This is a genomic window from Bradyrhizobium sp. F1.4.3 (assembly GCF_040548375.1).
Classification (GTDB): Bacteria; Pseudomonadota; Alphaproteobacteria; order Rhizobiales; family Xanthobacteraceae; genus Bradyrhizobium.
Genome location: NZ_JBEPRN010000001.1, coordinates 221413 through 277958 on the forward strand (window position 1 = coordinate 221413; position 56546 = coordinate 277958).

The following is a 56546-nucleotide window of genomic DNA, read 5'->3' on the forward strand; positions in this document are numbered from 1 at the left end:
CCTCCCCCAAGCCTTTCCTTCGAAAACCGACGCGGATCAGTTGCGCTGCCTTTGCAGATCTACTTCGACTGCTTGTTCAGCCCCAGGTGTAGGGCCCCGCGGATGCCAGAGTGCAGCGTCGTCCAATTCAAAATACCGGTCCAAACGCTTGCGATATCTCTCAGCCCGGGCATCCTCCTCGGCCTTCACCACCGCACGTTTCGCCCCCCACCTTCGCAGCGAGATCGTTCAGCGTCGCCGCGGTTTGCTCCCAAGCGTCGCCACACGGCTCGTAACCGCGCTCTCTCTCGCTCGCGAGCGACATCGATGACCAGTTGATCAGTCCAGTGTTTTTCGCGCGCGAACGACTCCTCCCATTGCTCGACCAAGTAAGCCTCGAACTGCACGGGCGTCACGGCCTGGCGCGGATCACTCGGACCGAGCAGGTTCTGAGCGAGCAAGGCGGGCTCGCGCCAAAGCGCGAAGCCGTGCTCGTTTGGCCACTGCCGATGCATGTCCCAGCCAAGGCGGAGGTGACATTTGCGGTTCGTGGCTGCCGCACCACCATTCGCAAAGATCGTTCAACGTCTCGGTTGCGATCGGCGTCGCGAGGCGTTCGGTTTCGTCAAGTTCAAGCAAACTCATCAGGTACTCCGTGTGTGATGGAGCCCCGAAACCAAAATCTGATTGCAAAAATCGCGATATTATGGCGCAAACGCCACAAGCCTGAGACGGCTGCGCTCCCCACATCGTGGCGCGTTATGATCTGGCGTGCGGCGCGGGCCGCTTCACTTGCTGTAGGTATGACGTTGGCTTCAGGTGACCTGTCCGCTCATCAACGTTTGGACGAGAGTGAGCGTAGCGAGGTCGGTTTACCTTCGGCGACATGCGCGGCGCCGGCGTGCGCGGCGTACTGATCTACTGCGCCGACTATCGGTGCAGCCACTCCGTTGCCCTCAGTGCCGACTGCTGGACTGATGAGCTACGGCTGTCGGATATTGAGCCTAGGTTCGTCTGCTCGGCCTGCGGCAGGCGCGGCGCGGATATCCGTCCGGACTTCAACTGGAACGCCAAAGGACCTATCGGTGGCATGGGATATCGATAGCCGAGGCGAAGACGGCCCGGCCATGGGAGGCTTTTTGAGGGTGCTTGGACTTTGGGGAAGGTCAGGCGTCGTGAGCCTAGGAAAATTCGGCGAGTAGCCGCAATGAAAGACATGCAGGCTCAGTTGGAAAAGCTCCGCTCGGATGCGGCCGAGTGCGCCCTCATCCGCGACTTGGCGACTGACCCGAAGAAACGAGAGCTTTTCACGAAGGCTGGCCGATCACTTGGCGGTTCTCGCCTCAGAAGTTGAACGCGCAATCGCGGACAGTGTGAAGCGCACCTGATGAACGCGGGCTCGGGGCGGCCGTTCGAAGGTCCGATTGAGGTGGCCGGCACAAAGCTGGTGACGCTGCGCGATGCTGGCGAGTACATCGCTGCGCTGCCGAAGAAGGAGCACGATGCGCCAGAGTGGCGAGCTGCGATGGAAGCTTAGAGCCAAAAGGCAGCGCGGTGATGCGTGAACTAGGCGCTTGTTGCGTTCTGAAGCCCATCCAATTCGTTTCGCGCTGCGAAATGTTCCGCAAATCAGGCAAATCCCAAATTCAAACTAGGCCACCCTCTCGTGGCGGGCCGCTCGCGATTTCCAGGGGGCCAAAAGAAAGCCCGTCAGCTTTGCGAGCCAACGGGCAGTTGAGCATCGAATGCGATCGGGCTTGCGATCGCAGCTCACCTATAGCACCGGGGGCCCGCCAGCGTGAACCGACAAGGGCCGCCGGCTGAGCGCTTACCCTCTTGTCCATCGGGTTGGGAAATTTACGGGCGGCTATTCCGGTCGCTGTAGCCCGGGCGATCTCAACCATTCGCTCAAGTGAGAGCCCGTCTCGGCCTGACGGGCTTTGCGAAGGAGGATTTCGCGCTCGGAGCCGGGAGGCAGCCTTTTGGCTTGCTCTCTTAATCGTTGGGCTTCTTGGGCAAGGCGCTCTTCAAGAGACAAGGTTTGTTTGACTCGACGACGATGCTGCACGACGCTACCTCGGGTCCTAACCGTGGGGTTCGAATTTCCGATTCCTAATATACCGAAGGGCGTCAGTCGGTTCCGAAGTGAACATAAGAAGTCAGGCCACTACCGGCGAGGCCGCAGGGTCGAAAGGTGCTGCGGCCCTTTTTCATGGTGGCCGGGAGAGAAACAGGGCATGACGCAACGAGGCTGGGGGTTTCGTGGATCCGATTGAGGTCGACGGCCAAGCTGGTGACGCTGTTGGACGCCAGCGAATACATCGCGCTCTGCCAAAAAAGGAGGAGCCCCAGCGCGCCGGAGTGGCTGAGGTGGCTCAATGCCTCCGCCTATCGATCTCGAATGTGAACTTGACTTGCAGCACCGGGCCGCTGTCGTCACGGACCTCTATGGCCATCTCATGGGGCACTCCATCCCCCCGCTTTCGGACGGCATCCCGAGCCATATCCGCCAGCGAGCGAGCGGCCTCTTCTTGCACCTTTTCTATGGTGGAGAGTTCCAGACCCTCCTCATCGGGAATGATCTCGTCACCCTCTCGTATGTCAAAATAGTACCGCTTCATACGGCCAGAACGAAGCCGACCCGGAATTGTTCTGTTAGTGAATTAAGACGTTTTTCCAAAACGCTAGAGGTCGGAACAGGCCATCGCCGACAGTCGCAGGAGCGAGGAACCGGGAGCCCAGGGGCGGCTTTGTATCTGGCTGGCTCGCCGCCGAGCTGGCGGAGCGGTCCCGGCCTACCCCCAAGGCCCCCCTGAAGCCGGGGCCGTCTCTCCCTACCGTCGCTTGTAGACGGGAGCCAAGTCAGGGACGACACAAGATTTTCCTCTGAGGTGTTTCCATGGTCAAAACCAATTGTTTGATTGTACGGGCCTACGGCAGACAACTGGATCTGCTACGTGCTGAGGCGTCCCATATAGCTCGGAGAAGCAAGATCGACTGGTGGATCGAGCAAGCTGACAAGGGGACGCGCTTTTGTTTCGAGGATGCTGAAGCGAAAAAAAGCTTTGCCTCGATCTGCGAAAATTTCGCCATCCCGTGCCTTGAGGCGTAGCGAAACAAGGCCCGCCAGAGTGAACCGGCGGGGCCCGGCTTCATCCTTCCAGCATGCCAACCGCCAGACGTTTCCGGTTGCAGTGGGCGCCGGCGCACGGCTAAGGACCTTTGGAGCACCCTCCGCGTTAAGGTCACGAACCCCGGAGGGCGAGGAGGTTTTCCGATGTCCGCCGTCCCTCTGGACGTCCAACGAAGGTTCGAACAGCGGTGGTCCGCGAGGTTTCTCTGCCCGAAGCAACCAACCAGAGCACAAGAACAGCGGCCTGAAAGCAGGCCCCAGGCGCTCGCAAAAGCCAAAAGAAAAGCCCGCCGGGCTGATGCAATAGGCCCGGGGGCCAGCGTGAACCGGCGGCCTTATTGACAATCAAACGGCTAGGCACGAAGCTTGCCCTCATAAGACGCATTGAATGCTATCATTATTACCTTTTCCGTTTTCTATAGATTTCTTTTGTCCATGCGGAGGCACCATGACCGACGAGGAAGTCGCCCGTCTGCGCGCCCATGACAGCAACATCAGCCGATATCGACAACTGCTCAAAACCAATCTCTCAGACCTTGAACGTCGATTTTTGGAGCAGCGCCTCAGCGAGGAAAGGTCGACTGTCGATAACCTCGCTCAACCTGCATCCATCCCAGAAACTGGGCACAGCCGACCAGTTTGATGCGGGCGCGTTTTGATTTTTGCTCGAGCCGCGTACTCACAAATGGCATCGTTGGAACTACCGCACTGGCTGATGATTGCAGGGGCCCTGCTGGTGGGCGCTGGCTCTATTGGTGTCCTAGTCAGCGGAAGGAAGGCGGACCAGCTTGATCGATCGCCAGACGAGCCGATCGATCTGCCGGCTTTGCCGCTCCTCAACTCCAAATCAAAGAACAAGGCATAATCACCCCCAACAGGTAGCGGCGCGCGGCCGCTACTGGCCCAGCTCAGCATATCGTAGCTTATCACCGTAGGTCCTTGCCCCGTCTTTCATCGCCACGTCAAAAAAATGACGCCCCTACGGGATCTTGTCGCTTCTGGTATGGAGGAGTGGATATCCTCTGACTTTCGATAATTGGGGATTATCGAAATGATATCACCTGCGCTACCCGCCCAGCCAGATGCGTTCCATGCCCGCGAGCTCGTCGAGGTCGTGCTGATAGCCCCATGCGGCGGAGCAGACTCTGGCGCCGGCGGCATCGTCAAGCCCACCGACGCTTCGCTCGGGACGTGGCCCAATCTCAGTGTCGGGTAAAACTGAACTGCTGACTACCATGCTCCCGGGGATCCGGGCCGTGCTCGGTCAAGCGATACCCTTCATGGGCCGAGACAAACGACTTCTCCGGGATCCAATGACGAACGTACCTTACCAGTTTGTCACTTCCCGATGCCAACTGCCCCGGACCGTTGTTGCTGAGAAACGAGGTTTGGATCTCCTCTCTGGCTGATCCCTCGCTAATCGGCACGCGACACCAAACCATCTTAGCTGGCCCAACGGCACACAAAGCTTTCACAGTGCCAATCGGATCATCGACGTACTGGATCGCGCCATTCGAATGCATCAGGTCGATGCTCCCAAGCCAGTCCGCAGCCTTTTCGATGTCGTCGAAGAACATTAATTGGTCTGTCGCTAATTCACTGGCCCGATGAACCATCGCTGGCGTCTCTACAACGGCCCAACGAATGCCAGACGACTTCTGCCGCGCGAGCTTGTAGTGGATGCCTGCCCCACCCCCAAAATCGAGCACTGCCGTCAAATTCGCGACGAGCGGCCAATCGCCCTCCGGCCGAAAAGCAACGGTTTTACGATAGATGGTCTCTACTAACTCCTCGCTTTGGTAGCCTTCGATTACCTCGCGAGGCCGGAACAGCCTGCGCCGCAACTTCTGTATCAAACTCATAGGCGGGTTGATCCCGGTGTCTCTGGTTGCACTACCAGACAGACACAATCATCAACATTGAGAAATGTACAGCCCGAAAGGAGAACAATTGCGATTGACCTCACTTTGCATGCGGCAGTTTGGCGCATTTTCGCTTGTTTGAACGTGAAAATGCTTGTTACGTGCTGCCCGAGCACGTGGGGCGCCATCACTATGGGTGACAGGAAAAAGCCAAAAAATGGCTTGAAAGGCATCGATCCGAAAGCAGATGCTGAGAGGCTAATGGCCCACCTGAAGCTGATCGACGATCTTGCATCCGACGCGAAAAAAACGGAAGGGTGCGAGCCCAATTTGCCTCCCCGATCGGACGATGCGGCCTCAGACTGACAGGATCACCCACGACGCGCAGTAGCTGCGCGCGCGTTCCGGCCTTAGGAAGTCGACTTCTCGTCAAGAGCATGTCGCGCGCACCGCATCAGATAGGTGAGATTGTGCAAGCGTCGTTTGATCGCTTCGCTCAGTCCGACAACCGTCCCATATTGCCGCAGGCCGAAGCGCTCCCGGCTTCTCTCGCTAAACCTCAGGTCTCTCCCGACTAACGCGGAGGCAGGCATCACGAGATAGTCTTTGACCTCTCGATTGCCCGCGCTCAATCTGATCACGACAACAAGGCCAGGTGGAAGCTGCCGACCTCGGATAATCACCCAGCTGGGATGTGTTGCCCCGCGAGTATACCGACTGCGTGCCACACGGAAAGATATTGCGATCGCGTGAACTCTGAGGATCTGATGAAATTGATCGACCCTGACATCATCGCCGGACTTTGCAAGCGCTTCTGCCACCTTCAAGACTAGAGCCTTGATCATATCGCGGCGAACAATAGCCGACTCGATGTGCTCGTACTTTCGCTTTGGAGTGTAGCCGATCAGCCGATAGGCGTTTCTTAGGCTGCCAAAGCGCGTCAGGTATGCGGTTGAGCCCGGAATACCCTCTGTCTCGTTGATGACGTCCCTACTCAGCCTCCCTCGCCGGTGAAGCAAGACCCGCAGTCGCTTCAGCATTTCCTCGTCTGACACTCCCCAGCAGTGTCGTCGGTCTTCGAGCATCTGCTGCGCCTTCGCGAAAATTGCCTTATCCACGACTGGCCCGAAAGCGTCCTCCTTTATTATCCAATCCGACGGAGGATTTTCTTTTTGAGCTGTTCGCAGCCTGCAACTGTGGCGGTTGTAACGATTGGTGCCGATGTAGTTGTCGTTTTGCAGTAGGTAATGGATTTTGCAGAAGGTCCATGGCCGCCCCTTGTTGAGAACACCTGCAAGGTTGAGTTCCCTTGCAATCTTCGTCTCAGTAAGATGACCGTTTACAAAACGGTCAAATACAGACCTGACTGTCTCAGTTTCATGCTTCGGTCCTGGGCGTAGGACAACGCGATCGGTTTGAAGTGACTTCCATTGTCCGTTCTCCATTATCCCTCGGGATCGTCCCCTTTCATCGATCAGTTCTCTGCGAAGTCCGAAGCAAGGGTGGCCGCCTTGTCGAAAGCCGAGCCTCGACAAGTGGCACGCGCCGGCGTGCACCTTGACCCCCAATTCCCGACTGTATTCGGCTGCCATCACCCGCTTGATATTCTTTACGATGCCTGAGATCACACTGCCGTCGTTCTCGAATTGCTCTGCGCAATAGCAAACCGTCATGCCTGCTTCCCTACAGACAAATTCGTAATGAGCACTTTCATCAATGTCTTGAAAACGTCCCCAGCGGCTGACGTCGTAAATGAGGATGTGATCGAAATTGGCCCGGCCTTGGCGAACGTCGGCGATCAACCCGGTCAGACCAGGTCTGTTTTTTATCCCGAGACCGCTCTCACCTTCGTCCCGATAAGTTCGAACGATCTCTAGCCCACGTGCTTGCGCGTAGGCGGCAATGACAGCCGCTTGATTCTCGATGGAGTACCGCTGGTGGTCCGTCGACATGCGAACGTATTGAGCCGCACAGAGATTTTCGTCCCGACGTCGCGGCAACTTGGCATTCTGAACAGTGAGCGCAGTTCCCACAGGCAACTCCACTCCGTCTGGCGTGTCACGTCGCCTTCCTGACTGCCTAGGGCTGGGATTGGCGTCGAGACGCTTCAGGCGTCATTGAAAAGTGTCTATCCTCGTATTCTTTTATCGCCGCACATAACGCTACGAAACGACCGCTGTCTTCTGAGCCAGGCACGGGCTCGGACTCAAAATGGAGTTCCACCTCATTTAGGGCGCGTTGATAGTCGCTCTCGTTCTGAAGAGGAGCCAACTCGATCATTCGCAACCTCCCGCGGTCTCGCTTGGCCACGCATTCTCAATTCGGGAACTTCTCCCACAGTTGGTGACGTACAGCCTATCCTAACCAGCCTGAAAACCAAGAAGGACCATACTTCGCGATCCATCCGATCAGAAGTGAACCAACGAGCGAGGCCAAGCCCGACCAAAGCCAAGACCGACCGCGCGCGGCACTGATCGAGCGCAGGTATAGGAACGCTCCGAGCAGAGGTCCGTAGTTCTTTCGGAAGCCGCCATTGAGCTTGGCGATCTTCGAAATCTCAGACGACGCTTGGAATTCTTTCACCATTGGGCGCGCTCCTCATTCGATCAGGAGCACCCTATGAACCACTGTTTTGCCCGACGGCACAACACAAATTTCGTATAATACGAATTCTTTAACCCGCGGTGGGCTACAACCGGTCGTTGACGGAATGTCTCGGTTCTTCTAATCGAACTGAAAATAAATAGAAACATACCGTGACAGTAGCAATGTTGCGGCTATCGGCGTTGGGGGCCGCATAATGGGACGTAGGCGGTTGGTTGCAGGCGGCTGCCTTCGCCGGCATTCTCGTCTTTCCCATCTTCAAAAATGAGCAGTATTGCCGCGCTGCCTCAATTCCGAGGCCAATGAGTTGCGCGCATTGGGGCGGTTGATCGGTTGGGTCCGCCGCCAACGTGACATCGGCTCTTCCGCTTATTCACATCCCCGACCGGCGGTAGCTCACGCGCGATCTGAGCCACCAGTAATCGATAATTTGACTCTCGCCCACGCCGCGTTTCGATGGCGGCATGACCAAGGCAGAGAACAGGGCAGCCGCGAGAGCCTATCACCAGGAGCAACAACGCAAGCGGAATGAGGCCGCACGGGCTGGAGCCGTCAAGGCGGATCTGGCCGAGCTCGAACGGCTCCGACACTACCTCATCTTCGGCAAGAAAGCAGGCGAACCGGCACACGAGCTTATCGACGCGATCGATGACTATGTGGAGAAGCTGACCGGCGATCGTACGACGCTCCACTCGCACAACCACCGCTGCGGATGAGCTTGTCCCGCGCTTCTACCGGACGATCCGATCAAGGCGGCAGCCCGTTATACAACCAAATATCTGATCTTTCATTTGGGTGCCTACCCGGCACCCCCTAATGCAAGCGCGCACATCGTCGCCCCACACACGGCCCTTGGTTTGAGAATTCGAGATACACCGATTGTTGCATGCCTTGTCGTTATCGGGGCATTTAGACAAACACGCTGCAAGGCCAAGTCGCTCGCTTTCTGAAAATGTCGCTTCTTGGGCGGTTGCGAGCGTCGTCGTTGTCGCCGTAATATAAAGGGCGAGCGTGAATGCGCTCTTTAGGATTTCTGTAGCCGACATTATTTCCTGCCTTTGTTTGAGAAAGAACAGCGTACGCTGGACACACCACCAAGGCGCAAGGCGGCCAAGAAATATCGGATCGTGAAGTGAAGTAGCCCGCCAGCGTGAACCGGCGGGCACTCCGCTGCGGCGATCAAAAGACCGGCCCCGAAGGAGGATGAATCCCTGAGGCCGGAAGTTCTACGCGCGTCCGCTCCGAGACACTGCCCGGAGCTGGAGACGAACTCACCTCGATTGCCAGTTGTTCCTGACGCTTCGTCGACCGCAACGCAACAAAAGGAAAGGCCCACCGGGCTAAAGCGGTGGCCTTGATGGTCATCGCCTCAGCCGTCGGCGGTGGGTCTGCAACCGCTGCCGGTCGCGCTTCCTTTGGGCTCGGCACCGGCGCTTCATTGTGCCCCCCGCTTCCCGTACTTGGCGATCTCACGGAGCGACAAGCGCACGGTTTGGAGAAGGCTGAACGCCAGCGATTGGCCATTGCTGGCGCCGCGCCAGCGCCCAGGCGGATGAGCCGACACGCTCGGAGGCTATCCGCCGGCTAGTCGAGATCGGTCTCTCTGCATCGCCAAGAGCTCATAAGGTGGACCAGCGCGTGCTCGATAAAGCAGTCGGCAGCATCGATCGGAGCTCAACCGAACTGGCGAAGGTCAGCAAGAAGGCCCGCCAGTAGCGAGATCACTGCGCCGATCGTGCGGAACGGTAGCAGTGTAGGCCGCGGGCACCACAAATCATGGTGTCCCGCGGCCTTTCGGGGGCGCCTCGGCGCGCGTAGGAACGTTTCGGCCCCTAGTGAGTCCTAGCTGCGACGTCGACCCTGTTTTGCCTGTGGGGCGACCGATGGACAAATCACTCGCCTATGCGATCTCGGCTTTCATCGTGGGCTTCGGCCTCTGGGTGCTCGTTACCGGCCTAAGCTCCAGCGCGCCCGCTTTGTGGGTCTGCGCCGCCCTGATCCCCATCGCGATAGGGCTCGTGAGCACTTTCGGCCCCGCGTAAGGATGGGGAAAACGGCCAGTAGGTCAGCGCGTCTGCATTTTCCGAATCGTGCGGCTATGCGCGCTCTCGCGCGGTGATCCCGTTGCGAGGTGCACGTGAGCCAGTTTTTGTCCGTGCTGCTACTGGTGACAGCCCTGACGCTGACTGTCTGCTTCGGCGTGGCAGCTTGGCGCCTGTCGTCCGGCAGAGACGTCGATATCACCGCAACGATTCCGCATCAGGAATATGGCTGGAGAGCGAGACCTAGCAACTGAATATGCTCGCCCTACCCCCCGTATTTCTACCAGTTCGGCCAACGGCCTATTGATCTCGCGCAGCGGTTGAGCTTGGATGCCCCCATATTTCTGGGGGGAATATTATGCGCAATTTTGGAATCGTGGCGCTCGGCGCTGCGCTGGCAGGCTGTGCCTCATCGGCAGCGGACATCACGCCGGCCTACGTTTCACCGGTTCAGTATCAGACCTATACGTGCCAGCAGCTGGCGCTCGAGGCTCAGTCGATCTCGACGCGGGCGGCGGCTTTGTCGGGAGCTCAGGACAGTCAGCGCACGAAAGATGGCGTCGCGACCGCGGCAGCGATCGTCATCTTCTGGCCGGCAGCCTTCTTCGTCGGCGGCGATAAGCAAACCGCCGCCGAGCTGGCCCAAATGAAGGGGCAGATGGTCGCGGTCGAGCAGGCCTCGATTGCGAAGAAATGCAACATCCAGTTTCAGGGAAAACCACCGCCAGGCTAGCAGCCCGCGGTTGCGCCCTCCCGTTGCGGTAGATTGGGCCGGAACCTCCGGAGGAAGCGCGCTAGCCAACCATCGCCAGCGCCGGCCGATTGTCGTTAGCAGCCTCACGATCTCGGAACAGGCGGTCGACCTTCGTAACCGTCCCGTTGTCGTGCTCGATCGGCAACGGCTCATGGTCGTTCGACGTGAAAATGTTATTGAGGATGGCGCTGATCACATTGAACACCACGCCGGCTTCATCATTGTAGCCAACAGCGGTCGGATGCACGTTGTCCGAAATGACCTGATATCCGTAGACGTTAAAGGATCGGCCTCCATTGCCGTTCCCGCGCTCACTGTTCGTATGGTGCGTCGCAGGGCATGCATCCGGGAGCGTGCTAATTGGAGTCGAACTGGACCACGAGTCAATGTTGGCTACTTCCGTTGGAGCATCAGCAGAGATGAGCCCTACCCTAGCCAGCCTGCACAGTCCGCTTCAACCTGGGCCAGCAGCCGGCTAGTTGGTAAGGTTCGCGTTGAACTCTCCCGCGCCGTCATTACTGTGACTGGATTGCCAATTGCCTTTCCCACCGCGCGGATGGTGTCTGCGCGGCCGAGCTCAAACCAATCGGACACCACCATGTCCTCTAGCTCCAACGCCAGTATCGCCAAGAAAGCGCGCACGCAGGCTGAGGCGGATTTTGCCACCTGGCTCATGATGGCCAAGCTCGGTGGTTTCGAGGACCTGCCGTCCAGCGCCCAAAGCTTTCTGACTAACTATCGAACTCGGCTCGAGACCATAAGCGAGGCCGAGTCCGCGGCCCTAGCCGTTCGCGAGGTCTACAGCGCTTATTACAGCGAGATGGGGGGTGTAGGCGCAGCTCCGGAACCAAAGGCTCGGACGCCAACGACAGTGGGCAAAGTCGTGCGGTCCCAGAGACCGCATAGACCTCAACCCGGTCAATCGCCTGCGCGCCATTCGACGAGGCCAATGACCCAAAAATCCCTCCCGGCACTGCTGATTTTCGCGAGCATGGTGGCACTGGTTGTCGCATTCAGATTCCTAGCGCAGTAAGACCGCCCGCGGATTGTGTGCGACGTCTGCTTTTCCCCCGATAGCGACTAAATTGCAAGATCGTGCACTTCGCATTTGGGCCAACAGCGGATTGCAAACTCTGCTCCCAGCTCCCTTCTGTCACCTAGGCCAATTTTGCAGCGTCATCTCGGCGACCTGAAGCAGTTCCTTATGGTTTGCACCGCCTGCGGACAGGACGGCCATCCCGTAAACGACCGCCGACAGGAAGCGAGCAAGACGGGCCGGATTGCTCTCTACGGGCAAATCGCCCTCAGCTTTCGCGCGGTTGAGGCGTTGCCGGAGAGCACGCTCGCCTGCGACCCGGTTTGCAATCAACTCCTGGCGAATCGGCTCGGCTTCCTCGCCACACGCCAGTGCGCTTTGGACTCCAAGGCAACCGGCCGGCGTCCGTTTATCTCCGAAGAGATCCGCGGCGCCTTCCAGCAATTCACGCGCTACGTCATGCGCTGAGGCAGCGTTGAGCGCCTTCAGTCTGTACGTCACGATGTTCGATTCGTAGCGCTCAAGCACACTTCGGAACAGCGCCTCCTTGTTGCCGAAGGCGGCGTAAAGGCTCGGGCGCGTAATGCCTAACGCTTCAGTCAAATCGGAGAGCGACGTCCCCTCGTAACCTTTTCGCCAAAACAATTCCATTGCGCGATCAAGGGCCAATTCGGTGTCGAATTCGCGCGGCCGACCATTCGCCATTCGGGTCCTTCTTTCCTAAATAGCACCCAGCAAACATTTGAGTTGACATCTGCCGGTCTCCTGTGTCGATCTATACCGATCAGTATACAAGCTCTTTGCTGAACATCAACATTGAAGATGGCCCGGCCGCCGTGTCGTGTATCACCAAGATTGGAGAGCCGCCCGTGTCGCATTCGTTCCGTCAACTATCCAGTGGTTTTCTTCGCGCCATGACTCTCATCCTAACTCTCTTGGCCGGCAACACGGCGATGGCCGAGATCAAGCCATTCCCGTCGAATTTTCGCGCGCAGCAGATGTCGGTGACCGGAGGCACCCAATACGTCCGCGTCGGTGGGCAAGGGCCGGCGGTGCTGTTGCTGCATGGCTTCGGCGACACGGGAGACATGTGGCAACCGCTGGCAGAGCCTCTTGTCAAGGATCACACGGTGATCATTCCCGATCTGCGCGGCATGGGCCTATCGTCGCATCCTGAGGGTGGATATGAGAAGGTCGCCCAGGCGCGTGATCTCGCCGCCATTCTCGACGAGTTGAAAATCAAAGAGGTCGTGCTGGTCACGCACGACATCGGCAACATGGTGGGCTATGCGCTGGCGGCTCAATACCCCGATCGCATCATCAAATGGGTTGCCATGGACGCTCCACTCCCCGGACTCGGCACTTGGTACGCGCAACTGACCAGTCCCCAGTTGTGGCACTTCAATTTCCGGGGCCCCGACGTCGAACGCTTGGTCGCCGGCCGAGAGCGCATCCTGCTCGATCGCTTCTACAACGATCTGTCAGCCAATCCCGCTGCGATCGACGAACAGACCCGGGATCACTATGCGGCGCTCTATGCTCGTACGGGTGCCATCCACAATGCCTTTAGCGGACAGTTTGCTGCCTTCACTAAGGACGGCGAGGACAACAAGGCGCTGTTCGCAAGAACTGGAAAATTGCCGATGCCGGTCTTGGCTATCGGTGGCGATCACTCCTTTGGCGCATTGATGAGCACCGAGTTGGCCGATGTCGCGAGCAACGTCAAAGGTGCTATCATAACCGGTTCCGGGCATTGGATCATGGAGGAGCAACCCAAACAGGCTGTCAGTATCATTGTCCCGTTCATCAACGGCAAGTGAGGCTGCCATTCGTAGGGTTCATCCAATCCGAGCCAAGTCTCGCATTAAGTGCGATATCGAAAGACTTCGGATAGGAAGGCGACTACAATCAGCTCGCTTTCCTTGGATTGAAAGCTCGCGGCTCGCTTGGTGCTGCCGTTCGAAGCAGCACTGGCAGAGGACGACGTGGTTCGACAGTTGCATCGCGAAGCGCGATGCAAAGTGATTGAATGTTGGCGTCGGATATCTCCGGCATCGCGCACTCATATGAGGGCAAGCGAAATGCCTCCTGCTCTTTATGATATCGCCGTTGCAACCTTTGCCATCGCCGCCACCGAATTCGCCGTGTTGAGAGATCCCGGCCTGCTGGCACGCTGTACGCATCCATCGCGATGGCAGCCATCGTCTTGCTGATCGCATTGTGCGTGCTCGATCAGCAACCGACCATCGGCAATGCGAAGGTCAGCTAGTCGCCACCATCCTGAAGCAAGTCCAACAAGGAGGTTCGACATGCAAGATTCTAGCAGCAACTCGGTCGAGTTGACGCACAAGCGGGCCAAGACCAATGGTGTCACGCTCCACTACGTCACGGCGGGTCGTGGTCCCGTCGTCTTATGCATGCACGGCTGGCCGCAGAACCACCGTGAGTTCCTCCCGATCATCGAGCGGCTGGGTGATAGATTTTCGTTCATCGCGCCGGACCTTCGCGGCTATGGCGACAGCGACAAGCCCAATGAAGGTTATGAGCCGAAGACGATCGCGGAAGACATGATCGGTCTCTTGAATGCGGAGAACATCAAGCGATTTCACATTCTCAGTCACGATTTGGGCGGCCCGCCGTCGGTGGCGTTGGCGTATCTGGCCTCAGACCGGGCCTTGTCGCTCGCAACGATAGAAACCCCGTTTTTCGGATTGAACTTTCCAGGCTACGTAGATCCGCGCGTGCCCTACTGGCACCTCGGCATGCACATGAACATGGATATCACGAGGTTCCTAGTCGAAGGGCGCGAAGAGCAGTATCTGCGGCATTTTTTCCGTGACTTTGCCTACAACCCGAATGCGGTGTCCGAGGACGAGGTCCAGTTCTACGTCATGCAGATGCGGCAGCCGGGCAATCTTCGCGCGAGTCTCAATCACTACGGCTACATCCCGCAGATGGCCGAACAGACGAAAGAATTGACCCGCAACAAGCTGGCCGTGCCGATGCTGGCCTGGGGAGGCCGGAGATCGTTTGGCGATCATTGCTTCGATTGCGCCAAGGCGATCGCCAACACCGCCGCAGGCGGCGTTATGGAGCAGTGCGGACACTGGGTGTTCGAAGAGAATCCGGAGTTCATCGCTGGCCAGCTCAAGGAGTTCTGGCCGCAACACGGTCGATCGCCATGACCGGTAGCAAGACGATCGATGTGTCCGCAGCGGACCTCTTGGCACGCGGCCAGGCGTTCAGGATCAAGAGCATTGACCATACGGGATTCACTGTATCGTCGTTGGACGAGTCGCTGAGATTCTGGGTCGACGTTCTGGGCTTCCGTCACCTGTACACCTGGACGTTCGAAGCCGGACAGTTCATCGAGCAGCTGGTCGGTGTACCGGGCGCGGCAATGCGGCTCGCGATGGTCGAAGGGCCTGGCCACAGCATCGAGTTGCTGGAATACACCTCGCCCCCTGACCGGCCCACCTACAGGCCGAGGTCGTCGGACGTCGGGTCCGTCCATCTGGCCTTTTATGTCGAGAACATCGATGCACTGCTTGCACGCATCGCGAGCTCTGGATGGCGGCCGGTGGGCGAGGTCCAGACCGTTGAAGCCGGCGAACGCAGGGGACTTCGCCTGATCTACGTGAGAGGCCCCGACGGGGTCACGCTCGAATTTCTTCAGCTTCCAGAGGACGCGCCAAAATAGGCGGACGAAAGCCCGACATCCCGGATGCGCAGCAGCACAAGTCCACATCTCGCTTCAACCAGAGTAGAAAGGATAAGTAATGAAGATCTCGCAATTCATGGCCAGCGTGGCGATTGCACTGGCTGCGACGGCAGCGTCAGCTGAGAACGCCGGCGTCAAGCTTCCCGATTACGCAAAGACACCAGCGGAGCTATCGGCTACACCGGCGACCGGCGGTGCGGGTGGATCCGGCAATGCCAAGGTCGAGGTGGTTACGATCCTCGGCGATGCCTCCAAGCCGGGGATCTACACCCAGCTACTCAAGGTCGGTCCCGGAGCGCAAATCCCGGCGCACCATCATGCCGGAGATCGTGTCGGAACCGTGCTTCAGGGCACCTGGCACTTCGGCTATGGCTCTGAATTTGACAAGACCAAGCTAAAGACGCTGCCCGTTGGCTCGGTCTATACCGAGCCCGCGAACGAGCCGCATTTCGCGATGACCGGCAATGAGCCCGTGATCGTCATGCTCACCGGCACAGGGCCTACCGATACAGTGTACGAAAAACCGGCCGACGATCCGACGCGAAAACCCTGAGCTCTCTCTGCAAGAGCTGGAGATGGCAAGCCAAGTGCACGGGGCTCGGCATGATCAGAGTGGCGGCGACGTCGAGCGCCGCCCCAGGCTGGACGTGACCACAGAGCGCCTGCGCGTAATCGCCGAGCTCATTGAACGTGGCGAACTGAACAGATGCCTAGGTGCAGTCCCCGCCTCTCAGCGATGCGCGAGACGCGCGCATGATGTTGGAAGGCCGACGAGCGCAGCCACGAGGGAAGGTGGTCCTCAACGTAGAGGCCGCGCACGAAGTCAAGGCGACCGGTCATTGATGGGCCGCCCTTTGTCCGGCCTACGCCACGGTGGTGCCTTTGGTCGGTATCAACCGTCGGTGTGAACGTCCGCCGGTACATGTCGGGAACTGGTGAAGAATGCATCCGAGCTTTGACAGGCTCTGCCGCCGAGAGCCGGCGTGGCAACGGCTTTAGCGTTGTTTAGCTAAGGGCTAAAAGGCTACGTTTAAGAGCTGAACTGAGCGGGTTGTTTGTCAGACATGGCGGCAACGACCAACAGGTTGCGGATGGTGTACGCAAAGTGCACGCTAGCCGGCGATAACCTCCTTCTCGAGCGTCCAATGGTTGGATTCATACGAGCGCCCTGCGACGCCGGTGTTATCAAGGCGACATCCGCCTTTAATGCAGCCTTGTCACAGAGACGCAAGTGGCTGACGCTAATCGCGACGATAGTCGGGTCTAGTATGGCGTTGCTCGACGGCTCAGTAGTGAACATCGCGTTACCGGCAATCCAGCAGGCGCTGCATGCGGATGCGACCGCGACGCAGTGGATCGTCAACGCCTACCTGCTCTTACTCGGCGCGTTCGTGCTTATCGGTGGCTCGGCTGCAGATCTTTATGGCCGACGTCGAGTTTTTGTTCTGGGCGTTGCGGTATTCATCGTCGCCTCGATCGCATGCGGGCTCTCACCGAACAATGTGGTGCTTGTCGTCAGCCGCGCGGTTCAAGGGTTCGGGGCCGCACTGTTAGTGCCGGCCAGTTTGGCGATGTTAGGGGCAACGTTCGGCGAGCAAGAGCGGAGTCAGGCAATCGGGATATGGGCGGGCGCAGCAGCATTGATGATGGCTGCGGGTCCGTTGTTGGGCGGCTGGCTGGTCGACCAGGTATCCTGGCGGGCGATCTTCCTCCTCAATGTCCCGCTCGCTATTGCGGCACCTGGGCTTGCGCTTCGTTTCGGATGCGAAAGCAAAGACCCCCGGGCAAACCAGCTCGACTGGAGCGGTGCCGCTTCTGTGGCGATTGGCCTTGCTGCGATTACATGGGGTTTGAGCGCCATTCCAGCGGCGGGATTTCAGGACAAAACAGTGCTGGCCGCCCTGGGAGTAGGAAGCGCTTTCCTAGCATCGTTCGTCGTAATCGAAGCTCATCTCCATAAGCAGGCGATGATGCCGTTGTCGCTCTATCGATCACGCAATTTCGCAGCAACGAATGTATTGACGCTGTTGCTCTACTTCGCGCTCGGAGGCGCGCTCTATTATCTGCCGTTCGGTTTGATCCGCCTCGGTAGATACTCCGCGACACAAGCCGGCGCGGCGTTGCTGCCTTCTGCCCTGATAATGGGATTCGGGTCATTGTTCGCTGGAACGATTGCTGACCGTTTGGGGGCGCGCCTACTGCTCACTTTTGGGCCCATCGTTGCGTCCTGCGGGTTAGCGATGCTTGCGTTTATCGATCTCAGGCAGCAATCTTACTGGGTTGGCGTTTTTCCGTCGATGCTCCTGTTGGGCGCGGGGATGGCAATCACGGTTCCGCCGCTAACGTCAACCGTGATGGACGCCGCCGGTAAAGCCCACGCCGGCATTGCGTCGGGCGTTAACAACGCGGTCGCTCGAGTAGCTGGGTTGCTTGCGGTTGCCGCGCTCGGGGCGGTGTTCTTTGATGATTTTTCGCATCATCTTACCGGGACGACGCCTGCGCAAGCCATCGAAGCGTTAAACGTCGTGATGTCTGGGCAGCCCGGCGCTAACGCGGAGGCGATTGCCGCATTCGAGCGCGCGCTACATGTGACAATGCTGGTGCCCGCGAGTTGTGCCGCACTGGCCGGTCTCGCTGGCTGGGTGTGGATCGAGCCGGACAGCGTACGTGAAAGCAACTAAGTGCTGTTGGCGACCTTACACAACTTGGTGCAGGCTCGTTCCACAACACTCTAGAGAAGTCCGCCTTGGGTCAAAATGCGAAGTACTCAACGTGAGCAAATCTAGTTCGCTCTATCCCCTTCAACAGACCATTGACGAAGCATGCGGGCACTTGAGGATGGGGCAGACAGCCGACAGCGCGACCAGGTTATTCAAGCACCTCGTCGGCGCGCGCGATCAAGCTTTCCGATAGTTCAGAGCTCATCGATTTCGCTGTCCTCGAGTTGAAGATCAGTTGTGGGACGTTGGTTAGCTCAATGGTCGCGGTCGGCGGGGTACGCCGGTGGGACAGTCGAGGGCCATACGATCCCAATGACCGAGGTCGGCTGCAGCGAGATACGTGCTCTGCAGGAAGGCTGTCAGCGCGACCTTTGGGTCAGCCGATTGTCTCACGACATCGTAAGGCAGAAGAAATTCCCCGAGCTTCGGGTCGAAGTATGCCCCATCGGGCATCACCTTCGCGTCCGCAAAATCTGCTGGAGCGGGATAGGCATAGGAGTAAAAGGCCGCAAAATCCGTGCTGCCGCCGCCCGGCCAAAAACCTGCCGACGAGACTTCATGACTGTATGCCTCACGGGTCACCTCGTCCGGCAACGCCGGAATGCCACCCGGATGCAGGGGCGCGCGGCGTCCGGAGAAGCGCGTGACCGCTAGATCAAAGCTGCCCCAAAAAAGATGAACGGGACTAGCCTTTCCGATGAAGCCGGTTCGAAATCGGGTGAACACATTGTTGGCGAGCACCAGCGCCTCGAAGAACCTTGCCACGGCTGCAGCATCGTATGGCCTGATTTGGCGATCGTCGCGAAATGGGATGGGCGCTGACACCTCGCTAGGTCGGTCGTGAAGCTCCGGCGTGCCCCCAATTCCCCGAACGAGTTCGAGGAATTGTACATAGAAGTCAGCCACAGACATTGGTCCTAATGGAAAGTCAGCCCTGCGCCCGTCTGCTGCTTCTCCGATGACGGCATGTTTCCGGAGATCAAGGGTGACCTCAATGCCAGCCCCGTCCGGTACCAGCGAAGTCGTCAAGCCGCGTGTATTGACGTACAGGGTCGCATGCCAGGAATGGTTGAGCCAAGGCGTTCGTGCAAGTCGGTACTTACCCACGATCTGCGAATAGATATGGAGCGCGGAACATGTCTCGCGCCACTGCTCGAACGGGATGTCTGGCCAGTTTGCGTTCACAGTGCTTCCTTCAACTAAGCTTCATCCGGGCGGTCACAGCACCGAAATGATGTGAGGCGGGTCTATTCGGAGCTCAAACGAAGAAACGCGAATAGGGCCGATCTGCCATTGTGACGCCATAGTGCGCGAAGTCGCACCGAAGACGCTTTGGCGCGAAGCGATCATTCGCCAAAGTCCCATTGTCGGCTTTGGGTCAGGCAAGAGTTGGCGCGAGCCTATTCCGGTTTGTCTCTAAATCAAGTCACGGCGACCTTTGGCGGGCGATTCTTGCTAACTGTATACGCAAGGGGCACCCTTGCCGGCTACAACCTGCTTTGACCAGGCTCTGTCGTAAAGCCGCAAGTGGCTGCCACTGGCGGCGACGACCATAGCCGGGTCGAGCATGGCGTTCCCGACGGGTCGCGATCAAAGGATGAGCTTGATCCTAGATGAAGCCTCCCTGCTCTTTCAGACAAGTAGTGAGTGCTTGCGCACGAAAGAAGCGTGACGACCGTGGTTTCCAACCGTAGCTTTCGTCGGCGCGCACAAAAATATGAGCTATTGTAATGAGGTTCGGCGGAGCGGTGATCCTTTGACAACGTTTCGAGTTCGTTGTGCCTTCGACACCCGCTCAGCTCACAGACTGCGAAAATCCGAGATCGCCGACAAATCGGCGAGCAGCCCGAGCCCTGGCTCCTCTCGCAAAACGATCATGCCGTCTCTTACGTCATTCACCGGGCCACACAGCAAATCACGTAGGGGATTGTCATTAGCATCGACCTCCAGCCAACCCACCCCGCCAACACCGGCGAGGAGATGAGCCGAGGCAAGCAATCCGATGCCACCGCCGAGATAATGTGGGCAAAACAGCTTGCCCGACTTCAAAACGTCCTTCGCCAGTTTGGCACAGACGCTTAGGCCGCCCCATTTTGCGATATCGGGCTGAACCACGCCGAGCACGTCCTCCGCGAGGACTTGCTTGAAACCCTCGACGCTTGCGATGTTCTCACCTGCGGCGATCGGCATTTTCGCGCCCGCCCGCAGCTTGCGCCATTCCTCCCGCGGCCGGTCGGCGCGGATCGGCTCTTCTAGCCAGCGCAGATCGAACTCGGAAAGCCGCGGCAGCATCTCCAATGCCTGATCGACCGACCAGCCCTGATTGGCATCGGTCGCGAGCATACCGGCACCGACCATCGCGCGCAGCGCGGCGAGATTGGCGAGATCGGTCTCGGCCCCGAAGCCGACCTTCAGCTTGAGCGCGCGATGGCCATGCTTGAGCGCAGCCTCCGCCGTCTGCGCGGCGCCGCCGGGGTTGATGCCGCTGGCATAGACCTTGATCCTGCTCGACTGGCCGCCGAGCAGACGCCACAGCGGTAAGCGCTGGCGCCGTGCCGAGAGATCCCACAGCGCGAGATCGATGCCGGAAATCGCCTGCGCGAAGGGACCGGGCTCGCCGCATTGAAGGGCCAAGACTTCGGTGCCCTTCGTCAAGGTCTCGAAGGCCTGAGCGGGACCGTCGAACTTGCGTCCGACGAGGCCGGGAGCAAACACTTCGTTCACCAGCCGGGTGCGATGCTCCGCACCCGGTGCCGGAAAGTTCGACCAGACCTCGCCCCATCCCTCGACGCCGTCTTCATCGACAGCGCGAACGAAGACGGCGGGACGGTTGAGCATCTTGCCGAACGACGTCACCACCGGCGTCGCCAGCGGATAACGATAGCAGAACGCCTCGATCGAACGGATGGTGAAGCTGTCAGTCGTCATGTTGCAGATCCTGCGAGACCATGCGGAGCCGCCACCATCTCAGTAGACGCGCGCGAAGTCACCTTCCTGCTTGATATCAGTGAACACTGGAAAGCGGGCCTTCCATGGCGTGCCCTTGGCCGTGGTCAGCTGGTTGAGCCGTTCCAGCACGCCGAGGCCATCCTTGCGCAGGCTTGCCGACACCGCCGCACGGTCCGGAAAATTCTTCAGGACGGCATCGAGCCAAATGGTGCGACCGGCGAGGAAGCCGCCAGCGCCCGCGGCATAGGCGAAGTCAAGAACGCGCTCGAACTTTTCGGGCGCTGCGCCGCCCGACAGCAGCACCCAGGGGATGTTGCGCGCGCGGCAGATGTCGCCGATCGCATCGAAGTCCTTCTGCGCGGCTTTTGCCTCCGCGCTGCCGTCGCGAACCGGCAGACTATTGGCCGCAAGCGGGCTCTCCAGCTTCAGGAGATCGACGCCGTATTCGGGCTTCGCAAACTCGCGCACGCTGTCGATGACGAGACCCGGGAGCTTGCCCGGCGACTCCACGTAATCGGCGGTGTGATTGGCGCTGCCGAGGAAAGGATAGACCAGCAATTCGAGGACGTAGGGAATGTCGTGGCGGGCACAGTCCTCGCCGATCTCGCGCACGAAGCGCTTCTGATGCTCGTTCACCCCGGCATCGGCGTCCGGCCGGTACCAGGCCAGCACCTTGACAGCGTCGCCGCCCATGGCGCGGATCTTCTCCACGCTCCAGTTGGTGATCGCGCGCGACTTGCGACCGCCCGTGGTTTCATCGACGCGATGCTCCTCGAGCGTCATGATCAAGCCGCACCGCGGCGGCAACAAATCGATCGCCGCAGGCACTGCGAAATTCGGATCGAACAGCATCGAGCTGCAATGCGGCGCGAGGTTCTCTACCAGGAGACGCTTGGCCGCCGTGACGTCGGAATATTCGACCTGCTCCCGCGTGATGCGTTTTGCTTTCGCGATGGCATCGAACAATGGCGGCCGCTGATCCAGCGCGACCATGCGAAAATGGCCGTCCGCGTCAGCAAGCCGTGCCAGGCCGCGGTTCTTTCCAATCGTTCTCATGGCTTCGTCCTCATGAATGCAAGACACTCGTTGATGGTAGGGATTCCGTTGCGGCCACCGGCGTGGCCGCATTTCATCGCAGCCGTCGCGGCCGAAAACGCTATGGCGTCGCGCACATCGAGGCCGACGCCGATCGCAAGGGCATAGGCGCCGTGGAAGACGTCGCCCGCGCCGGTGGTGTCGACGACCTCGATAGCAAAGGCGGACTGCCGGTGCAGGCGGCCGCTCTCGTACCAGCTAACGCCGTCCCCGCCGCGCGTGACGGCGACGACACGGCAACCGAAGCGCGCGAGTGCGGCGAGAGATTCATCCCTGGCCGACCCGGCAAAGGCGGTGAGTGCGGGCTCTGAGAAGATCGCGTGATCCGCCAGGGGCAGCAGCCGCTCGAACACCGCGGGATCGGCCATATCGCCGTCGAGCACCGTGGGAATGCCGCGCGAGCGCGCCTCGTGGAACAGAGTTGCGGCACCCTCCATCCAGCGCGGATCAGCGAGCACGGACGATGCGCGGCCGACAGCTTCGAGCGGAAGCCAACCAGCAGCCTCTGGAAAGAGACCGCGGAAATTGACGATCTGCCGTTCGCCGGAACTGTCGACGATGATTCCGGAGACGGACGAGCGGCCGTCGGGAAACAGCCGGAAATTCTCGACCTCGACACCATGAGTGATGAAGGCCGACCGCATCTCGTGGCCGGCGGCATCGTCCCCTGCCCGCCCCCAGAACGCGACGGAAGCGCCAAGCCGCGCGACCGCCACCGAGGCATTGGCGGCCATGCCGCCGCCAAGGGTGCCGTAGCCCACCGCCTTAATCTTCTCGCTCCGGCCCGCGAACAGCCGATCGACGCGCCAGACCTGGTCGAGCGCGGATAGCCCGAGGCAAATGACGTGCGCACGCCGGACCTTCGACGCGACGTCCGCCAACGCCGACAGATCTCCGATGTTTGCCGACGTGCTCACCGCAAGACCCGCCCGTTGGCTGCATCGAACAAATGCGTCTTGCCCGGCTGTAGACGAAGGCCGAGGCGATCGCCGACCTTCGGCCGCAACGACGGATCGACCCGTGCGATAGCCGATACACCGGCAAGATCGAAATGAATCAACGTATCCGAGCCGAGCGGCTCGACCAGCTTGACATTGACGGCAATGCCATCGGCCGTATCAGCGGCCACGGCAAAATGCTCGGGACGAATGCCGATGATGGCGCTGCCGGCCCGCTGCAGTCGGCTAGCGGTCTCGCCATCCAGGGGCAGAACCGCTCCACCCTGCGACAGAATCGCGCGCTCCTCCCGCCACTCGACCGGGAAGAAGTTCATGGCGGGCGAGCCGATGAAGCCGGCGACGAACTGGTTGGCCGGACGCTCGTAGACCGTCTCCGGCGTGTCGTATTGCTGGATCGTGCCGCTCTGGAGCACTACAATCCGGTCGGCCATGGTCATGGCCTCGATCTGGTCGTGGGTCACGAACACCATCGTGGTCTTCAGCTGCTGCGACAGCGCCTTGATCTCGGCCCGCACCTGTCCGCGTAGCTTGGCGTCGAGGTTGGACAGCGGCTCGTCGAACAGGAACGCCTTGGGATTGCGCACGATGGCGCGGCCCATGGCGACGCGCTGGCGCTGGCCGCCCGACAGCTCCTTCGGCTTGCGGTCGAGATAGGGCTCGATGTGCAGCAGCGCGGCGGCGCGTTTCACCCGCGCATCGATTTCCGCCTTCGGCGTTCCCCGCAGCTCCAGCGCAAACGACATGTTGTCGTAGACCCGCATGTGCGGATAAAGCGCATAGTCCTGGAACACCATCGCGATGTCGCGCTGCGCGGCCTGTACGCCGTTGACGCGCTTGTCGCCGATATAAAGATCCCCCGATGAAATCGGCTCGAGGCCCGCGATGATCCGCAGCAGGGTCGACTTGCCGCAGCCGGACGGGCCGACGAATACGACGAATTCGTGATCCGCGATCTCCAAGTTGAGATCGGGGATTACGGTGAAATTGCCGTAGCGCTTGACGAGGTTGCGGATCGAGATCGAGGCCATGATCGCTCAGTCCAGCGCCAGCACGGGCTTGATCAGCTCGCCCTGGGCGAACCGTGCAAAGTTTTCGGGCAGAGCCGACAGGCCGAACTCGCCGTCGACGAGGACGCCGTATTCCTCCTTGTACTTGCGCAGCAGCTCGACGTTCGGCTCGAAATCCGAGACCGGGAAGTAGAAGGTCCGGATCATGTAGAAATCCTTGCGGCGGAACACCTTGCCTTCCTCGATGGTCCAGGGCGCGGCGTTCTCGCCGACCAGCACCAGCGCGCCGCGCGGCAGGACCAGCTCGATGCCGAGATTGCGCGCCGCATGCGCGCCTGAGCATTCCATGATGAGCGCGAAGCGCTTCGAGGTATCGCCGACCGGATGCGCCTTCGCGCCGAAGGATTGCGCGATCTTGAGGCGCGCCGCGTTCGGATCGGCGACGTAGATGTCGTCATAGCCGAGCGCGCGCAGCGCGAGCACAACGCCGAGGCCGACAGGCCCTGCTCCCATGACAAGGACCGATCCGGCCTCGCTTGGCGGCACCACGCGGCTGACGAAGCGCACGGCGTGGCCGGAGGTGCCGATGGTGTCAAGCAGCAGCGGCGCCAGGCTGTCCTCGATGTCGTCGGGCACCGGCAGCAGGCAGTTCTCCGGCACCGGCACATACTCGGCATAACCGCCCGGCCTGTTCCAGCCGATCAGACTGGAGACTTCCAGGCACATCTGGGTGTCGCCGCGCTTGCACGCGGCGCAGTGGCCGCAGTGCAAGGGAATGTAGACGGCGCAGCGCCGGCCGTGCAGGCGATGGCCGGGCTGCTCGACGACGCCAAAAATTTCGTGGCCCGCGGTGAATTCGGCGCCCTTGTGCCAGAGCTTGAAGTCCGAGCCGCACAGGGCGGTGCGCGAGACGCGGACCAGCACCTCGCCGGTGCCGACGTCAGGCATCGCCACACGCTCGATGGTGATGCGATCGTCGCCGTGGAAGACCGCGGCCTGCATGATCGAATTCGGACGGGGTGATAAATTCATCAGATACCTAGCCTTTCACCGCGCCGAGCGTCAGTCCGGACACCAGCCAGCGCTGAACCAGGGCCGCTAGCACCAGCGGCGGCAACGCAATCAGCGTCGCCGCGGCCATGAGGGCGCCCCATTGCGTCGAGCCTTCGCCGATGAAGTTGAAGGCCGCCGCGATCAGTGTCTTGGTGTCGCCATTGGAGAGCACCAGCGCAAACAGGAAGTAGTTCCACGAGAAGACGAAGGCGAGGATCGCCGACACCGCGACGCCTGACGCCACCAGCGGCAGCGCGATGCGCCAGAGGATGCGCGTGACGCTGCACCCGTCGACCTGTGCGGCCTCGAACACGCTGCGCGGAATGCCGTCGAACGACGGCAGCAGCACCCAGATCACGATCGGCAGCGTGATCACGGCGTGGCTGACGATCAGCGCCGTGTAGGAGCCGATCATGCCGATTTGCCGGAACATGACATACCACGGCAGCAGGAACAGCGTGCCCGGCGCCATGCGCGCCGCCAGCGTCAGGATCGCCGGCCACGTAATCCGCGTCCATGAGACGGCGAAGGCGGCAGGAATCCCGAACAGCAATCCGAGCGCAGTCGAGCCGACGGTGACGATGAGGCTGTTGAGCGCGTAGCTCAGGAACGGTGTGGTCCTGGTCAGCTCGACATAATTGTCGAGCGTCGGCGTGAAGAACAATGTCGGCGGATAGGCCGTGACCTCGAACGACGGCTTGAACGAGGACAGCACCATCCAGACCGTCGGCGCTATGATAATGATTCCGGCGAGCACGAGCTGCACCAGATTGAGCCAGCGGATCCAGCGGTCGGTATTGGCTGCGTCGGTCATGAGGTCACCACGCCACCGCGCCGCGCAAGCGGTTGAAGGCGAGCACCGCGCCGAACACGATTGCGGTCAACGTCAGCATGAGAGCACTGGCGTAACCGATGTTGAAGAATTCGAAGCCGATCCGAAAGCCGTAGATGTTGAGCGTGTTCGAGGCGTTGCCGGGGCCACCCTGGGTGGTGATGTAGATGATGTCGAAGAAGCGCAGGAGATCGACGCTGCGCAGGATCGCTGCGGTGACGATCGTCGGAAGCAGCAGCGGCAGGGTGATACGCTGAAAGGTCTTGAACGGAGATGCGCCGTCGATCTGCGCCGCTTCGTAGACGCTCGGCGGCAGCGATTGCAGGCCGCCCAGCACGATCAGGGCGACATACGGCGTCCACTGCCAGCTGTCGATCAGCGCCACCGTCGGAATGACCCAGGTCGGCGAGGCCAGCCAGTCCGACGGCGGCAGGCCGAACGACTGGAGGATGTAATTGGCTGCGCCCAGCGACGGATCGAGGATCACGAGCCACATCATGCCGGCCACCACCGGCGGCATCATGAAAGGCGAGATGAACAGCGAACGCACGATGCCCGGCAGCCGCTTGGCATGGAACAGCACCAGCGCCAGCCAGACGCCGAAGACGAGCTGCAGCACCAGCGACAGCACGAACAGCGCGATGGTGATCCACAGCCCGTGCCAGAATTCGTAGTCGGAGATCAGCTTCGAATAGTTGGCAAGGCCCGCAAAGGACTGCTTGCCGGTCGAGGAGAACGTCTGGAAGCCGAGCCAGATCGTATAGACGACCGGAAATGCGATCATCGCGACCGTGAAGATCACGGCCGGCGCCGCAAGCGCTGCCATTTCCAGTTTCTGACGGTCCCGCGTGTATGTCGCAGCCGTGTCCGACATGCTTGCATTTCCCTGGTGGTGAGGTGCCGGCAGGCAGCGAGCCTGCCGGCGCCAGGCCGTTATTTCTGCGCGATTAGCGCATCGAGCGCCTTGTCGGCGTCCGCGCAAGCCTGGTCGATCGGCTTCTGCTTCAGGATCATATCCTGCACCGCCTGGCCGATGAACTCGCGCGATTCCGGGTTGGCGACGATGGGATAGCCGACCTCGGAGGAGCCTTTGGTGGCGAGCACGTCGAGCGCGGCCTGCCATTCCTTGCGCACCGGTTCTTCGTCGATCCACTTGCGATACTCGGGATCCTTGGCGACCGACGGACGTGGCGGCGCGATGCCCTGGAGCGCCATCTTCTTCTGCACCTCGGGGCTGGTCGCCCATTGCACGAAATACCAGGCCGCATCCGGCTGCTTGCTGTGCGAGGACACCGCCATGCCCCAACCGATCGTGGTTGGCACCTGGCCGGCATCGCCCGCCGGGAACGGCAACAGGCCAGTGTCCTTGAGGCGCGCGCCGCCTTCCATCACCGTGCGGAGTTCGTTCGAAGATTCAAATGCCATCGCGGCGCGGCCGCTGCGATAGAGCGCCGAAATCTGCTGGAAACTGTAGTTGACGACGCCGGGCGGCCCGAACTCGCGCAGCAGCCGGCTATAGGTGTCGAGCGCCTCTTTGCCCTTGGCCGAGCAGAGGTTCGACTTGCCGTTGGCGATATAGCTGCCGCCGATATTATGCAGCATGTTGCTGAAGGTATAGGCGACTGCAGGCTTGAGGCCGCGCGAGACGAACGGCGTCACGGCGCTGTCGCAAGCCTTGATCTTCTCAGCGGCGGCTTCGACGTCCTTGATCGTCTTCGGCGCCTCGAGGCCGCACTTTTTGAAGATGTCGGTGCGATAATAGAAGATTGGACCCTCGATGTTCATGGGCATGCTGGTCAGCTTGCCGCCGAAGGTCGCAGCTTTCAGCAATGCCTGGCTCAACCCGTTGGGATCGTATTCCTTGGCCACCTCGTTCTTAGCCATCGCGGTGAGATCGCCATACCAGCCGGCAGCCGCAAACTGCTCGCCCTCGCGCGAAGGCAGCGTCATGAACACATCGACCTCGTCGCTGCTCGCATTCATGACGGTGACCAGACGCTGGCGCATCTGCTGTTCCTGATAGCCGTCGACCTTCAAGGTCATTCCGGTCAGCTTCTCGAAATCGGCCTTGTAGGTCAGCAGCGCCTGGGAGACCGGATTGTTGTTGGCAAGAAAGGTGACAGTCTTGCCCTTGAACCTCATCCAATCGAAATCGGCCGCGCGCGCCTGGGCGGTCACGGTGGCAATCGCAAGAACGGGCAACGCGACGTGTGTCGCGAGCATCCTGGCCTTCATCGAACTCTCCTCCCGGCTGGCCGCCTTAAGCTGGCGGACCATTTTGAATACGTTTGAGCGCCACTTGAAAACGGTTACAAAATAGACCTCACATCCGCCGTGTCAAGCGATGGACAAGTCGTACAAACTGCGCCAGATTTGCCGCAACACCGCCACCGCCACGCTCGCCGCGCGATATGTAACGTTACATTCATGACACTGACCACGGCCAAGTCTGTGAAACAGGGCATCCGCGCCGTGGCGGCTCGCGCCGGCGTCTCGACGGCGTCGGTCTCGCGCGCGCTCAACAATCCCGATGCGGTCAGCCCATCTCTGCGCGCACGAATCGAACAGGCCATCGACGCGCTCGGCTACATCCCGCATGCGCCGGCGCGCATCCTGTCGTCTCGGCGCTCGCGCACCCTGGGTGCCATCGTGCCGACGATCGACAATACCATGTTCGCGCGCGGCATCGCTTCACTACAGCAGTATCTGTCCTCGGTAGGATACATGCTGTTCCTCACCACCAGCGGCTACGATCTCGACGTCGAACTGCAGCAGGCGCGCAATCTCATCAGCCGTGGTGTCGACGGCCTGGTGCTGCGCGGCGATTGCCACCACGACGGTCTGCGAAAACTGCTCGCCGACAATGCGGTGCCCTTCATCAATGTCGGCATCTACCAGCCTGACCGGCCCTACCCCTGTGTCGGCACCGACAACGAAGCGGCCGCCCATCGCGCGGCTGCGCATGTCATCGAGCTCGGCCATCGCAGCATCGGGATCGTGTCAGCCCTCCAGCGCAACAACGATCGCGCCAGCGCCCGCGTCGCCGGCTTTCGCCGCGCGCTGACCGAAAACGGTCTCGAGCTCCCCCCGCAATGGCATGTCGAGGTGCCCTATACGCTGGACGACGCCCGCGAAGCAGCGCGCTACCTCCTCAACCTGAAGGACCGTCCGACAGCCGTCGTGTGCGGCAATGACGTCATCGCCTATGGCGTCCTGCTCGAGGCGGAGCGCGACGGCTTCTCGGTGCCGCGAGACCTGTCGGTGGTCGGCTTCGACGACCTCGACTGGAGCCGCCATTTACGGCCGAGCCTGACCACGATCCACGTTCCGACCGGAGAAACCTGGCAGCGCGCGGGGGAATATCTCGTGCGCAGCCTTGCCGGCGAGCAGACCATCATGCATCGCGAGATCGACTTTTCGCTGGTCGTCCGTGAATCGACGGCTTCGCCTCCGAAATCCCTGAAGTGAGATACGCCCGATGAATTCAAACTTTTCTCTCGCCCCCGGCTTTCATGCCGTCGTGATCGGCGGCGCCGGTGACATTGGCGCCGCGATCAGCAACCAGTTTTGCGATCTTGGTGCGACGGTGACTGCAACGGGAGCCAACGAGGCCGACCTCGCGCGTACCCTGCTCAAGGATCGCGCTGGGCTCATCCTCGCGACGCTCGACATCACGGATGACGCGGCCGTCACATCATTCGCCCGGAAACACCAGCGCGTCGACGCGCTCATCAACTGCGCCGGCATTCTCGCGCGCGACAAGGAATTCGAGATCGAGACCTTCATGAAGGTGCTCGACGTCAATCTCACCGGCACGTTCCGGACCTGCATGGCGTTCCGTTCGCTGCTTGCCGAAGCGAAGGGCTCGATCGTCAACATCGCTTCGATGAACGCGACGCTCGCGCTACCAAGAATCCCCGCATATTGTGCCAGCAAAGGTGGCGTCGTAATGCTGACCAAGGCACATGCTTTGAAGTGGGCAGAGGAAGGCATTCGCGTTAACGCGGTCGCGCCGGGCTACGTCGAAACGGCGATCAACGCGGCCGGCCGCGCGGATCGAACGCACCATCAGCGCATCGCCGACCGGACCGCGTTCAAGCGCTGGGGACAGCCTGACGATATCTCGGGCGCGGTAGCATTTCTCTGCATGCCGGCCTCACAATATGCGACGGGAACGGTGGTCGCGGTCGACGGCGGCTTTTTAGCGGGATGAGCTTACGCCGTTCCGTTTGGCCTAGGACCGAAGTCGTAGTGGCATAAGAAACAAGCATCCACCTCTCATCCGTAGCTTTAACCCGTAGTTCGTCGGGCGATTTTCTCGCGCCGCCCAAAATTCGAGGTTTGTTCAAACACTTAGGCGAACGGTGCGGAGGAGCCCCGTTCTGTCGACCCTGCCCTTTACCGGTCTTGCCAACGCAGGAAAGTAGCTACGGCATTCTCAAGACTCGGCTACACTAATGAACGTGGTGCCACCTTCTCGGCCTCGTCAATAGCGTCGATGGTCGGCAAATAAAGGCAGGATCAAATCTATCTCGTAGGCCGCTCTACTTGGCTGGTAAAATCCAGCCCCCCGAAGTCGGGGTTGTAGATCTTCCCTGTTCTATAGATGTGGCTTTCGCAGGAACGGAGGTAGGTTTCACCGCGATCAAAGCAGTGCTGCGACACCAGCGCTTGCCTTCGATTGTACTCAACCCTTGTTAAGCCAAATTCTTTAGCTCTCCTGAGGCTTACGACTTCAGCCTCAATTGGATCTATAGTGACCAAACCGAACTGAACTTGCTCCGGGTCGGTCAAGAACCGGACAGAAGACGCCGGTGTTTTTAGCATCTCGTCGGCAAGGCCCTCCGACACGTTCATTTCTCGGAAATACGACCTGAGATCCTGAACAAGCGAGGTGTAGGTGCTCCTTATTGTCTGTTCGTTGATCTTGGCCGCGGGTGTATCGAGAAATGGGGCGTGGATACCTATTTGTTCATCGCCTGCCATCCGTGTCACCGCACCAGCATAAATCAGGACACAGGCGCTGACGCAGGTTGCCCTCAGCGGCACGACTGCCATCATCCTATGCTGCCGAGCTAATCTGCCGATTGCCATGGCCGCGACAACAGACCCGCCGGGGCTGTCTAAAGTCATGGAGAAGTGAGTTCGATCCGGCTCTTCGGATTTGCGTGTGCGAGTGTTTGCTTCGCTGAGAAGTTGGATGATTTTGTCCGCGGTCGACTGATCGATCACGCCCCTCACATCCAGCCGAACGGTACACTCTTTCGAGTCCTCACAATCAAAGCCTCCCTCTACTTGGCCCGCGGTGACCGACTCCCATGGAAGTAGTATCGTGAATGCCCCAAGAAGAAATGCCCAAAACCGAGCTCTCATATCTTTCTCCATGAATTTGGTCATGATCGGGTTCCAGGGCCGAAGCCGGTACCGCCCAATGAGCCGTCTCAAAATGGCGCGCTCGACGGTTTCGGCCGGCTTCGTGACTGTCCTAGTACGGCGGCATCAGAAGTCGATTGGCTAGTTAGTCAAACACAAGGAGCAAGCGACCCAGCGTCGGCAGTTCTGTTTTGCGATCCGATGGCCCCGTTGCGTGTACTATAATGCGTCGCAATCTATTGCACGGTCTGCCGCATTGTGTCCATGGCAGAGGACGTGCGACAGCTAGTTGGAGATAACGTTAGGCGACTTCGCACTGCCGCAGGGCTGTCACAGGCAGAATTGGCTAATCGGCTTGGCGTCGATCGCTCTTATGTAAGCGGACTTGAGCTGGGGACTCGCAACGCGACTATCGTGACGCTCTGGCATGTCTCGCAAGCGCTAGGCGTGAGTTTTCAGGAAATTTTCGCCGAAGAGTCGAGGAGGACTCGAAAATCAAAGGGAAGCTGACTACCTGCAAGAGGGGCGTGAGCCTGAAGAAACCAGGAAGCAGCACCGAGCTGAACCGCCCCGATGGGCATCGGCCACTGTGCTGGCGGGATTTTGGTGGTCAGAAAATTCGAGCCCGAGTATTACATCCAACTCTGCGCGCGCAGGTACGCTCAGATTACGGAGAATATTGCGGCAAGCTCGTCAGCCGACCAGATCGCCGAAATGAAAGGTAAGCTCACGGTCATCAAAGAAGGGGCACTCGAAGAGGCTGAAGCTGAGCGACAAGGGAAAATACGGAAGCTCCCAGGCTTTCTGCGGCTCATGATCGAGCGGCGAGGCGCACCGGAGGGGCCGTTGGCAAGGTCGGATGTACTTGGCCTGATCGATTTCTTTGCCGTGCCTCCAACAGGCACGCTAGGCTTGCTATCAAGCTCGCAGATGGAGCACCTTGCCGATCAATGCGAGGGATGGGCGTGCACACCAAAACTGCACGAATATGAAGCGGCGCGCCTGAACGGCATGGCAATAGGGCTGCGCCGGCTCGGAGAGTACCTAGGGCCGCTTCACCAGCCGCATGAGCCTCCTGAGTCACTTCATGGGCTTTTGGCAGGAAAAGCCTGACCGAGTAGCTATGATTCTGGCAGTCGCTCTGAGAGCTGCTGAGGCTGTGAGTTGCTCCTGGGACGGGCTTGCCGCGTCCCGGCCCCCATCGGCCCCTGCACCCAGTCGGTCCGAACGCCGGCCCTGCGCCTGATCAGGTTCGCCGTGTTACCGATCCGCTCATGGCTGGCATTTCGCATCTCCTGTCTCACAGCTTCGAAGTACAGTATCGGCATTGCGGCAACTGTCTCATGAGACAGGGGTGAGTCACCGCGGCGACTCGGCGCCTTGGCGATAGGGCGCCATTACGGGATCCATCGAGCACGGCATAGGCCAGCTCGGCAGGCTCTTGGCCACACATTCGGGGCCAGCCAGTGGGGCGTCTCGTTGTCGTAGCCCTCGTTGGCGAACCATTCGAGGCGCTGGATCATAACGTTGCGGTCCATGTCGTCTCCTATGCCGCTGGCATGCCCGTGGCATTGCCCCGGCATTGCCGTTTGCATCAGATGTTGCCGCGATCCCAAGGCTCGGGTGTCTCATAGGTGGCCTGTCTCATCTCGATCAAGAGCTGAGACAGGTCTCGCGCCCTTGCCGAAGCCGATCCATTGCCCCGCCGACATGCCGGCGCAGAACACCAGCACGAGGCCGAAGCCGCTCCAGATCCAGACCAGGACGAGCCACAGCCGCCTCACTGCGCGGCCCCCTCGGCTAACGGTGCCGGGCGGTTGAGTTTCGCCCGGATCGCGTGGCGGCCTGCTCTGGAGCGCGGCGCCGGCCTCACGCGCCAGCGCTTAGAGGGTGTCACACATCAGCCCGACGTAGATGGGCTCGCCGAGCCGCTCCTGCGCCTTCACCACGTCGATCGACAAGGCGAGTGCGCTTATCGTGAGGCACTCGGCTATCGCCGCCCGTGCCGGTCTCCAGCAGCCGGACAAGCTCGCCAGAACCCTCCCGGGCCGCCACAGCGCCGCCGGACGCAGGCCCGTCGCCCTCAGCCTGGGCCGCGATCAGCCTAGCCGCGCGCTGGCTCCTTCCTGGCTTGCATGTCTCACCTCCTGTCTCACAGGCGTGAACTGCCGTAAGTTACGGAAATCAGAGCTAGATCGCGCATCGGCATTGCGCCGGCTGTCCCGTGAGACAGGGTGAGTCAGCGCGGTGACTCACGGCGCGCGATCGCGGATTTTGAACGTTGAGCGACCTCGAACGAGCTTGGAGGCGAGCGTCTTGCCCGGCAATGCAGACGCATGCCATGGCATTTCGACGCACAGCTCCGAGCAAGCTTATCGGTCTCTTCGCCTTCAGGCTGCCTCTAAATTCAGGACATAGCTCCTCCTCCGTCGTCCTCCCCTCCCCGTCACCAGGGAAAAGACACGGTCTCGGACCACGATTTCCACTCGCTTTATCCGGGCATCGCGTGACGTGCGATCAGTCGGTCCTCCGAATGGGGGTCGGACCCATTCGACAGGGGGATAAGAGTTGCCTCGGTATATCGCGCGCCGATCGTGATACTGCGCGCAGGGCCGGAGAACCTGACATGCGGCTTCGTAGTCCGTTCCGCCAGGGTGAGAGCCCGCGAGATTGCCGGTGTAGCCGGCTCTAGCTCGGAATTGAGCGCCCAAGCGCGCTGCGGTCATTCATCGGCGGGAGAGAGCTGTGCTCTTTTTCCCCGGCGACGAGATCATGGCCGATCTCGACTCGTCGCTATTCTCGCGACGGCCGGCCGAAGTACCTCGATTGCGGCGGGAGCCACCGAAAATGCAGACCCGCAATCGCGGAGCCCACGGCGACCGAACGCGGCGGTTCGGTCAGCGCGTAAGCGCCGTCTCTTGGATATCCTTCTCCCCGTCCTCGGCAGAAGTGCGAACGAGAGCAAGTTGAACGCGATCAGGTGAGACCGGCGATTGAGCAGCCGTGACACTCGTGACGGCATCGTTCTTGTCACGGCTGGTGTCACGGACCTTGCGCAGCTTCTCGCGGTGACGGCGCTGTCGTTCCGCTGCCGTGACGTCCTTCTTGCGGACGGTCGCGCCGGAGCTCTCGCTGGACTTGGCGACCAGCATGTACGGTAGGCCGACCTCCTCGATGATCGCGCGAACGATCGCTTCCGCGTGCTCAGGGCGAAAGATTACGAGGGGATCTTCATCATCTTTCCAAGCGTGGGGTTCTTTTTGCCGTAGCACGATATTGCCGTATCCATTCGTGTATACGGCAGTTTCGTTCTGCTCCGGCTGAAACGGCACAACGAGGCATCCATCATCCCAATCGAATTTCTCGCTCACGGACGCCCCCATATGCCTGGGGCGCTTGAACGGAGCTCCTCGTTCGGGTATGCAGAATCAGCAGCTGCCCAAGTACCAAAGAAAGCCGGCGCCTCCCGATTTGCCCTCGGGGGGCGCTTTCTTTTGTCCGGCGGGTCCGGTTCAGGAATGGCTACGCCGGACTCCTGTTTGTTCGGACGGCAACGTGTAGCCGCCGACCAGCCGTCCTTACCTTCCACGGTAAGCCGTTTGGGGGCCGGAGTTGAAACACGTTGAGTTTCAATGAAGTGGGCTTGGCCCAAACTCCGGCCTAAGTGCTTCGAATTGCCCAAACTCCTCCCTTCGCTAGGGAGCGCCAACTGGTTTGTCACGGCGTCGTTTTTCCTTTCATCTTTAGCGATTTCGCGCAGCTCGCCGAATCGCCGTTCGGGTTGGCTTGTTCGCTCCGCATTCATTTCGCCTCACCACGGCACCCTTCCCCGGTTGCGGACGGATTCGCGGCGTACCGTTCGGCTTCAACCAGCGCCTTGTGGCGACTCAATCATGCTGAACAGTTCGTGGGCAGGCCAACCACGCTTCTTGCGGAGACAAGACGCCCTCCGGTTAGAGCAGCAAGCGCCGCAGCTCGCGGGTTGCGGCGCATGGAGCTGAGAAGCCGTAGGCGGTAGATGCCCTCTCTCATTCAGCGACAGCCCAGCGGACGTGCTTGCGCGGGCCGGCGCCGGCGCCCTCTCCGGTCCTCGCGCGCTAAGCGCTGCCGTCGCGGCGCCGGGCTTCTTCTTGCAAACGGCGTTGGATGTAGGTCTCGACGCTGCGCCACAGAATCTTGCGCGAGCGGCCCTGGCGGTAGCTAGCGAGCTCGCCTCCTTTGATCAGCTGGTAGAGTGTAGCTCGGCCAATCTTCAAGGCTTCCAGGCACTCATTGACGCTTGCGACGGGCCCCCGCCCGTCGGAGCAGGTAAAATCGGTAACATTCTCGAAAGCCGCACAGTTTTTCATTTATCGCCTACTTTTTTCGATCAGCGTTTGAAGGGGACGGCGCAGCGGGAGTGCTTCCTGTTCTCGACATCACCACGCCGGTTGCTGCCGCCACCGGACCGAGCTCTATTCTTTGGAGTCAAGAAACTCGCCGTTAACGAGAATTGCTTCAAATGCGAGCCTTGCGCGAACTAAAACGGCTGCACGATTGATTGCTGCGGCCGTGCACTCAATTTTTTAAGCGCCCGATCGGCGCGAAGCGATGACACAGAACCGCCCCGCCTTTTCCGACACGGAGCAACTCGGCTTCTTCTACTGGGATGCGCGATCCTCAATGTACTCTGCCCTCGCTCGGGCGAGAGTGATTCCACGAGCGCTTCTACGGGCTCTTCTGGCAAGCCCACATGCGCTGGTTTATTGGGAGACGCATTCTAAGGGTGTCGATCTAACCGACCTGCAATTTTCAATAGGCCCTGATAAAGGAGAGCAGATCCGGCCCGAAACAACAGACGCTCTGCCCGTAACAGTCGAGGAAGCCGTATCGTTCTGGCTTGTTAGAGAGGCTCAACGTACGAAGACTGCCAAGGGCGCGGCTGTAAGGCACGGCAAAGCAGTCTCGAAGGCACTATTGTCGTGGATTGCATTTGACCTATTGCAAGCTCACAAGCAATCACCGCCTGGTCCATGGCTAACAAAGCTCATTTTCGTACTGCTAGATCTGACTCCGCCGTCACAGAAAGACATTGCCCGCTATGTTGCCCGCGAGCAGGCAGCCAGGCTGATAGCAACCAACAAACTTATTCGTTCAGCATCAGTGGCTGCTCAAGTCAAAGTAGATCCGTCGAATGTAAGCCGTTGGCGCAAAAGCAAACAATTTCAAGGTCTCGTAAGGCATTATAATGAGGTTTTGAACCGGCCGAGAACCCGCCCAACTCGCCTAGTGGAAAAGAAGCCACGCAAGTAAGGGTCCAGCCGAGCTAAGCACTCGGGCTTCTTGACGGATACTCCCTCCTCTATACTTCCTTGATTGTGCTGTTCTCTTTGGCGCTTGGCTTAGTTGCTACGGTTCAAAGCCACGGATTTCTGGCTATAAGACCGCGTGAGACGCACCTTCACCTCGACGATGTGCCCGCTGTCTCGCCAACGTGCTTTGCGTTCTTCGCCAGCTTTCATCCAAAATCGCAAAACTGAGAGTTGTACGACGGTCGAGAGGGTTGTAGGCTTTTGCTTTCGGCATCGAGGCGGGAGAACTACGATTGCCAAAAATAGAGAGAAGGCTGCTTGGTCATTTTCTTGAGGTCTTAGGTCTGGGCGATTTTTTCAATTTTCACTCTCTGGCGTTCTACAAGCATCTCCTTCGTTTAGACGTAATGCCTCTATCCCGATCGCCGGAAGCACGCCAGGCTTTCGAAGCGGCTGCCGAGCGGCGACGGAAGATTAACAACTTTCTTGAGAGATCAAGCGCTGCCGACGTTGATACGCAGCCCCTCGGATTTTTGCCTCGCAGCGAATTTATCGAGACCCAGGCGCCATCAGAGATTACTGGCTCAGAATTTGAGAGTTTAGGCGAAGCTCATGGTCAAAGGGCGCGCCTAAATTGGCAAATCAATAACGTCGCCCTTCTTCTCGCGGACCGTGTCGTGGATTACGTTGTCCAGCTGAGGAGGAGCAAAGGAGTCAAAGGTATCGCTGCGATAAGGCTTGATTGTGCGCGGGATCAACAATTCAATAATTCCGCCGCCCCTTATCTATCGCCTTTTGACACCGCCCTACGAAGATTTGGCTGGATGGAGGATTTCGGGCGGCACACTTTACCATCGTATTACCAGTCTTCGCTCGCATGTCCTCCCGATATGTTCTTCCCTTGGCGGGTCGTCATTGAAACTACGGATCCGCAGGGGCTCAGGCAGTTTTTCGAAGATGATATTCTGCGATGGCTAGCAATCGGCGTTGACCTGGCTCCAGCTCGCAACCCGCCTCAGCGGACTTCGAGCGGGCAGCTGCTGGACGGCATCATCGGCGGAATTTTTGTCGATGAGCGCCACGCTCAGGCTTACGGTCTAACGTGTGCTCATGCTGTTAGCCCCTCCTGTTCCCTTGTCGCCCACATCGGTTGGAGAGGCGGCGGAGCGCCCGATACTGAAGTCAACGAGCCCGACGCGGCGCTTCTATACTTATATGCTCCGCCGGGCGTTCCATGGTCGGCGCTCAATGCGCGTTCTATGCGCTCAAATGGCGTCATGGCATCCGATGGACCCGAAGCGTCTGCACGAACGCGCCCGACAACGCAACTTTCCCCGAGCGCCAGGACGATGCGCCACGGCGTAATTTTTAGTCCGCTTCTTGGCTACAACGCGGATAGGAAGCTCTTTCGAGTGCCGTCACTTGATATCAAGCCGTACACGTACCCAAGCTTTCGGCACTTCCTTCGGGCCCCTTTTCGAACGACGTTCTCGCAGCCAGGAGACTCCGGTAGCTGGGTTATGCCCGTTGACAGTGACGGCAGCTGGTACGGGATGGTCTGCGCAAATGAACGGAAATTCCGGTCGAGCTACGCGATCGACTCGCAATTTTTGAAATATTACTTCGCTGGCGCACTTGGCGCGGCGCCGAATGATTTGACCATGAAAGCGTTCGATTAAATGGGAGAGCGAGATGAGTGAACCATCTTGGTATTCAGTAGCTCAAGCGTCAAGCGTGGCCGGATGCACCTTCGGTGTTACCTGCATACAATCCATGATCAGGCGACTCGGCTTAGACAGTATATGGGTGCCCTTCATCCTCGCCGTCATTTTCGTATCGGCATTTGTTGCCGACTGGACGCAGATCCGCTGGTTAGGAACGTGGGTCGTAGTAATCGTGAATGTCGCGGTGGTCTTTCTGGGCGCGGTTGGCGCGAATGAATCTGCTGCGAATATCAAAAATCCTCAGAAGGGCACCGGTCAATTGAACAGAGCTGGCCCGAAGGTATGGATTCGTTCTTATTTCCGACATGTGTGACCGGCGACGAAACATCGCAAGGGGAAGTCTGCTATCCGACCCGGCGGCCATCTAATTGGATCACGTCGGCGCCAGTGAGGAAAGAAGCCCAGTCCTTCATCAGCGCCCGTCGCTTTTCCAGCTTCTGACCTCGCTGGTAAGCCGCCGTAGTCTCGCTCTTATACTTATGAGCTAGCGCGGCCTCCCTTACGCCGTCCGAATAGTCGGTGCATTCCTCAGCCCAAGTAGCGAAGGTTGACCGGAAGCCATGCACCGTCACGTGTCCGTAGCCGAGACGATCAAGTACTGCGAGCATTGCGTTTTCAGAGAATGCTTCGCCATCGGGATTGGTGAAGATCGCTTCGCCCTGGCGGCCATCGCGCATCTCGTCAAGCACTGCCAACGCGGGGTCGGTCAAAGGAACGTAGTGGTCCTGATCCATCTTCATTCGCTCGCCAGGAATTCTCCAGGTCGAGCCCGGCCGATCGATCTCAGACCAATGCCCTTCGACGGCCTCGTTGGTGCGGCAAGCTGTGAAGATTAAGAAGCGCAGCATGGCGGCAGCTGTTCCGGGCGCATCGGCAAGAAGCTTTATGAATGCCGGCGCGTCGGCATAGGGCAAGGCCGGATGATGTCGAACGACCCGTTTGGGGCGCTTTGGTAGCTTCTCGCGCAACTGCCTTGTAAGCTCGGCCGGATTACGGAAGTCGAGATCGTCGATGTCGACGTTCTTCGCAATAATCGTTTCAATCCGGCCGCGGACACGGTTCGCAGTCTCCCGTTTCTCGATCCAGATCGGCTTCAGTAGGTCGTGGATGTGGCTCGGCTTGATCTCCGGGATCGACAGCTTGCCGATGGTGGGATAGGCGTAGCGCTCAAGGGAGGACGGCCACTGATTGCGGTGCTTCTCGCTCCAGGTTGACCAGTTCGCCCGGATGTAGGCTTCCGCGCATTCTGCAAACGTCGACAACGCCACCTTGGCCTCGACGGCTTTCACTTGTTCGCGTGCTTTGCGCCTTTCCAGCACAATGTCAACGCCGACGGTACTGCGGTCGCCTTTCACGCGCAGCCGGGCCGAATCCCGGGCAAGGCGTGCGTCCTTTAAAGATACATCCTTTAAGGAGCCGAGACCGTGCCACCGCTCCTTACCGTCTTTCCAATATCTGTACGACCAGCTCTTCGACGTCGGTCCGGTGATGATCAAGTAGAGCCCATCGCCGTCGGCGTATTTGCCGGACTTGGTTTGGCGCTCTACGTCGAGTGGTTTGAGCCTTCCAGCCATTGTTCCTCCAAGAAAAACCGTCCTCCGAACCCACGGGCTAAAGCTACGGTCAGTGACCCAATTAGGGAGAACATCGGCGAACTGCGAAGTACAGCTGTTTGCCGCAAGTCACTGATTTTATTGTGGAGTTCGAACGACCACGAACAGTGGAGAACAATATACTGGCGGAAGGGGTGGGATTCGAACCCACGGTACCCTTGCGGGCACGCCGGTTTTCAAGACCGGTGCCTTAAACCACTCGGCCACCCTTCCAGGCTCGGAATGGCTGTCGCTTAACGTAGTCGGCAGCGCAAGGCAAGAAGTTGGGGCTTTCGCTTGGGTCTGAACCTTACCGAGCACAGCCTGTCAGCCGAGTGTCAGCCTGATCCTCTAGCTTGGGCAACAATTCGGCCGCTTCATCAACAGCCGAATCCTCCGCAATCCCAGACACTGGCGACATCTCCCAGGACGTCGCCGGTTGCGAGGCCCGGTTGGAGTCGCCTCCATTTCCGGGCCTCGTTTGGGCTCGCCGCAAAAGAAAACGCGGCGCCCCGTGAGGAGCACCGCGCAGAGTTTTCCTAGTTGCGCTGTTCTTAGTAGCCGCAGTTGCCGCAGCGCGGGGCGACCGGCGCGTAATAGGAGTAGCCCGGCGAGACCATCTCGACGCGCTGGCGCGTGGCGTATTGCGGCGGAATGCGCACGTACTGGACACTCGGCGGCGCCACCATCACGGTCTGTGGGACCATCACGGTGCGATACTGCGCCGGCGAACGATGCGCAACCGTGGCGCCGGGCGAAACCATCACGGTCTCATCGACGGTGCGGTATTGCGGCTGCACGTATTGCTGCTGGTAGCAGGTCGTGCACGGCGGCGGCGCGTAGCAATTGTAGCAGCCGGCAGAAGCCACGCCCGTCATCGAAATCGCGGCGACGGCCGTGGAGAAAACGACAGCAAGAGTACGAGACATTGTGGTGGCGCCCCAGTTGCCCGAAATGGATTTTGATCCGAAGGTCGCCGCAGTATACGCCGCAACATCTTGAGCTGCCGAAGTTCGTTGGGGCATCCTTAATGCTTAATGCGAAGGGCCGGCTTTCGCCGGCCATTCAGAGCTTATTGACCATGCGCGACCGCAATGTTCGCGATCACGCAAGCGCAAGACGCTCTTACTTCGAGCGCCGCTTCACTTCGCGCACCGCGCCGCGCGCGGCGCTGGTGGTGAGCGCTGCATAGGCCTGGAGCGCGGTGGAGACGTTGCGCTTGCGGTTGGTCGCCTGCCAGGCAGCGTCGCCCTTCGCCTCTTCCGCGGCGCGGCGTTTGGCGAACTCCTCATCGGAGACTTCAAGGCTGATGCTGCGGTTCGGAATGTCGATGGCGATACGGTCGCCGGTCCGGACGAGACCGATGTTGCCGCCTTCGGCCGCTTCGGGCGACAGATGGCCGATCGACAGGCCGGACGAGCCGCCGGAAAAGCGTCCGTCGGTGACGAGCGCACAGGCCTTACCGAGGCCCATCGATTTCAGGTAGCTCGTCGGATAGAGCATCTCCTGCATGCCCGGTCCGCCGCGCGGGCCTTCATAGATGATGACCACGATCTCGCCGGCAACGACCTTGCCGCCCAAAATGCCTTCGACAGCCGCGTCCTGGCTCTCGAACACGCGCGCGGGGCCTGCGAATTTCAGGATCGAAGCGTCGACGCCGGCGGTCTTCACGATGCAACCGTCCTGCGCGAGGTTGCCGTAAAGCACGGCAAGCCCACCGTCCTTGCTGAAGGCGTGCTCGAGGTTGCGGACCACGCCCTTCTCGCGATCGGTATCGAGATCATCGTAGCGCCGCTCCTGGCTGAACGCCACCTGCGTCGGGATGCCGCCGGGCGAGGCACGGAAAAAGGTACGGACCGCTTCGCTCTTGGAGCGTTTGACGTCCCAGCGCTCCAGCGCGTCGTTCATGGTCGGCGCATGCACGGTCGAGACCGAGGTATCGATGAGGCCGGCGCGATCGAGCTCGCCCAGAATGCCCATGATGCCGCCGGCGCGATGCACGTCCTCGACATGCACGTCGGCGACTGACGGCGCGACCTTGCAAAGGACAGGCACGCGGCGCGACAGGCGATCGATGTCGCGCATGGTGAACTCGACCTGCCCTTCATGGGCGGCGGCAAGCAGATGCAGCACGGTGTTGGTCGAGCCGCCCATCGCGATATCCAGCGTCATCGCATTCTCGAACGCCTTGAAGTTCGCGACGTTGCGCGGCAGCACCGAGGCGTCCTCCTGCTCGTAATACCGGCGGACGAGATCGACGATGGTGTGACCGGCCTCGACGAACAGGCGCTTGCGGTCGGCATGGGTTGCGACCACGGTGCCGTTGCCGGGCAGCGCGAGGCCGAGTGCCTCGGTCAGGCAGTTCATCGAATTCGCCGTGAACATGCCCGAGCAGGAGCCGCAGGTCGGGCACGCCGAGCGCTCGATCACCTTGACGTCCTCGTCGCTGACCTTGGAGTCGGCCGCGGCGACCATCGCGTCGATCAGGTCGACCGCCTTGGTCTTGCCCTGGAGCTTGACCTTGCCGGCTTCCATCGGCCCGCCCGAGACGAACACCGCGGGGATGTTGAGCCGCAGCGCGGCCATCAGCATGCCGGGCGTGATTTTGTCGCAGTTGGAGATGCAGACGAGGCCATCGGCGCAATGAGCGTTGGCCATGTACTCGACGCTGTCGGCGATCAGCTCGCGCGACGGCAGGCTGTAGAGCATGCCGTCATGGCCCATGGCGATGCCGTCGTCGACCGCGATGGTGTTGAACTCTTTCGCCACACCGCCGGCCTGCTCGATCTCGCGCGCCACGAGCTGGCCGAGGTCCTTGAGGTGGACGTGGCCGGGCACGAACTGGGTGAAGGAGTTAACGACCGCGATGATCGGCTTGCCGAAGTCCGCATCCTTCATGCCCGTCGCGCGCCAGAGGCCGCGGGCGCCCGCCATGTTGCGGCCGTGGGTGGTGGTGCGGGAGCGATAGGCTGGCATGGCGGTTTCCGTCCTCGGGTTTGGTGGCCGGGCGGCGAAATATCGAAGCCACCTCAGGCCTTTCCGGCCGGATAGCGCACGGGATGGGCCGGCGCAACGGGAACTTGACCCTGACAGGGCCGGATCGGGCTATCGCAGGCCTCCCCTGCTCCCGGCGCGGGCTATTGCGCTGCAAGCCCCTCATGGTGGGAAGCGCGAAGGGCGTCTCGAACCATGAGGCCCGACCTGTGGCCCGCGGCGATCGTCGCCGACGGACGGTGTCATCCTGCGCGGTGAGTTGGTGTGCCCGGTGTCGAGGGAGAAGCGGACCCTGGCGCTTTCCTGCGCCTTGGCCATACGCATGCGGTCGCGCGGATCCTTATCCTCGATAGCATTCGAGTCCGTAGTGATCCGGAATGGAATCCTATTCCGATGTCGCGTACATCGCGGACATCGATCGGCGGCCTTCCAAGGGCATCACCTTCTGATCGCGCTACATGGGGTTGGGGGACCACATGGGGCGGGGGGATCAAAGGCTGGGGCAAGGTTACGAGGTCCGGACTCCTAGGCACTCCGGACCTCGTGCTTTCTAAGATTGAACGTGATTTCGCGCCGCCGGCCATATGGGCCGCGCGGCGCGAAGTCGTTCGGGCCGACCCTTTTCGATCAGTTCGGCACGTTCCGATCGAGATCCTCAAGCCAGGCCGCCGCGCTCGAATCCGAAGGCGCACGCCAGTCGCCGCGCGGCGACAATGAGCCGCCGGCCGACACCTTCGGCCCGTTCGGCATCGCCGAGCGCTTGAACTGGCTGAAAGCGAAGAAGCGGCGCAGAAACACCTCCAACCAGCGGCGGATCTCGGGAAGATCATAGGCCTTGCGCCGATCGTTCGGAAACGCCGGCGGCCATGCGCCCTCGGCGACGTCCTTCCACGCCTGCAACGCCATGAAGGCGATCTTGGATGGCCGCATGCCGAACCGCAGCGTGTAGAACAGGTTGAAATCCTGGAGCTCGTACGGCCCGATCGAGGCCTCCGTGCTCTGCGGCTTCTCGCCGGGCTTGACCGGAACCAACTCGGGCGAGATTTCAGCCGACAGGATCGACGCAAGCGTCTTGTTGACGTCGTCGCTGAACTGTTTTGACGCGATCACCCAGCGGATCAGATGCTGGATCAGCGTCTTCGGCACCCCGGCATTGACATTATAGTGCGCCATCTGGTCGCCGACGCCATAGGTGCACCAGCCGAGCGCGAGCTCGGAGAGATCGCCGGTGCCAATGACGATGCCGCCGTGATGGTTGGCGAGCCGGAACAGATAATCCGTGCGCAGCCCGGCCTGGACGTTCTCGAAGGTGATGTCGTAGACCTTCTCGCCCTTGCCGAAGGGATGGCCGATGTCCTTCAGCATTTGCGTCGCGGTGGTCCGGATATCGAGCTCCTGCCAATTCGTCTGCAACGCCTTCATCAAAGCGAGCGCATTGGTCTTGCTCTCGCTGCCGGTGGCAAAGCCCGGCATGGTGTAGGCGAGGATGTTTTCACGCGGCAGGCCGAGGAGGTCGACGGCCTTGGCAGCGACGATCAGCGCATGGGTGGAATCGAGCCCGCCTGACACACCGATGACGACACGCTTGGTGCCGGTGGCGCGCATGCGCTGCACGAGGCCCGCGACCTGGATGTTGTAGGCTTCGTAGCAATCCTGCTCGAGCAGGCTCTCGTCGCTCGGCACGAACGGAAAGCGCTCGATCCTGCGCAGGAAACCGATGTCGGCGGCTGGCGCCTCCAGCGCGAACGTCACCTTGCGGAAGAACGCCTCGCGCTGCCTGCGATTGTCGTCGAACGTGCCCATCAGCGCGCGTTCCTGCCGGAGCAGGTCGAGATCGACGTCGGCGAGCGTGATCTGGCCATCCTGCCGGAACCGCTCGCCCTCGGCCAGCAGCACGCCATTCTCGTAGATCGAGGTCTGACCGTCCCAGGCCAGATCGGTGGTCGATTCCCCGGCCCCGGCGGCGGAATAGACGTAGGCCGCAAGGCAGCGCGCCGACGTCGATTGGCACAGCAGTGCCCGCCCGCGCGCCCGGCCGATCGTGATCGGACTGCCCGAGAGGTTGATCAGCACGCTCGCGCCGGCAAGCGCGAGCTCGGAGGCCGGCGTCACCGGGATCCACATGTCCTCGCAGATCTCGACGCCGATGGTGAGGCCGGGGACGTCCTCCGCCGCAAACAGGAGATCGACGCCAAACGGCGCACGAAGCTTGCCGATCGCAATGGTCTCACCGACGATGCCGGCGCCCGAGGCGAAATGGCGTCCCTCGTAGAATTCGCGATAGGTCGGCAGGTAAGTCTTGGGCACGACGCCGAGAACGCTGCCGCGGTGAATGACGACGGCGCAATTGTAGATGCGGGCCCCAAAGCGCAGCGGCGCGCCGACGATCAGCACGGTCATCAGCCCCGACGAGGCCTCGACGATCGCGGCGAGCCCCCGCTCGACCGCATCGAGCAGTGGATCCTGCTTCACGAGGTCTTCGATCGCATAGCCGGACAGGCACAGCTCGGGAAACACGGCGACCGCGACCGATTGCTCGTGGCAGTCCTTCGCCGCCGCCAGGACGGACTTTGCGTTGGCCGTGGGATCGGCCACATGCGAGGCGGTGACGCAGGCCGCCACGCGCGCAAATCCGTGGGCGTAGATCGAGTGAAAACTCATCGAGCGCAGTACCTTTAATCTCGTCGCGACCGGCCGCCGTCGCCCGGCTGCGATCTCAAACCATATTTAGCCCATCGACATGATCGGGTGCAGGCTATTCGACGTCATGCATAACGGATTTGCACCTTCGCCTGCCCTCCCGCCTTGGCGGCGTCAGGCGCTGCGCGCCAGCACGCCGGAGAGGTCGTCGTGCAGCCACTCGGCGATCCGGGGCCAGGCATGCGCATGGGTTCGCGCCCCCATGAACAGGCCCAGATGGTTGCAGGGCTCGGAGGCCGCCGCGACGAAGGCCGGCGGCGTCCCGAGGAGACCCGCGGTGGCGAGCGCCTGCGCAGCCGGCACAACGTCATCGTCAAGCCCGGCCAGCAGGAAGACCGGGGCCTTAATGTCTTTCGGGTCGATCGCGCGGCCGAGCGCCGTGAAATTGCCGGTTGCGATCCGGTTCTCCCGAAAAATCCAGTTGACGATCTGAAGATAGTACGTGCCGGGCAGATTGAGCGTTTCCGTGTTCCAGTGGTCGAAGCGCGCGAGCAAGGCCGCGCCCGCCTCATCCGCGAGGTCCCTCTGCAAAGCCGCCGCGATGTCGTCGTGGCTTGGCGCTTTCGACCAGACCCGCAGCATCTCCTCGCCGCTGACATTGCCGCCGCCGCGTGCGACGAGTTGGTCGTAGACAGCTACGGGCGTGTTGCGGGCGAGCCGAGACAGCGCGGAGTCGATCGAGAGGTCGACCGGCGCGCCAACCAGAACCAGCCGCCGCACCTTGGCCGGAAAACGCGCCGCATAGAGCAGCGACAGCCATCCGCCCTGGCACAGGCCGACGAGATCGACCGGCGCGCCGATCTCGTCGATGGCGACGTTGAGATCGCCAAGATAGCCGTCGATCGAGAGATAGCGCATGTCCGGCGAGGCCGAACGCCAGTCGGTGAGATAGACCCGGTCGATGCCGCCATTTTGCAGCGACTGCACCACGCTGTGGCCGGGAGCGAAGTCGGCGATCAGGGCCCGGTGCAGCGCATAGGGTGCGCAGACCAGGGCCGGCTGGCCGGACCGCGTCCGCGTGCAATCGCGCAGGCGCATGGTGGCAAGCTCGAGCGCAATGGTATTAGGCGTGGTCCACGGCAGGCTGCTGTCACCCTGCTCTGTCTGTCCGCGCTCCAGCCACCAGAAACAGGCGTCCATGGCCAGCCGGGCTGCCGCAAACGGCCACAGCAACGGATCATCCGGGACATGCCCCGATCCACCTGGCTGCCTGCCGGTCTTCTCCGCCACAATTACCTCGCGATCCTCACAGGAACGCCTCCAGGCCGACGACCGAAATGCCGCGCTCCCTGAAACTCCGGTGTGTCGCGGCCACCGAGCCGTCGAGGTCGATGCCGCGGCAGGCGTCCTCGATGACGGCGACCTCGAACCCCGCCTTGCGGGCATCCTCCGCCGAGAAGCGGACGCAGAAATCGAGCGCAAGGCCGGCGACGAAGACGGTCTTAAGCTCGCGCTCGCGCAAATATCCAAGCAGGCCGGTCGGCGTCCTGTGGTCGTTCTCGAACAGCGCGGAATAGGAATCGATGCCGCGGCGAAAGCCCTTGCGCACCACGAGGCCTGCCCGGGTGAGCCCGAGATCCCGGTGGAATTCGGCGCCGGCCGTGCCCTGCACGCAGTGCGTAGGCCAGAGCACCTGGGTGCCGTAATCGAGCTCGATGGTCTGGAACGGCCGCTTATCCCGATGGTTCGAAGCGAAGGAGACGTGATCGTCCGGATGCCAGTCCTGGGTCAGCACCACATTGGCGAATTTTTGGGCGACGCGGTTGATGGCGGGCACGACTTTCTCGCCGCCGGGAACGGCAAGCGCCCCGCCGGTGCAGAAATCGTTCTGCACGTCGATCACCAGCAGCACGTCGCGGTCGGAGATCTTCATCGCGGGTCCCATTCCATCCGCCCGGCGCGACAGGCACCGAACGCTCCCACCAATGTCGATCTTCCCGCGCTGCTTCGCAACCACCGACATCGTGCGACGATGTCGCGCCAATGTCCCGTCAGTCGTCCACAGCATGCAACGCTTTGGCTTCGTCCGTGTTGACTAGCTGCACCCAAGGGCGGATTCTCGGATGTCCGCAACATGCGGATCGGGTCGAAGGAGTGGAGGAAAAGGGTTCCCGCAGCCGGCAAGGCCGCGGCAGCCAAATGATCATGAGTATCGGCAAGACAGGAACGATTCTTCTCGCCGATATCGGCGGCACCAATGCGCGCTTCGCGCTGAGCGAGAGCGACCAGATCGGACCAATCGACTATGTGAAGGTCGCCGACCACCCGACAGTCCGGGAAGCCATCACCGACGTACTCCGGCGGGCCGGCGGCGAGAAGCCTGTGAGAGCCGTCCTGGCCGTCGCGGGTCCCGTCACCAACAACCGCTGCGTCATGACCAACAGCCCGTGGGTCATCGACGGCAACGAGCTCCAGCCGGCGCTCGGCTTCGACAGCGTCCATGTGCTCAATGATTTCGAAGTGGTGGCCTGGTCCCTGCCCGCCTTGCAGCCGACTGATCTGATCCCGCTTGGCGGACAGGACGGCATGTCCGGGGAGCCGTTGCTGGTGATCGGGCCCGGAACGGGCTTTGGGGTCTCCTGCCTTGTCGAGCGCCATGGCGCCCGGCTGGCCGTCGTCACCGAGGCCGGTCACGCGACCCTGCCGGCGGAGAACGAGCGAGAGGAACGTGTGATCGCGTGCCTGCGCCGCCGCTTCGGACACGTCTCGATCGAACGCGGCGCGCTGTCCGGATCCGGCCTGCAATGTCTCTACGAGGCGCTGGCCGAGGTCGACGGCGTGCAGGCGCCGCAGCGCGATGCCGCCGGCGTCACCAAGGCGGCGCTTGATGGCAGTTGTGAGCCCAGCCGCGCGACACTGGAGATGTTTTGCGCCATCCTCGGCTCCGTCGCCGGCAATCTGGCCGTGACCTTCGGTGCGCGTGGCGGCGTCTACATCGCCGGCGGGATCGTTCCACGCTTTCCGGAGTTCGTCGCAGCCTCCCCGTTCCGGGCCCGCTTCGAAGCCAAGGGCCGCTTCCAGGACTACCTCCGCAACATCCCGACGAACCTCGTCATCAAGCCCGATGCGAGCTTCGTCGGCCTGAAGATGTTCGCCGACCACAATCCGGATTGAGGTCCGCATCCGCCCTCGCGCCTTTCCGGGCCAGTAATTCACAGCTGATTGCATCGAGCGCGCGGTTCCGCGCAGGATCGTGCTTGCTCCCTTGTTTGCGATGGGAAACAATTCGAACGTATGTGGCGTAGTTGCGGGGGCGTGACATGCGTAAGCAGGATTTGGGCTTCGACTATCATCGCTATCACCGCCTGCTGACCGAGGCGGACGATGAAAACAAGCGGCAGGCGCTGATCGAGCTCTTGATCGAGGAAAAAGCCAGGGACCGGCTGGCTGCGCAGCGCGCCTCGGACCGTGCCGCTATGACGGCCCATACCATCGCCAAGGTGCTGATGAAGACCGGCCGCAACTAAGGCTTGAAGCAACTAAGGCTTGCCATACCTGCTGCTGCTCGCGTCGACGCGCAAGCGATTGCGATTCCGTTAAGGATCTCTCGCAACCCTGTATCAAACTTTTTGCTCTAAGAGTTCCCTTCACCTGATGCAATTCAGGATCAACAAGGGGGGAATGAACATGAGCATGATTTCGCTCGCCGCGATGCCGGCCGCTGTCGAGACGCATTCAAGCGACTATTCTTTCAAGGCCGTCATCGTGTTCTGCTGCCTGGGGCTTTTGGCCTCGTTCAGTCTGATGGCGCACGGCGTCGACCTCAGCGCCGGCCTGATGTAAGCCGACCCGGACGTTGGAATGCAACGGCCGCCCATTTGGCCGCCGTTTTTCGTTGCGCTATGACAGAATTCTTGACCTAACGACTTTCTTGATCGCGCGATCAAAGCGGAACCTTGGCAGTTGCCTCCGGAAACAGCGAGTCGATCATCGCCTTGAGGTCGGTTATGGCGATCGGCTTGCGCAGGATCGGCCTGCGCCGGAGCAAGGACGGCAGCAATTCCGGCCCGTAGCCCGTGGCGAACAGAAACGGCTTTCCCCGGCGTTCGATCAGGTCGGCGACGGGATCGACGTAGACGCCCATCAGATTGATGTCGAGGATCGCGAAATCGTAGTGCGCGGTCATCGCAAAGGCGCTGGCGTCCCGCACGTTATCGGCTTCCGCGACGACGTGGTGGCCAAGCTCTGCCACCATGTCAGCCATCATCATCCGGATCAACGCCTCGTCTTCGACCAGGAAAACGGAGAGTCCGTCCGCCATATCAACCCCGCAGCCATCGTACGGAGCTAATCATACACGAAGCTGCGGGAGGATTCACGAATTCGTGGCGAATAAAGTTCGTCGAACGCGCGCAATCCAATTCAAGTTGGATCAATCCAGTCCGCGCTCGTGGCTCAGGTGCACCATTTCCTGGATGAAGACTTGCTTCTGCTTGTCGTCGAGGCTCGAATAGAGCGGCTCGGCCGCGTCGGCGACGTTGCGCTGATCGGCGGCGCGGTCGATCAGGAACTGCGCCTCGTTGCGCATCTGCTCGATGATATCATCGGGCGGATCCCGCTTGGCACGTTCAATCCGCAGGTTGAGGCGCTCCGCGCCGTTATGCCCCAGGTAGTGCATGGAGCTGGAGAAGCCGAACCAGTGCTTCTCCTGATCGGGCGTGAGGTTGAGCTCGGTCTTGATCCGCTCGATATAGGAATCACTGTTGGCGACGATCTGGTCGGCGGTCAGTTGCGGCGCTCCGTTCTGGGTCAGGACCGTGACATCCTTGTTGTCCTCGGGCGCGTTCTTGGCTTCCTTGCTCGCCTTGGCGCCTTTGCCGGCCTTAGCGGTCTCCCTGGCGCTCTTGGCATCCTTGTCCTTGGCGCCGGCCTGCTGCTTCGTGTCCTGCTGCTGCTTCGCGTCCTTGCTTGCATCCTTGGCAGCCGGCGCCTGACCATTGTTGTTGTTCCCGACGCCGAGCACGCCCGTGAAGACTCCGACCACGCCGCCGATGGCGCCGCCCAGGACGCCGCCGACGGGACCCGCCGCCTTGTTGCCGGCCGCGGCCCCGTCCTGAACGCCCTTGACCAAACCTTGTGCATTCGCAACCGCGGCTGCGCCGAGCAGCAACGTGAGCACGGACCCGAGCGCGAACCATTGTCGCAGGTGAAGCCGCTTAGGCGGCGCCGGGGTGATCATTCTGGTCTCCATGTCGATCTGCTTACCCTCTCAGAACGGCAGGCCTCCTGCCGGTTGCAACTCTATCGTTTTCGCCGCGCCGAGGTCTAGGCGCACGCAGTCCCCGTCCCCATCCGAAAGGTGTTTCGCAGGAAGCGGTTATGCAGGCTCATTCCGAACTGCGGCGTAATTGCGCACGGATCGCCCTGAGCCGGCTTGCCCCGAAGTGTGCGTCGCAAAAAGAGCAGGTGTGGTTCACAGCGGGCGCGCGCTGCCGTCGATCCATGCGCAACGTTAGTTCTAGAGAACGACCCATTCGGCTTTCTCGACAGACGCAATCAATCATGATCTGATCGCGCTACCAATTTGCCGCGCCTTCGCGTGATTTGCCTGGCTGGGACGACGGCTCCAACAAGAAACTCCCAAAACAAAAACTCAAGGAATCTGAAAGAGGAAACTCCAACAACAAACACCCAAGTGAGGAAACGAGATGTCACGCAAGAAACTGACGCGACGTCAATTTGTGGCTGCCACTGCAATGTCCTCCGCGGCGCTGATCACGGCGCCCTATGTCCGCGGCGCTTACGCCGCCGGCACACTCTCGATCGGTTTCTGGGACCACTGGGTGCCCGGCGCCAACGACGCCTCCACTGCCCTCGTCAAGGAATGGGCCGAAAAGGAGAAGGTCGAAGTCTCGATCGACTACATCACCAGCAACAACAAGAAGATCGAGTTGACCGCGGCGGCCGAAGCGCAGGCCAAGTCCGGTCACGACATTCTTCAGATGCCGAGTTGGTGGCCGCACGCCTATTCAGAAAATCTCGAGCCGCTCAACGACGTCATGGAGCCGCTCATCAAGCAGAATGGCGAGGTGAACGGCACCGTCAAATATCTGGGACAGTCCGGCGGCAAATGGCTCGCAGTGCCGGCAACGCCGGGAAGCCAGATCAAGGGTCCCTGCTCCCGCATCGATCTCATGAAGAAATACGCAGGCATCGACGTCCAGGAGATGTATCCGGCCGGCAGCCCGCCGAAGGCCGACAACTGGACGATGGAGACATTTCTGAAAGCCGCGGAGGCCTGTCATAAGGGTGGCTTCCCCTTCGGCATCGGCCTCGGCGAGACCACCGACAGTGTCGACACCGCCGGCGCGATCTTTCAGTCGTTCGGCGCCGAGCTCGTCAATGCCAAGGGCGATGTCACGGTGAAGACCGACGAAGTGCGGCAGGCGCTCGAATTCTACAAGAGGCTGATCGCGGTGCTGCCCACGGACGCACCCTCGTGGGACGATGCCTCCAACAACAAATGGCTGATCTCGGGCCGCGGCGCGATGATCCTGAACCCGCCAAGCGCCTGGGCGGTCGCCAAGCGCGACGCACCGCAAGTCGCCGAACAGTGCTGGACGCATGGCTTCCCGGCGGGCCCGAAAGGGCGTTTCGCGCCTTTCTTGCCCTACTTCTGGGGGGTCTGGAGTTTCGGCAAGAACAAGGAAGCGGCCAAGAGCCTGCTCATTCACCTGTCCACGCCATCGGCGATCGAAAAGTTCGTTGCGGCGAGCGGCGGCTATGACCTGCCGGCTTATGCCAATATGACGACACTGAAGACCTGGGCCGAGGTGGGGCCGCCGAAGGGCACGCTCTATCACTATCCGAACCCGTACAACCATCAGACGCTGTCGATCGCCGCATCGCCGGCGCCGCCGAAGATCGCCCAGCAGATCTACTTCCAGGCGACGCTGACCAAGATGGCGCTGCGCTTTGCGCAGGGCGAGAAGCTGGACACGGCGCTCGCCTGGGCCGAGGGCGAGTGCGAGGGCTTCATGCGGACCTGAGCCGGGTGTGTGCCATGGCGGTTCATGCTTTCGGGCGTGAGCCGCCAAGGCACCTCTCGATCAATCCGCGTGCCGAATGAAGCTGACCTCTGCGCCAGCTTCGCCGTTCTACATCTCCGAAAAGGCTAGCATCATGGCCGATGTCGTCGTTGAGCAAGGTCGTCTCGCCCGTGCTGCGAGGCCACGCAAGCGGGCCAGTCTCCAGAATGTGCTCGGGCGCAAATCGACCGTGGCGTTCTTCCTGACGCTGCCGCTGATCCTCCTGATCGCGCTGCTCGTGCTCTATCCCGCCTTCTATTCGGTCTACCTGGCGACGCTGAACAAGGCGATGACGAAATTCGTCGGCCTCGGCAATTTCACCTTCCTGTTCAAGCGCGAGACGTTCTGGATGGTGGTGAAGCAGTCTTGCATCTTTGCGATTACCGCCGTGATCTTCAAGGCGCTGATCGGATTCATCGTCGCGCATTTCGTCCACAACATTCCGGGCAAGAAGCAACGCAAATGGCGTGGCATGCTGCTGGTGCCCTGGGTGATCCCGCCGGCGATGAGCACCCTGGCCTGGCTGTGGCTGTTCGATCCGTCCTACAGCGCCTTCAACTACACGCTCTCCTTCTTCGGCGTCGGTCCGATCCCCTGGCTCGGTGACACCTTCTGGGCGCGCTTCTCCGTCATCCTCGTCAACGTCTGGTACGGCGCGCCGTTCTTCCTGATCATGTATCTCGCCGCGCTGAAGTCGGTCCCCGACCAGCTTTACGAGGCCGCCGCGATCGACGGCGCCAATTGGTGGCAGCGCATCTGGTTCATCACGCTGCCGATGATGCGCAACATCATCGCCATCACCACGCTGTTCTCGCTGATCGTCACCTTCGCCAATTTCGACATCGTGCGCATCCTCACCTCCGGCGGACCGCTGGACCGGACGCATCTGTTCGCCACTTGGGCGTTCCAGGTCGGCATCCAGAGCAGCGACATTCCGCTCGGCGCCTGCGTCTCGCTGTTCATGGTGCCGATCCTCGCTGTCGCGGCGATCTTCATCCTGCGCGATGTCAACAAACGTGGGAACGAAGCCTGATGAGCACGCTCGCGATCGACAAGGCCGGACCGAGCCGCAAGGTCAAACTCGGCAGCATGAGCCGGGACCGCACCTGGGCGCTGCGCTGGTCCTACTTCTTCCTGGTGCTGTTTGCGATCTTCTTCCTCACGCCGCCGGTCTACATGCTGATCACCTCGCTCAAGAGCAGCGCGGAGATCTCGGCGGCGACCAATCCGTGGTGGGTGTTTCACCCGACGCTATCGAACTATGTCGAGTTGCTGACCTCGAACCAGTTCCTGCGATTTTTCTGGAATTCGTCGATCATCTCGATCGTGGTCGTGATCGTGACCATGCTGATCAGCATCCCTGCGGCATTTGCCTTGGCACGGATGAAGTTCTGGGGCTCGACGATGCTCGCGACCGGCGTCTTTCTCACTTACCTGATCCCGGACAGCCTGCTGTTCATTCCGCTGTTCAAGATGCTTGCGGTGATCCAGGACTTCACCGGCATCACCCTGCTGAACCGATGGTACGTCCTGGTCTTCATCTATCCGACGCTGACCGTGCCGTTCTGCACCTGGATCATGATCGGCTATTTCGCTTCGATTCCGAAAGAGCTCGATGAGGCCGCGATCATCGATGGCGCCTCATGGCTCCAGACCCTGCTGCGGATCTTCATCCCGGTGGCGCTGCCCGGGCTGATCGCCGCGACCATCTTCGCCTTCACGGTGTCGTGGGCGCAGTTCCTCTATCCCCTGGTGTTCACGACGTCGATCGACCAGCTCGTGCTCCCGGTCGGCATCACCACCACACTGATCAAGGGTGACGTCTTCAACTGGGGGCAGATCATGACCGGTGCCCTGCTCGGCGCTGCCCCGCCGCTGGTCATCTACGCCTTCCTGATGGACTACTACATTGCCGGCCTGACCGCTGGCGCGACAAAGGGTTGAGAACTCATGGCTGACGTTGCATTGCGGAAGGTAGTCAAGCGTTATGACGATGTCGAAGCCGTGCGCGGCATCGATCTCGACATCGCAGACCATGAGTTCATCGTGCTGGTCGGCCCCTCGGGCTGTGGCAAGTCGACGACGCTGCGCATGATCGCAGGCCTCGAGGACATCAGCGATGGCGACATCATGATCGGCGGCGACGTCGTCAACGACGTGCCGCCGAAGGACCGCGACATCGCGATGGTGTTCCAGAACTACGCGCTCTATCCGCACATGACGGTCGCGGAGAACATGTCGTTCGGACTGCGGCTGAAGCATTACCCCAAGGCCGAGATCAAGGCGCGGGTGACGGAGGCTGCCCGCCTTCTGGACATCACCGACCTGATCGACCGCAAGCCGAAACAGCTTTCCGGCGGCCAGCGCCAGCGCGTCGCAATGGGCCGCGCCATCGTGCGCAATCCAAAGGTCTTCCTGTTCGACGAACCGCTGTCCAATCTCGATGCAAAACTGCGGGTGCAGATGCGCATCGAGATCAAGAAGGTGCACCAGAAGGTGCGCACCACCACCGTCTACGTCACCCACGACCAGGTCGAGGCGATGACGCTCGCCGACCGTGTGGTTGTGATGAACAAGGGCCGCATCGAGCAGATAGGCACGCCGAACGAACTCTACCACAAGCCGGCGACGCGCTTCGTCGCGGGCTTCATCGGCTCACCCGCCATGAATTTCATCCCGTGCCGGCTGGAAGACTCCGGCGGCAAACTCAACATCCGCCTGACCGACCGGATCTCGTTCCCACTGCCCCCCACCCGCGCCGCCCGTTACAATGCGCTGCCCCGAACTGAAAACCTGCTGCTCGGCCTCCGTCCCGAACATCTCACGGAATCGAGTGCGCACCTCGAGCCCGGCGTCGAGAGCTTCGACACCGTGCTCGACGTCACCGAGCCGATGGGGATGGAGACGCTCGTCTATTTCGGGCTCGACGGCACGCCGGTCTGCGGCCGTGTCAATCCCAATGCCGGCGCCAAGGACGGAGCACCCATGCGTTTGGCGATGGACCTCAACAATATGCACCTGCTAAACGAGGCGAGCGGCGCCGTGTTGTGACGGCCCGACAAGAAACGCGAGCAGGCGGGGAGCAATGGCGACCAACAAGAAGAAGATTTTCATTACACAAACTTTATCGCAAGGGGCCCGCGCCCTCCTCACCCAGCGGGACGATATCGAGCTCGTCGAGTTTCCGAACCTGATCTCCGCCAAGGACTTCGAGGCGCTGCTGACGAGCCATGCGCCGGTCCATGGCGTGGCGCTGGGTGCGACCGCCTTCGGCGAGGCCGAACTCGAGGCCTCGAGGGACATGAAGGTGGTGACGCGGATCGGGGTCGGCTACGACGCCGTCGACGTGCCCGCCCTGTCCCGCCGCAAGGTGCCGCTGATGGTCGCGGGCAGCGCGAATTCGCCCTCGGTCGCGGAGCAGGCGCTGTTCATGATGCTGACGCTGGCCAAGCGCGCGCAGGAGATGCACGCCTTAGTCAAGGACAGCAAATGGGCCGACCGGCTCGGTATGCTGCCGTTCGATCTCTACGGCAAGACCGTGCTGATCATCGGCTTCGGCCGCATCGGCAGCCGCACCGCCAAGCGCTGCCTGGCGATGGAAATGAAGGTCCAGGTCTACGATCCCTACAAGCCCGCCGCAGATATCAAGGCTGCCGGCTGTGAGCCCGTCGCCGATCTCGACGCGGCGCTGCCCTATGCCGACTTCGTCACCATCCATTGCCCGAAGACGCCCGAAACCGTCGGCCTGTTCAATGCGGCACGGATCGGCCTGATGAAACCGAAGTCGTATCTCATCAACACCGCGCGCGGCGGCATCGTCAACGAGAAGGCGCTGTATGAGGCGCTGGTCTCGGGCAAGCTCGCTGGCGCCGGCATCGACGTGTTCGAGCAGGAGCCACCGCCGGTCAGCAACGCGCTGTTCGCACTGCCCAACGTCATCATGGCTCCGCATGTCGCCGGCGTGACTGTCGAGGCGGTGAGCCGCATGAGCGAGCAGACCGCCCGCAACATCCTGAGTGTGCTGGACGGCGACCCGATCCGGCAGAACATCATCAATCAGGACGTCTTGAGCTGAGATCCGAGGCGGGTGGCTATCCG

At 60.8% G+C, this 56546-nt stretch carries 55 protein-coding genes, 1 tRNA gene and 1 pseudogene; 28 read left to right on the forward strand and 29 right to left on the reverse strand.

Annotated elements, in window-relative coordinates; translation table 11 throughout:
* Positions 1-1186 precede the first annotated feature (1186 nt).
* Both ABIB73_RS01165 and ABIB73_RS01170 read left to right on the forward strand, forming a co-directional pair.
* Positions 1187-1367, forward strand: a pseudogene (locus ABIB73_RS01165) (hypothetical protein).
* Complete coding sequence (locus ABIB73_RS01170; protein ID WP_354220612.1) at positions 1367-1516, forward strand: hypothetical protein; 150 nt, start codon at positions 1367-1369, stop codon at positions 1514-1516. The pseudogene ABIB73_RS01165 and the gene ABIB73_RS01170 overlap by 1 nt, the downstream one beginning before the upstream one ends.
* 330 nt (positions 1517-1846) lie before the next feature.
* Here ABIB73_RS01170 and ABIB73_RS01175 read toward each other — a convergent pair whose 3' ends face one another.
* A complete protein-coding gene (locus ABIB73_RS01175) occupies positions 1847-2047 on the reverse strand; it encodes a hypothetical protein (RefSeq protein ID WP_354220614.1) in 201 nt (66 codons plus the stop codon).
* A gap of 307 nt (positions 2048-2354) precedes the next feature.
* Positions 2355-2600 (reverse strand): DUF6894 family protein, encoded by a 246-nt coding sequence (locus tag ABIB73_RS37545; protein WP_502918381.1) that lies wholly within the window; start codon positions 2598-2600, stop codon positions 2355-2357.
* A 278-nt stretch (positions 2601-2878) separates the two neighbouring features.
* On the opposite strand from ABIB73_RS37545, the gene ABIB73_RS01180 reads away from it, so the two are divergent.
* Complete coding sequence (locus tag ABIB73_RS01180) at positions 2879-3091, forward strand: hypothetical protein (RefSeq protein ID WP_354220616.1); 213 nt, start codon at positions 2879-2881, stop codon at positions 3089-3091.
* A gap of 469 nt (positions 3092-3560) precedes the next feature.
* Complete coding sequence (locus ABIB73_RS01185) at positions 3561-3755, forward strand: hypothetical protein (RefSeq protein ID WP_354220618.1); 195 nt, start codon at positions 3561-3563, stop codon at positions 3753-3755.
* A 559-nt stretch (positions 3756-4314) separates the two neighbouring features.
* Here ABIB73_RS01185 and ABIB73_RS01190 read toward each other — a convergent pair.
* Positions 4315-4974: a methyltransferase domain-containing protein gene (locus ABIB73_RS01190; protein ID WP_354220620.1), complete on the reverse strand. Its 660-nt coding sequence runs from the start codon at positions 4972-4974 to the stop codon at positions 4315-4317.
* Between the two features lie 192 nt (positions 4975-5166).
* On the opposite strand from ABIB73_RS01190, the gene ABIB73_RS01195 reads away from it, so the two are divergent.
* A complete protein-coding gene (locus tag ABIB73_RS01195; protein ID WP_354220622.1) occupies positions 5167-5340 on the forward strand; it encodes a hypothetical protein in 174 nt (57 codons plus the stop codon).
* A 44-nt stretch (positions 5341-5384) separates the two neighbouring features.
* Here ABIB73_RS01195 and ABIB73_RS01200 read toward each other — a convergent pair whose 3' ends face one another.
* Complete coding sequence (locus ABIB73_RS01200; RefSeq protein ID WP_354220623.1) at positions 5385-7019, reverse strand: recombinase family protein; 1635 nt, start codon at positions 7017-7019, stop codon at positions 5385-5387.
* 310 nt (positions 7020-7329) lie between these two features.
* The gene (locus ABIB73_RS01205) at positions 7330-7560 is read right to left on the reverse strand and encodes a hypothetical protein (protein WP_354220625.1); all 231 of its coding nucleotides are present in this window, start codon (positions 7558-7560) and stop codon (positions 7330-7332) included.
* 482 nt (positions 7561-8042) lie between these two features.
* Here ABIB73_RS01205 and ABIB73_RS01210 point away from each other — a divergent pair, with 482 nt between their 5' ends.
* The 3 genes from ABIB73_RS01210 (at position 8043) to ABIB73_RS01220 (ending at position 10353) form a co-directional block, all read left to right on the forward strand.
* Positions 8043-8294, forward strand: a complete 252-nt coding sequence (locus ABIB73_RS01210; protein WP_354220627.1) for a hypothetical protein — start codon at positions 8043-8045, stop codon at positions 8292-8294.
* Positions 8295-9461: 1167 nt separating this feature from the next.
* A complete protein-coding gene (locus ABIB73_RS01215) occupies positions 9462-9620 on the forward strand; it encodes a hypothetical protein (RefSeq protein WP_354220629.1) in 159 nt (52 codons plus the stop codon).
* A 358-nt stretch (positions 9621-9978) separates the two neighbouring features.
* Entirely contained in the window at positions 9979-10353 is a 375-nt protein-coding gene (locus tag ABIB73_RS01220; protein WP_354220631.1) for a hypothetical protein, read from the forward strand.
* Between the two features lie 61 nt (positions 10354-10414).
* Here the strand turns inward: ABIB73_RS01220 and ABIB73_RS01225 are convergent, their stop codons facing one another.
* The gene (locus ABIB73_RS01225; protein WP_354220633.1) at positions 10415-10621 is read right to left on the reverse strand and encodes a hypothetical protein; all 207 of its coding nucleotides are present in this window, start codon (positions 10619-10621) and stop codon (positions 10415-10417) included.
* A gap of 351 nt (positions 10622-10972) precedes the next feature.
* Here ABIB73_RS01225 and ABIB73_RS01230 point away from each other — a divergent pair, with 351 nt between their 5' ends.
* Positions 10973-11407 carry a hypothetical protein gene (locus tag ABIB73_RS01230; RefSeq protein ID WP_354220635.1) on the forward strand — a complete coding sequence of 145 codons (435 nt, stop codon included), beginning with the start codon at positions 10973-10975 and terminating at the stop codon, positions 11405-11407.
* A 120-nt stretch (positions 11408-11527) separates the two neighbouring features.
* Here the strand turns inward: ABIB73_RS01230 and ABIB73_RS01235 are convergent, their stop codons facing one another.
* Entirely contained in the window at positions 11528-12115 is a 588-nt protein-coding gene (locus ABIB73_RS01235) for a TetR/AcrR family transcriptional regulator (RefSeq protein WP_354220637.1), read from the reverse strand.
* A gap of 209 nt (positions 12116-12324) precedes the next feature.
* On the opposite strand from ABIB73_RS01235, the gene ABIB73_RS01240 reads away from it, so the two are divergent.
* The 5 genes from ABIB73_RS01240 (at position 12325) to ABIB73_RS01260 (ending at position 17812) form a co-directional block, all read left to right on the forward strand.
* On the forward strand, positions 12325-13230 hold the full coding sequence (locus ABIB73_RS01240) for an alpha/beta fold hydrolase (RefSeq protein WP_502918397.1): 906 nt from the start codon (positions 12325-12327) through the stop codon (positions 13228-13230).
* 489 nt (positions 13231-13719) lie between these two features.
* Positions 13720-14595 (forward strand): alpha/beta fold hydrolase, encoded by an 876-nt coding sequence (locus ABIB73_RS01245; RefSeq protein ID WP_354220641.1) that lies wholly within the window; start codon positions 13720-13722, stop codon positions 14593-14595.
* Positions 14592-15110: a VOC family protein gene (locus tag ABIB73_RS01250; protein ID WP_354220643.1), complete on the forward strand. Its 519-nt coding sequence runs from the start codon at positions 14592-14594 to the stop codon at positions 15108-15110. Before ABIB73_RS01245 ends, ABIB73_RS01250 begins: the two co-directional genes overlap by 4 nt.
* Positions 15111-15189: 79 nt before the next feature.
* Positions 15190-15684, forward strand: a complete 495-nt coding sequence (locus ABIB73_RS01255) for a cupin domain-containing protein (protein WP_354220645.1) — start codon at positions 15190-15192, stop codon at positions 15682-15684.
* 592 nt (positions 15685-16276) lie between these two features.
* Positions 16277-17812 (forward strand): MFS transporter, encoded by a 1536-nt coding sequence (locus ABIB73_RS01260; protein ID WP_354220647.1) that lies wholly within the window; start codon positions 16277-16279, stop codon positions 17810-17812.
* Between the two features lie 288 nt (positions 17813-18100).
* On the opposite strand, the gene ABIB73_RS01265 is transcribed toward ABIB73_RS01260, so the two are convergent.
* The 9 genes from ABIB73_RS01265 to ABIB73_RS01305 all read right to left on the reverse strand — a co-directional run bounded on the left by ABIB73_RS01265 (position 18101) and on the right by ABIB73_RS01305 (position 27981).
* Entirely contained in the window at positions 18101-19036 is a 936-nt protein-coding gene (locus ABIB73_RS01265; RefSeq protein ID WP_354220649.1) for a DUF5996 family protein, read from the reverse strand.
* Positions 19037-19651: 615 nt separating this feature from the next.
* Complete coding sequence (locus tag ABIB73_RS01270) at positions 19652-20779, reverse strand: mandelate racemase/muconate lactonizing enzyme family protein (RefSeq protein ID WP_354220651.1); 1128 nt, start codon at positions 20777-20779, stop codon at positions 19652-19654.
* Positions 20780-20818: 39 nt separating this feature from the next.
* Positions 20819-21856 carry a tagatose 1,6-diphosphate aldolase gene (locus ABIB73_RS01275; RefSeq protein WP_354220653.1) on the reverse strand — a complete coding sequence of 346 codons (1038 nt, stop codon included), beginning with the start codon at positions 21854-21856 and terminating at the stop codon, positions 20819-20821.
* Complete coding sequence (locus ABIB73_RS01280) at positions 21853-22812, reverse strand: sugar kinase (protein ID WP_354220655.1); 960 nt, start codon at positions 22810-22812, stop codon at positions 21853-21855. The genes ABIB73_RS01275 and ABIB73_RS01280 overlap by 4 nt, the downstream gene beginning before the upstream one ends.
* On the reverse strand, positions 22809-23882 hold the full coding sequence (locus tag ABIB73_RS01285) for an ABC transporter ATP-binding protein (RefSeq protein WP_354220657.1): 1074 nt from the start codon (positions 23880-23882) through the stop codon (positions 22809-22811). Before ABIB73_RS01285 ends, ABIB73_RS01280 begins: the two co-directional genes overlap by 4 nt.
* A 6-nt stretch (positions 23883-23888) precedes the next feature.
* Positions 23889-24893 (reverse strand): zinc-dependent alcohol dehydrogenase family protein, encoded by a 1005-nt coding sequence (locus ABIB73_RS01290; RefSeq protein ID WP_354220658.1) that lies wholly within the window; start codon positions 24891-24893, stop codon positions 23889-23891.
* 7 nt (positions 24894-24900) lie between these two features.
* On the reverse strand, positions 24901-25728 hold the full coding sequence (locus ABIB73_RS01295; RefSeq protein ID WP_354220659.1) for a carbohydrate ABC transporter permease: 828 nt from the start codon (positions 25726-25728) through the stop codon (positions 24901-24903).
* A 4-nt stretch (positions 25729-25732) separates the two neighbouring features.
* A complete protein-coding gene (locus ABIB73_RS01300) occupies positions 25733-26620 on the reverse strand; it encodes a carbohydrate ABC transporter permease (RefSeq protein ID WP_354220660.1) in 888 nt (295 codons plus the stop codon).
* Positions 26621-26679: 59 nt separating this feature from the next.
* The gene (locus ABIB73_RS01305) at positions 26680-27981 is read right to left on the reverse strand and encodes an ABC transporter substrate-binding protein (protein WP_354220662.1); all 1302 of its coding nucleotides are present in this window, start codon (positions 27979-27981) and stop codon (positions 26680-26682) included.
* A 192-nt stretch (positions 27982-28173) separates the two neighbouring features.
* On the opposite strand from ABIB73_RS01305, the gene ABIB73_RS01310 reads away from it, so the two are divergent.
* Together ABIB73_RS01310 and ABIB73_RS01315 are read left to right on the forward strand one after the other, a co-directional pair.
* Complete coding sequence (locus ABIB73_RS01310) at positions 28174-29214, forward strand: LacI family DNA-binding transcriptional regulator (protein WP_354220664.1); 1041 nt, start codon at positions 28174-28176, stop codon at positions 29212-29214.
* Positions 29215-29224: 10 nt separating this feature from the next.
* The gene (locus ABIB73_RS01315; protein ID WP_354220666.1) at positions 29225-29959 is read left to right on the forward strand and encodes an SDR family NAD(P)-dependent oxidoreductase; all 735 of its coding nucleotides are present in this window, start codon (positions 29225-29227) and stop codon (positions 29957-29959) included.
* A gap of 314 nt (positions 29960-30273) precedes the next feature.
* On the opposite strand, the gene ABIB73_RS01320 is transcribed toward ABIB73_RS01315, so the two are convergent.
* A complete protein-coding gene (locus tag ABIB73_RS01320; protein ID WP_354220668.1) occupies positions 30274-31143 on the reverse strand; it encodes a COG3904 family protein in 870 nt (289 codons plus the stop codon).
* Positions 31144-31383: 240 nt separating this feature from the next.
* Between ABIB73_RS01320 and ABIB73_RS01325 the strand changes: the two genes are divergently transcribed.
* Complete coding sequence (locus tag ABIB73_RS01325; protein WP_354220670.1) at positions 31384-31629, forward strand: helix-turn-helix domain-containing protein; 246 nt, start codon at positions 31384-31386, stop codon at positions 31627-31629.
* Between the two features lie 63 nt (positions 31630-31692).
* Positions 31693-32232 (forward strand): hypothetical protein, encoded by a 540-nt coding sequence (locus ABIB73_RS01330; protein ID WP_354220672.1) that lies wholly within the window; start codon positions 31693-31695, stop codon positions 32230-32232.
* Between the two features lie 515 nt (positions 32233-32747).
* On the opposite strand, the gene ABIB73_RS01335 is transcribed toward ABIB73_RS01330, so the two are convergent.
* From ABIB73_RS01335 to ABIB73_RS01345, 3 genes are all read right to left on the reverse strand, one after another.
* Positions 32748-32903, reverse strand: a complete 156-nt coding sequence (locus tag ABIB73_RS01335) for a hypothetical protein (RefSeq protein WP_354220674.1) — start codon at positions 32901-32903, stop codon at positions 32748-32750.
* A 1113-nt stretch (positions 32904-34016) separates the two neighbouring features.
* Positions 34017-34490: a hypothetical protein gene (locus ABIB73_RS01340; RefSeq protein WP_354220676.1), complete on the reverse strand. Its 474-nt coding sequence runs from the start codon at positions 34488-34490 to the stop codon at positions 34017-34019.
* A gap of 726 nt (positions 34491-35216) precedes the next feature.
* Positions 35217-35468 (reverse strand): helix-turn-helix domain-containing protein, encoded by a 252-nt coding sequence (locus ABIB73_RS01345; RefSeq protein ID WP_354220678.1) that lies wholly within the window; start codon positions 35466-35468, stop codon positions 35217-35219.
* A 1235-nt stretch (positions 35469-36703) separates the two neighbouring features.
* Between ABIB73_RS01345 and ABIB73_RS01350 the strand changes: the two genes are divergently transcribed.
* Both ABIB73_RS01350 and ABIB73_RS01355 read left to right on the forward strand, forming a co-directional pair.
* The gene (locus tag ABIB73_RS01350) at positions 36704-38089 is read left to right on the forward strand and encodes a hypothetical protein (RefSeq protein WP_354220680.1); all 1386 of its coding nucleotides are present in this window, start codon (positions 36704-36706) and stop codon (positions 38087-38089) included.
* A gap of 13 nt (positions 38090-38102) precedes the next feature.
* Complete coding sequence (locus ABIB73_RS01355; RefSeq protein ID WP_354220682.1) at positions 38103-38447, forward strand: hypothetical protein; 345 nt, start codon at positions 38103-38105, stop codon at positions 38445-38447.
* A gap of 31 nt (positions 38448-38478) precedes the next feature.
* Here the strand turns inward: ABIB73_RS01355 and ABIB73_RS01360 are convergent, their stop codons facing one another.
* The 7 genes from ABIB73_RS01360 to pncA all read right to left on the reverse strand — a co-directional run bounded on the left by ABIB73_RS01360 (position 38479) and on the right by pncA (position 47305).
* On the reverse strand, positions 38479-39708 hold the full coding sequence (locus ABIB73_RS01360) for a tyrosine-type recombinase/integrase (RefSeq protein WP_354220683.1): 1230 nt from the start codon (positions 39706-39708) through the stop codon (positions 38479-38481).
* 162 nt (positions 39709-39870) lie between these two features.
* Positions 39871-39960: transfer RNA gene (locus ABIB73_RS01365), tRNA-Ser, on the reverse strand.
* A 320-nt stretch (positions 39961-40280) separates the two neighbouring features.
* The gene (locus tag ABIB73_RS01370; RefSeq protein ID WP_354222509.1) at positions 40281-40604 is read right to left on the reverse strand and encodes a hypothetical protein; all 324 of its coding nucleotides are present in this window, start codon (positions 40602-40604) and stop codon (positions 40281-40283) included.
* 247 nt (positions 40605-40851) lie between these two features.
* The gene (gene ilvD, locus ABIB73_RS01375; RefSeq protein WP_354220685.1) at positions 40852-42702 is read right to left on the reverse strand and encodes a dihydroxy-acid dehydratase; all 1851 of its coding nucleotides are present in this window, start codon (positions 42700-42702) and stop codon (positions 40852-40854) included.
* Positions 42703-43347: 645 nt separating this feature from the next.
* Entirely contained in the window at positions 43348-45381 is a 2034-nt protein-coding gene (locus tag ABIB73_RS01380) for an NAD(+) synthase (protein ID WP_354220687.1), read from the reverse strand.
* A 153-nt stretch (positions 45382-45534) separates the two neighbouring features.
* Positions 45535-46650 (reverse strand): alpha/beta fold hydrolase, encoded by a 1116-nt coding sequence (locus ABIB73_RS01385; RefSeq protein ID WP_354220689.1) that lies wholly within the window; start codon positions 46648-46650, stop codon positions 45535-45537.
* A 16-nt stretch (positions 46651-46666) separates the two neighbouring features.
* On the reverse strand, positions 46667-47305 hold the full coding sequence (gene pncA, locus ABIB73_RS01390; protein WP_354220691.1) for a bifunctional nicotinamidase/pyrazinamidase: 639 nt from the start codon (positions 47303-47305) through the stop codon (positions 46667-46669).
* A 260-nt stretch (positions 47306-47565) separates the two neighbouring features.
* Here pncA and glk point away from each other — a divergent pair, with 260 nt between their 5' ends.
* The 3 genes from glk (at position 47566) to ABIB73_RS01405 (ending at position 49203) form a co-directional block, all read left to right on the forward strand.
* Positions 47566-48534 (forward strand): glucokinase, encoded by a 969-nt coding sequence (gene glk / locus ABIB73_RS01395; RefSeq protein ID WP_354222511.1) that lies wholly within the window; start codon positions 47566-47568, stop codon positions 48532-48534.
* Positions 48535-48680: 146 nt separating this feature from the next.
* On the forward strand, positions 48681-48887 hold the full coding sequence (locus tag ABIB73_RS01400; protein ID WP_354220693.1) for a hypothetical protein: 207 nt from the start codon (positions 48681-48683) through the stop codon (positions 48885-48887).
* A 160-nt stretch (positions 48888-49047) separates the two neighbouring features.
* On the forward strand, positions 49048-49203 hold the full coding sequence (locus ABIB73_RS01405) for a hypothetical protein (RefSeq protein WP_354220695.1): 156 nt from the start codon (positions 49048-49050) through the stop codon (positions 49201-49203).
* 100 nt (positions 49204-49303) lie between these two features.
* Here the strand turns inward: ABIB73_RS01405 and ABIB73_RS01410 are convergent, their stop codons facing one another.
* Together ABIB73_RS01410 and ABIB73_RS01415 are read right to left on the reverse strand one after the other, a co-directional pair.
* On the reverse strand, positions 49304-49681 hold the full coding sequence (locus ABIB73_RS01410; RefSeq protein WP_354220697.1) for a response regulator: 378 nt from the start codon (positions 49679-49681) through the stop codon (positions 49304-49306).
* Between the two features lie 111 nt (positions 49682-49792).
* A complete protein-coding gene (locus ABIB73_RS01415) occupies positions 49793-50599 on the reverse strand; it encodes a Spy/CpxP family protein refolding chaperone (RefSeq protein WP_354220699.1) in 807 nt (268 codons plus the stop codon).
* Positions 50600-51068: 469 nt separating this feature from the next.
* Here ABIB73_RS01415 and ABIB73_RS01420 point away from each other — a divergent pair, with 469 nt between their 5' ends.
* From ABIB73_RS01420 to ABIB73_RS01440, 5 genes are all read left to right on the forward strand, one after another.
* A complete protein-coding gene (locus ABIB73_RS01420; RefSeq protein WP_354220701.1) occupies positions 51069-52409 on the forward strand; it encodes an ABC transporter substrate-binding protein in 1341 nt (446 codons plus the stop codon).
* 133 nt (positions 52410-52542) lie between these two features.
* Positions 52543-53481: a carbohydrate ABC transporter permease gene (locus ABIB73_RS01425; RefSeq protein WP_354222513.1), complete on the forward strand. Its 939-nt coding sequence runs from the start codon at positions 52543-52545 to the stop codon at positions 53479-53481.
* Entirely contained in the window at positions 53481-54392 is a 912-nt protein-coding gene (locus ABIB73_RS01430) for a carbohydrate ABC transporter permease (RefSeq protein WP_354220703.1), read from the forward strand. Before ABIB73_RS01425 ends, ABIB73_RS01430 begins: the two co-directional genes overlap by 1 nt.
* A gap of 6 nt (positions 54393-54398) precedes the next feature.
* Positions 54399-55499 carry an ABC transporter ATP-binding protein gene (locus ABIB73_RS01435; RefSeq protein ID WP_354220705.1) on the forward strand — a complete coding sequence of 367 codons (1101 nt, stop codon included), beginning with the start codon at positions 54399-54401 and terminating at the stop codon, positions 55497-55499.
* A 34-nt stretch (positions 55500-55533) separates the two neighbouring features.
* Positions 55534-56523 (forward strand): hydroxyacid dehydrogenase, encoded by a 990-nt coding sequence (locus ABIB73_RS01440; protein WP_354220707.1) that lies wholly within the window; start codon positions 55534-55536, stop codon positions 56521-56523.
* Positions 56524-56546 lie beyond the last annotated feature (23 nt).

Coding starts and splice junctions, on each gene's coding strand:
- ABIB73_RS01170 (WP_354220612.1), top strand. CDS start 1,367: ATGAACGCGGGCTCGGGGCGGCCGTTCGAAGGTCCGATTGAGGTGGCC.
- ABIB73_RS37545 (WP_502918381.1), bottom strand. CDS start 2,600: ATGAAGCGGTACTATTTTGACATACGAGAGGGTGACGAGATCATTCCC.
- ABIB73_RS01180 (WP_354220616.1), top strand. CDS start 2,879: ATGGTCAAAACCAATTGTTTGATTGTACGGGCCTACGGCAGACAACTG.
- ABIB73_RS01185 (WP_354220618.1), top strand. CDS start 3,561: ATGACCGACGAGGAAGTCGCCCGTCTGCGCGCCCATGACAGCAACATC.
- ABIB73_RS01190 (WP_354220620.1), bottom strand. CDS start 4,974: ATGAGTTTGATACAGAAGTTGCGGCGCAGGCTGTTCCGGCCTCGCGAG.
- ABIB73_RS01195 (WP_354220622.1), top strand. CDS start 5,167: ATGGGTGACAGGAAAAAGCCAAAAAATGGCTTGAAAGGCATCGATCCG.
- ABIB73_RS01205 (WP_354220625.1), bottom strand. CDS start 7,560: ATGGTGAAAGAATTCCAAGCGTCGTCTGAGATTTCGAAGATCGCCAAG.
- ABIB73_RS01210 (WP_354220627.1), top strand. CDS start 8,043: ATGACCAAGGCAGAGAACAGGGCAGCCGCGAGAGCCTATCACCAGGAG.
- ABIB73_RS01215 (WP_354220629.1), top strand. CDS start 9,462: ATGGACAAATCACTCGCCTATGCGATCTCGGCTTTCATCGTGGGCTTC.
- ABIB73_RS01220 (WP_354220631.1), top strand. CDS start 9,979: ATGCGCAATTTTGGAATCGTGGCGCTCGGCGCTGCGCTGGCAGGCTGT.
- ABIB73_RS01230 (WP_354220635.1), top strand. CDS start 10,973: ATGTCCTCTAGCTCCAACGCCAGTATCGCCAAGAAAGCGCGCACGCAG.
- ABIB73_RS01235 (WP_354220637.1), bottom strand. CDS start 12,115: ATGGCGAATGGTCGGCCGCGCGAATTCGACACCGAATTGGCCCTTGAT.
- ABIB73_RS01240 (WP_502918397.1), top strand. CDS start 12,325: ATGACTCTCATCCTAACTCTCTTGGCCGGCAACACGGCGATGGCCGAG.
- ABIB73_RS01245 (WP_354220641.1), top strand. CDS start 13,720: ATGCAAGATTCTAGCAGCAACTCGGTCGAGTTGACGCACAAGCGGGCC.
- ABIB73_RS01250 (WP_354220643.1), top strand. CDS start 14,592: ATGACCGGTAGCAAGACGATCGATGTGTCCGCAGCGGACCTCTTGGCA.
- ABIB73_RS01255 (WP_354220645.1), top strand. CDS start 15,190: ATGAAGATCTCGCAATTCATGGCCAGCGTGGCGATTGCACTGGCTGCG.
- ABIB73_RS01260 (WP_354220647.1), top strand. CDS start 16,277: ATGGTTGGATTCATACGAGCGCCCTGCGACGCCGGTGTTATCAAGGCG.
- ABIB73_RS01270 (WP_354220651.1), bottom strand. CDS start 20,779: ATGACGACTGACAGCTTCACCATCCGTTCGATCGAGGCGTTCTGCTAT.
- ABIB73_RS01275 (WP_354220653.1), bottom strand. CDS start 21,856: ATGAGAACGATTGGAAAGAACCGCGGCCTGGCACGGCTTGCTGACGCG.
- ABIB73_RS01285 (WP_354220657.1), bottom strand. CDS start 23,882: ATGGCCTCGATCTCGATCCGCAACCTCGTCAAGCGCTACGGCAATTTC.
- ABIB73_RS01290 (WP_354220658.1), bottom strand. CDS start 24,893: ATGAATTTATCACCCCGTCCGAATTCGATCATGCAGGCCGCGGTCTTC.
- ABIB73_RS01295 (WP_354220659.1), bottom strand. CDS start 25,728: ATGACCGACGCAGCCAATACCGACCGCTGGATCCGCTGGCTCAATCTG.
- ABIB73_RS01300 (WP_354220660.1), bottom strand. CDS start 26,620: ATGTCGGACACGGCTGCGACATACACGCGGGACCGTCAGAAACTGGAA.
- ABIB73_RS01305 (WP_354220662.1), bottom strand. CDS start 27,981: ATGAAGGCCAGGATGCTCGCGACACACGTCGCGTTGCCCGTTCTTGCG.
- ABIB73_RS01310 (WP_354220664.1), top strand. CDS start 28,174: ATGACACTGACCACGGCCAAGTCTGTGAAACAGGGCATCCGCGCCGTG.
- ABIB73_RS01315 (WP_354220666.1), top strand. CDS start 29,225: ATGAATTCAAACTTTTCTCTCGCCCCCGGCTTTCATGCCGTCGTGATC.
- ABIB73_RS01320 (WP_354220668.1), bottom strand. CDS start 31,143: ATGACCAAATTCATGGAGAAAGATATGAGAGCTCGGTTTTGGGCATTT.
- ABIB73_RS01325 (WP_354220670.1), top strand. CDS start 31,384: ATGGCAGAGGACGTGCGACAGCTAGTTGGAGATAACGTTAGGCGACTT.
- ABIB73_RS01330 (WP_354220672.1), top strand. CDS start 31,693: ATGGGCATCGGCCACTGTGCTGGCGGGATTTTGGTGGTCAGAAAATTC.
- ABIB73_RS01345 (WP_354220678.1), bottom strand. CDS start 35,468: ATGAAAAACTGTGCGGCTTTCGAGAATGTTACCGATTTTACCTGCTCC.
- ABIB73_RS01355 (WP_354220682.1), top strand. CDS start 38,103: ATGAGTGAACCATCTTGGTATTCAGTAGCTCAAGCGTCAAGCGTGGCC.
- ABIB73_RS01360 (WP_354220683.1), bottom strand. CDS start 39,708: ATGGCTGGAAGGCTCAAACCACTCGACGTAGAGCGCCAAACCAAGTCC.
- ABIB73_RS01370 (WP_354222509.1), bottom strand. CDS start 40,604: ATGACGGGCGTGGCTTCTGCCGGCTGCTACAATTGCTACGCGCCGCCG.
- ilvD (WP_354220685.1), bottom strand. CDS start 42,702: ATGCCAGCCTATCGCTCCCGCACCACCACCCACGGCCGCAACATGGCG.
- ABIB73_RS01380 (WP_354220687.1), bottom strand. CDS start 45,381: ATGAGTTTTCACTCGATCTACGCCCACGGATTTGCGCGCGTGGCGGCC.
- pncA (WP_354220691.1), bottom strand. CDS start 47,305: ATGGGACCCGCGATGAAGATCTCCGACCGCGACGTGCTGCTGGTGATC.
- glk (WP_354222511.1), top strand. CDS start 47,566: ATGAGTATCGGCAAGACAGGAACGATTCTTCTCGCCGATATCGGCGGC.
- ABIB73_RS01400 (WP_354220693.1), top strand. CDS start 48,681: ATGCGTAAGCAGGATTTGGGCTTCGACTATCATCGCTATCACCGCCTG.
- ABIB73_RS01405 (WP_354220695.1), top strand. CDS start 49,048: ATGAGCATGATTTCGCTCGCCGCGATGCCGGCCGCTGTCGAGACGCAT.
- ABIB73_RS01410 (WP_354220697.1), bottom strand. CDS start 49,681: ATGGCGGACGGACTCTCCGTTTTCCTGGTCGAAGACGAGGCGTTGATC.
- ABIB73_RS01415 (WP_354220699.1), bottom strand. CDS start 50,599: ATGATCACCCCGGCGCCGCCTAAGCGGCTTCACCTGCGACAATGGTTC.
- ABIB73_RS01420 (WP_354220701.1), top strand. CDS start 51,069: ATGTCACGCAAGAAACTGACGCGACGTCAATTTGTGGCTGCCACTGCA.
- ABIB73_RS01425 (WP_354222513.1), top strand. CDS start 52,543: ATGGCCGATGTCGTCGTTGAGCAAGGTCGTCTCGCCCGTGCTGCGAGG.
- ABIB73_RS01430 (WP_354220703.1), top strand. CDS start 53,481: ATGAGCACGCTCGCGATCGACAAGGCCGGACCGAGCCGCAAGGTCAAA.
- ABIB73_RS01435 (WP_354220705.1), top strand. CDS start 54,399: ATGGCTGACGTTGCATTGCGGAAGGTAGTCAAGCGTTATGACGATGTC.
- ABIB73_RS01440 (WP_354220707.1), top strand. CDS start 55,534: ATGGCGACCAACAAGAAGAAGATTTTCATTACACAAACTTTATCGCAA.